Genomic DNA, 56,911 nt, shown 5'->3' with positions numbered 1-56,911 from the left:
GCTGATTAACGGCCGTCTGGCGATTGCCCGCCTGGCGGTGGATAACAAGCCCGAAGGTGAATACGCGATTATTCCGGCGGTGGTGGCCGAGAAAATCGCCCAGCGCGACGCCAGCAGCATCGTGTTGCACAGCGCCCTGAGTCAGGATGAGCAGGATGAAGACGATCCGTACGCCGACTTTAAGGTGCCCGACGATCTGATGTGGTAACCCCGGGCTTTCTCGCCGCGGGCGATCAGAACGGGCTCGCCTGCTGGATATGCATCGGCTCATGGCTGACGGGGTGGACAAAGCGCAGTTCGCTGGCGTGCAGCATCAGCCGCGGAGCCTGTTCCGTGCCGGGCAGCTCCCGGCCACCGTACAAATCGCAGCCAAGGATCGGATAGCCCAGCAGCTGGCAGTGGATGCGCAGCTGATGGGTGCGCCCGGTCTCCGGGGTAAGCGCCACCCGGGTTAACGCCAGCGCCCTCTCCCCATCCCGTGACTGATACAGGCGGTCAATGACCCGATAGCGCGAACGCGCCGGTTTGCCGTGCCGGGCGCAGAGCGACATGCGCGGGAAACGGGCCGGATCTTTGGCGATTGCCGCCTCCACGATCCCCTCGTCTTCCGCCAGGTGGCCGCACAGCAGCGCCGTATAGACCTTTGCCACCGTGCGCTGGCTGAACTGCTGACACAGCAAGGCGTTAACGTCTTTGTTGCGGGCCACCACCATCAGACCGGAGGTACCGAAGTCCAGGCGGTGCACCAGGGTGCAGCCCGGAAAGCGCTGAACCAGCCGGTGATGCACGGAGTCAAGGTTGCGCGGATCTTTGCCCGACAGGCTCAGCAGCCCGGCGGGTTTATTGATCAACAGCAGGTGTTCGTCCTGATACAAGAGGGTGATCTGTTCGCGGCACGGCGGCGCGACAAAGGTATCGATAATGGTGGACATCAGGCGGCCCGAAGAAGGAGTGGCTGGCGATAGTACCCCATTTTGGCCGCCGGCACGATGCTGGCGCACAATCCGCCCTCGCGGCGGCGTCATTTATCACCCACACTTATCGCAAAGGCATGGCCTGCACAGGCAATGTGCTTTACACTGCGCGCTGCAAAATTTGAGTTAACCAACGAGTAAGAACGGTAATGGCGATGAACGGAACAATCACAACGTGGTTTAAAGATAAAGGTTTTGGATTTATCAAAGATGAAAACGGCGAAAATCGTTATTTTCACGTGATTAAGGTCGCCAATCCTGATCTTATCAAGAAAGACGCGGCGGTGACTTTCGAACCTACCACCAACAATAAAGGGCTGTCGGCCTACGCGGTGAAGGTCATTCCGGAGAGCAAATATATCTATATCGCCGGCGAGCGGCTGAAGCTGACCTCCATCAAATCCTATGTGGTGTACCATGAGGAGGAGCCGGTCGAGACCCGCGTCGATAAAGAAAACGCGGTGCTGTCGGTCGGGCTGCTGATGAACAGCATCCGGCCAAAATCCACAGTGCAGCCGGGAGAGATGCGTTCGGTGAAAAAGCTGGCGATCACCACCTTTCAGGGGACAACCCTGATCTTCTCGGAAGACGAAATCGATATCGATGCCACGGTAAAACTGCTTAAGGTGTAAGCCCCGGCGCGCGGTTTCCCGCGCGCCCGAAGACCTGCCCGATAGACTACCCGCCATCGCCCCTCGCCGGACGGGGCGATGGCGCCAGACAGCCGATAAGGATGCCGCCGCCATGCCCGTAAATTTTGACTTCAACGATCTCTACGCCTTTCGCGCCCTGATGGAATATGGCAGTTTTCGGCTGGCCGCTGAATCCATCTGCCTGTCGCAGTCGGCCCTTAGCCGACGCATCGAAAAGCTGGAGACGGCGCTGGGCAACCGGCTGTTCGAACGTACCACCCGGCGGGTGACCCTCACGCTGTATGGGCAAAATTTTGCCGAACGTTCGGAGCAACTGCTGGCCCATGTCGAGACGGTGCTGGCGGATATCAGCCAGGTCAGCAAGGCGCGCACCGGGCTGGTGACGGTGGCGACGGTGCCCTCCGCCGCCTACTACTTTATGCCGGAAATCATCCGCAGCTTTCAGGCGCGTTATCCCCAGGTGCGCATCCGGTTGATTGACAGCAGCGTCGGGAATGTGATCGAGGCCGTCAGCAGCGGACAGGCTGACTTTGGCCTCTGTTTTGCCAAAAACCTGCCAGCCAGTCTCGAATTCACGCCTCTTGCCGACGACCGCTATGTGGCCGCCTGTCGGTACGATCATCCGCTGGCGCGCAAGACGCACCTCAGCTGGCAGGCGTATTTTGAACAGGATTATATTGGCCTGGATCGGGTCTCGGGCAACCGGACTCTGCTCGACCGGGAGCTGGCGCATCTGACGCCGGCGCGGCCAAGTATCTGCGAAACCCGCCACGTCACCACGATGCTGGGGATGGTGGAAGCGGGCATCGGCATTGCCGCCGTGCCCGCGATGTCGATGCCCGCCGGGGAGCATTCCGTTCTCCGCGCTGTGCCGCTCACTGACCCGGTGGTCACGCGTACGGTAGGCCTGATCCGCCTCAGCGGCCGTATTCAGTCCTACGTGGCGGCAGAGCTGGAGAAGCTGATTATTGAACAGTATCCTTCTGGCTGACCGGCGTGGTGGCGGCCACGCTTCGCATGCCGGTGGCGTGGATGGTCTCCTGCGCCGCCGGTGAGGCCAGATACGCCAGCAGCGCCTTGCCTTCCTGCGGGTGGTCGGCGCTGATAGTCACCGCCCCGGCAAAGCGGGTGATGTACTGCAGGTTATCCGGCAGTTCGCCAACGAAGGTCACGCCGGGTACCGGCAGCAGTTCGCTCACCTGCTGAAAACCGATCGCATACCGTCCCTTCGCCACTTCCGAGGCTACCGGAATGCGCTCCACCATCTGCGCTTTGCTCTGCATCGCGTCATCAATGCCCAGGGTGTGGAACAGCGTCGAGCTAACATAGCGTCCGCTGGCGCTGTCGGAGTACGCGACCGACGGCGCCGCCAGCAGCGTCGCCCGCAGCTGGTCTGCGCTATGGATAGCCGGCAGCGGCGCCCCCGCCTTCACCACCACGCCGATCGGCGAGTCGGCCAGCTCCCGACGCGAACCCGGTTGCGTACGGCCCGCTTTTTCGAGGCTGGTTAGCGCATCCCCGACCATAATCACCACGTCCGCGTGTTCGCCCCGCGCCAGGCGGTTAGGGATCGCCTGCGGCGTTTTCCCCATCGACGGGCCGGGGATCACCACGAGGTGGTTGCCGGTTTGTTTTTCCCACGCCGGGGCCAGCTTTTCCAGCGCCGCTTTGAAGCCGCCGGAGATCATCACGGTGACCTCTGCGGCCAGCGCGCTGCCGCCGGTGGCGGCCAGCAGCAGCGTGGCCAGCAGTGTTCCTGTCGTTTTACGCATCATCTTCTCCCTGATTAACGTGCCGTCTGCAGCGCAACGGCGCTACGGCGATAGAGGTAGCAAGTGGCCAGCAGGCCGCAGATGGCGGCAAAGCTCATCCAGTAGCCGGGAGACGCTTTATCACCGGTATACTCGATCAGCGCCGTGGAAATCACCGGCGTGAAGCCGCCAAATACCGCGGTCGCCAGGCTGTAGGCCAGCGAGAAACCTGCCACGCGCACTTCGGCAGGCATAATTTCGGTCAGCGCCGGGATCATCGCCCCGTTGTACATGCCGTAGATAAACGACAGCCACAGCAGCACGCTCAGCATCATCAAAAAGCTCGGCGCGTTCGCCAGCAGGGTCAGTGCAGGCCAGGCGGTAGCCAGCGCCAGCAGGGTCATGGCAATCAGCACCGGTCGGCGGCCAAAGCGGTCAGACAGCGCCCCGCCCACCGGCAGCCAGAAGAAGTTGGAAATCGCCACCAGCAGCGTAACCAGCAGGCTGTCAGAGGCGCTGAGCATCAGCACCTTTTTACCAAAGGTCGGCGCATAGACGGTGATCAGGTAGAACGCGGTGGTGGTCATCGCCACCATCATCATCCCGGCGATAACCACCTGCCAGTTCGCCAGCAGCGTGGCGAACACCTGGCGCATCGCCAGATGATGGCGGCGGGCGGTAAACTCCTGGGTCTCCTCCAGCTTACGGCGCAGGATGAAAATGAACGGAACAATCAGGCAGCCGAAGACGAACGGAATGCGCCAGCCCCAGTCGCTGATGGCGCTCTGCTCCAGCACCGCGTTGAGGGCAAAGCCCATCGCGGCCGCCACCATGATGGCAACCTGCTGACTGCCCGACTGCCAGCTGGTGTAAAAGCCTTTGCGACCCGGTGTGGCGATCTCGGCCAGATAGACCGACACCCCGCCCAGCTCGGCGCCAGCGGAAAAGCCCTGCAGCAGACGGCCGATCAGCACCAGCAATGGCGCCCACAGGCCAATGGTCTGGTAAGAGGGGATCAGCACGATCAGGAAGGTGCCGGTGGCCATGATCGACAGGGTGACGATCAGCCCCTTGCGCCGCCCCACCTTGTCGATGTAGGCGCCAAGCACGATGGCGCCGATGGGGCGCATCAAAAAGCCGGCGCCAAAGACCGCGAAGGTCATCATCAGCGAGGCGAATTCACTGCTCGCCGGAAAAAAGGTATGTGCGATGTAGGTGGCATAAAACCCGAACAGGAAAAAGTCGAACTGTTCGAGAAAGTTACCGGACGTGACGCGCAGGATGGCGCCGATCCGGTCACGGGTACTCATCAGTGAGGTTGTCGAATGCATGCAGGTCTCCAGTTTGTTATCCACGCGTTGTCGCGCGCCTGTTGCTGAAGACTGAAACAGAACCGGGAACGAAATAAGCGTAATAAACGCATCCATTAATGCATTTTACGCATGAATAACATTTAACTAATTAACATTACTTTTACATACAATCATTTAACACATCCCGTGCTAACCACGCCGCGGGTGACGGCGAAAAAGTCAGTTTTCCGTTTTGTGACCGAGGCCAGGGTACGTCGCCGCGGGTTGACGGCATAAAAACCCTGGCCTGAGGTGAGGATACACGCTGCCGGCCGCAAAGCGCGTCAGGAAGCGGAAGCGGCAGACTCCCCCACCAGCGTCTGCAACAGAGCGATCAGCCAGCGGGTAGCCTCGCGTTTCCCGCTGCGTTGGTGGGCGTAAATCTTGACGTCAAACGGCGGAACCGGAAACGGCAGCGGGAAAATGGTCAGCCGGGCGGCGCGGGCCATCGTCTCCGCCGCTCGCCGGGGCAGCGCCATCAACAGGTCGCTCTGCTCAATAATGAAGGGCGCGCTCAGCATCGAAGGGGTTTTCATCGCCACCTGCCGCGAATAGCCCTGCCGCTCCAGCTCACGGTCCAGCACCCCCTGCTGCTCATTCCACGGGGTCACCACCAGATGACGGGCAGCAAGGTAGGCGTCCAGGGTCAGCGCCGTCCGGTCGGCCTGGCTGATGACCACATATTCGTCCCGCAGCCAGTTAATCTCCTCAAGATCGGGATGGGCTGGCTCGTCAGGGGTATTGAACCCGAGGGCCAGGTCGACCTCGCCCGCCAGCAGCTCGGTCAGCGCCGGGCTGTGGGGCAGATAACGGAGTTCAAACCGCAGCCCGGGCGCCTCACGCTGCAGGTGGTGCATCAGGGTCGGAAAGACGCAGAACGCGGTGAAATCGGTGATCGCAATCTGCATGCAGTCGGTGCTGGCGGCCGGCACAAACGCCGCCGGCGGCGTCAGCTCCTGGTTGAGAAACTTCAGCGCCGAAGCAATAGAGGGCGCCAGCTGGCTGGCATAGACGCTGGGACACATCCGGTGGCCTTCGCGATAGAACAGCGGATCGTTGAGGGCGCTGCGCAGCCGGGAAAGCGCATGGCTCAGCGCCGAGGTGCTCATTGCCAGCTCTTCCGCCGCCAGGCGCACCGAGCGGGAGCGATAGACCGCGTCAAAGACTGGCAGCAGGTTGAGGTCAATCCGGCGCAGGACAGGATGCATAATATTCATCGTTTGCTGATTTCATTGCACTTAATTCTTTTCACAATACCGCTTATCCTCAGGGTCAGCAATTTTGCTCTCTTTTGACTATTGATACAGGACGCCCCATGAGCATCACGATCCGCCAGGCCACCCCGGACGACGCCACCGCTATTTACGACATGATTTATGAACTCGCGGTCTACGAGAAAGCCCCTGAAGAGGTGGTGACGACGGCAGAGGAGATCAGAGAGACGCTGTTTGCCAGCGGCAGCAAAACCGAAGCGCTGATCTGCGAGGTGGCGGGCAAAGCGGTGGGCTACGCGGTGTTCTTCACCAGCTATTCCACCTGGCTTGGACGCAATGGTATCTATATGGAGGATCTGTACGTCACCCCCGACTTTCGCGGGATAGGCGCCGGAAAAGCGCTGCTGAAAACCATCGCGCAATATGCTGTACAGCGTCAGTGCGGGCGTCTGGAGTGGAGCGTGCTCGACTGGAACCAGCCGGCGATTGATTTCTATCTGAGCATTGGCGCGCAGCCGCAGGATGAGTGGGTGCGTTATCGCCTCACGGGCGATGCGCTGCGGGCCTTTGCGGAGTAAAGCGGCTCGCCAGCAGGTCGGCGCAAGGCGTCGACCTGCTGGCCGCGGATCAGGCTTCGACCGCGCTATTCTGCAGCTGCGGACCGGCCAGCGCCAGACGCGCGCCCGCTTCGGTATCGCTGTACTGCTTAAAGTTATCCATAAACAGCTGAGCCAGGCTCTCGGCCTTCTCCTGCCACTTATCCGCTGAGCTCCAGCCATTACGCGGATCCAGCACCGCGCTGTCTACCCCTGGAATGCTCTGCGGGATCGCAAGACCGAACACCGGGATGGTCTCATCGCGCAGCGGGCCGGTAGTGCCGTTGAGGATCGCGCTAATGATGCTGCGGGTATCGCGCAGCGACAGGCGTTTGCCCTCGCCGTTCCAGCCGGTGTTGACCAGCCAGGCTTCCGCACCGGATTCCGCCATCTTCGCCGCCAGGACGCTGGCGTACTGGGTTGGGTGAAGCAGCAGGAACGCCGCGCCATAGCAGGCGGAGAAGGTCGGCGTCGGCTGGGTAATGCCGCGCTCGGTACCCGCCAGCTTCGAGGTGAAACCCGACAGGAAATGGTACTGCATCTGCTCGGTGGTCAGACGGGAGACCGGCGGCAGGACGCCAAACGCATCGGCGGCAAGGAAAATCACCTTCGACGGATGGCCCGCGCGGGACACCGGCTTGACGATATTGTCGATATGCGACAGCGGATAGGAGACGCGGGTGTTTTCGGTTTTGCTGCCGTCGGCATAATCCACGCTACCGTCGGCGCGCACCACCACGTTTTCCAGCAGCGCATTGCGGCGGATGGCGCCATAAATCTCCGGCTCCGCCTGCGGGTCGAGATTGATGGTCTTGGCGTAGCAGCCGCCTTCAAAGTTAAACACGCCGTCATCGTCCCAGCCGTGCTCGTCATCGCCAATCAGCTGACGATGCGGATCGGTCGACAGGGTGGTTTTACCGGTACCGGAGAGGCCGAAGAACAGCGCCACATCCCCTGCTTCGCCACGGTTGGCCGAGCAGTGCATCGACGCGATGCCTTTCTGCGGCAGCAGGTAGTTCATGACCGAGAACAGCCCTTTCTTCATTTCGCCGCCGTACCAGGTGCCGCCGATGAGCTGAATACGCTCGCTGAGATTAAAGGCGACGAAGTTCTCGGAGTTCATCCCCTGCGCCTGCCAGTTGGCATTGGTGCAGCCCGCGCCGTTGAGCACCACGAAGTCTGGCGTAAAGCTGGCCAGCTCGTCGGCGCTCGGCACGATAAACATGTTTTTGACAAAGTGGGCCTGCCACGCCACCTCGGTGACGAAGCGTACGCCAAGACGGGTGTCCGGGCTGGCGCCGCACCAGGCGTCGATGACGTACAGTTTTTTGCCGCTCAGCTGGCCCGCGACCAGGCTTTTCAGGCTGCGCCACACGTCTGGCGATAACGGTTTGTTGTCATTGCGGCCGAGGCCTGAGTCTGCCCACCAGACGGTATCACGCGTCTGTTCGTCGCGGACGATGTATTTATCGCGCGGTGAACGGCCGGTGAAGATCCCGGTATCAACAGCCACAGCGCCAGAGTCGGTCATCACGCCGCGGGCCGCGCCGGTCAGTTCAGGAGCGGTTTCATGTGCAATAAGCAAATCGTAATCAGGGTTGTAAAAGAATTCGCCGCTTGCATTAATCCCCAGCTCCTGCAGAGCCATTTTAACTGATTCAATTTGTTGTGACATGGAACTCCTGACAAACTATTTAAGGTAAGAGGCCTGGGTTATTCATTGCTTTCGTCATCGTCGCCGGCGATTTAATAAGATAAGTCCTGGACAATAAAATAAAGCAATAAATAACTGTGAGTCGCGATTTCATATCGTGCTCATGTAGGGTCGCCGATATGCATTCATAAATCTCAACTTTCCAAAAAATGTTAACACCTGTCGATAATTATGTTAATTGCATAGTTTCTATGCGCTATGCTAAAATTGCATAGCCTTTATTGCGTTTTTGAGGACTGGATCGGTGTTGGCAAATCTGGAAGTTAAATGGCTGTATGATGTGATTGCCCTTGAGGAGTCACGCAGCTTTACCCTCGCGGCCAAAGCCCGCAACATCTCTCAGTCCTCGTTCAGTCGACGCATCCAGTCGCTGGAGGCCTCCCTCGGATTCAGCATCTTCGATCGTAGCGCCAACCCCCTGCAATTGACCAACCGCGGGAAAATTTTTGTCGGCTATGCGCGAAATATGCTCGATGACATGGATTTTCAGATCAGTCGTATTAAGGGTTTAAATAACACGACCCAGAAAATAAGAATCGACGCGGCCCCTTCGCTGTCGGTGTTATTACTGCCGGAAATCATCGCCGGTTACACCGACCGTAAAAATAAGACTTTTCATGTTGAATCGATTAACGTCAACGACGCCGTATTTAACCTGAAAGAGGGAAAAAGCGATTTTATCCTCTCCTTCTATAATGAAGAATTAATGAACTATCCGTTTATTAATCATAAAATTTTTGATTCTTACCTGCACCTGGTCTCCCCCTGCGACGAACATGGCCGCCCGCTGTTTCATTTACATCGCGGCGTGCTGCCGCTGATGAAATACGCCAACGACAGCTATATGGGGCGCCAGGTGAACCAGGTGATCGACCGTACGCCGGAGATCACCTTCTCCCTTACGTTTGTCTCTTCCATGAGCGAGTTGCTCAAGCGCATGATCCTCAATGGCGACGGCGTGGGCTGGCTGCCGCAATACTCTATTCAGCGCGAGCTGGACGAAGGCCGACTGACGATCCTCGATGACCGCCTGTCGCTGCCGATCGGCGCCTGGCTCTACCGCTCCGGCTCGCGGCTTAACCAGGCCGCCGAACGTTTCTGGCAGCACATTAAAACCCGTAACGAACCGCGGGAATAACCCCCTCAGCCGCTGATCCCCAGATATGCCTTACGCACCTCCGGGTCGTTGAGCAGCGCCTGGCCGCTGCCGCTCAGGCGGATCTGGCCGTTCACCATCACATAGGCGCGGTCCGACAGGTTAAGGGCATGGCGGGCATTCTGCTCCACCAGAAACAGCGTCATCCCCTGGGCCGTCAGCTCGCGCAGGATCTGAAAAATCTGCTTCACCACCAGCGGCGCCAGCCCCAGGCTTGGCTCATCCAGCAGCAGCAGGCGCGGTCGGCTCATCAGCGCCCGGGCGATGGCCAGCATCTGCTGCTCGCCGCCGGAGAGGGTCATCGCCCGCTGTCCCCGCCGTTCTTCCAGCCGGGGGAACAGCTGATACATCCGCGCCTTGTCTTCGGCCTGATAGCGGTTGCCAATGGCAATGGTCCCCATCAGCAGGTTCTCCTCGACGGTCATATCGGGAAAGATGCGCCGCCCTTCCGGGGCCTGGGCGATGCCGTTGCTGGCGATAAAGTGGGTCGATTTCCGGCTGATCGCCTCCCCGCGATAGAAAATCTCCCCGCCGGCAATGCGCGGCTGGCCGAAGACCGACATCAGCAGCGTTGATTTACCGGCGCCGTTGGCGCCGATCAGCGCCACCGTCTCCCCCTCGTTGACGGTGAGGGAGACCTGCTTCAGGGCCTGGATCGGCCCATAGAAGACATCCACCTCATCAAAGGCAAGCAATGGCTGGCTCATCGGCGCGTCTCCTCTTCCTCAGCGCCAAGATAGGCGGCAATCACGCTGGCGTTGGCCTGGATCGCCTGCGGCGCCCCGCGGGCGATGACGTCCCCGTGATCGAGGACGATGATATGATCCGAAATCTCCATCACCATCCCCATATCATGCTCGATCAGTAGTACCGTGATGCCGTGCTGCTGGCGCAGAAAGCGAATAATCCGGCTCAGCGCCTGGGTTTCCACCGGGTTGAGACCGGCGGCCGGCTCGTCCAGACAGATCATCTCCGGGCGGGTACACATGGCGCGGGCGATCTCCAGCCGCCGCTGCTGTCCATAGGAGAGGGTCCCCGCCAGACGGTTGGCGCAGTCCACCATCTCCACCACCTCCAGCCAGTAAAAAGCGCGATCCAGCGCCTGACTCTCCGCCTGCCGATACCCACGGGTATTGAGGATCCCGGCCAGCAGATGGCGGTTAACCTGGGTATGCTGGGCCACCAGCAGGTTCTCAATCACCGACATCTCGCGGAATAAACGTATATTCTGGAAGGTGCGCGCCAGGCCAGCGCGGTTCACCAGATGGGTGCCACCGAACATCTTGTAATAGATCCGCCGCCCCAGCTGCGCCGGGTGGAGAAAATCGTCCGGGTGAAGCTTCTGCCCCAGCACCTGAATGACATCGGTAACCTTTTCCCGCGCCCGCAGCACGATGCTCCCCCCCGTCGCCCGGTAAAAACCGGTCAGGCAGTTAAACACCGTGGTCTTGCCCGCGCCGTTGGGGCCGATCAGGGCGGTGATCGACCCCCGCTCCACCTCCAGATTGACATCATTCAGCGCTTTGATGCCGCCGAAATGCATCATCAGATGCTCAACGCGTAAGATGCTGTCGGTCATGGCGCGACTCCTTTTCGCAACGCAACCCCTCTGCGGCTGGTGCGCACCAGGCCGCGCGGCCGCCAGATCATCATCACCACCATCAGCACGCCGAACAGCAGCACCCGATATTCGTCAAAACCGCGCAGCAGCTCCGGGGTGACCGTCAGGACAAACGCCGCCAGCACCACTCCCAGGGTGGAGCCCATTCCCCCGAGCACCACAATCGCCAGGATCAGCGCCGACTCAAAAAAGGTGAACGACGTCGGGTTAACAAACCCCTGATAGCTGGCGAAGAACACCCCGGCGATGCCGGCCGTCGACGCGCCGAGCATAAACGCCGAGAGCTTCACCAGCACGTGATTGAGCCCCATCGCCCGACAGGCGATCTCATCCTCTCGCAGCGCCTCCCAGGCGCGGCCGATGGGCATCCGCGTCAGGCGATGCTTCACCAGCAGCACCAGCATCACCACCAGGCACAGCACGGCGTAGAGAAAGATGAATTTCAGGTTGGGGTTGTAGCTGACGTGGAAAAACTCATGGATGGGGATGCCGCCATCCTTGGCCCGGCGGGTAAACTCGAGGCCAAACAGCGTGGGGGATGGCACCGGTACGCCGTTAGGGCCACCGGTGAAGCTCACCCAGTTGTTAAGCACCAGGCGGATAATTTCGCCAAAGCCGAGGGTGACGATGGCCAGATAGTCGCCATGCATACGCAGCACCGGAAAACCCAGCAACGCCCCGGCGAGGGCCGCCATCACCGCCCCCAGCGGCAGCATCGCCCAGAAGCCGAGGCCCAGGTACTGGTAGCCCAGCGCCAGGCCGTAGGCGCCGATGGCGTAAAACGCCACATAGCCCAGATCGAGCAGGCCCGCGAGGCCCACCACAATGTTCAGCCCCAGGCCGAGCAGAACGTAGATCAGGCCGAGGATCGCCACGGTCAGCAGGTATTTGCTGGCGAGAAATGGAAAGGCAATGGCCAGGACCGCCAGCAGCGGCATTATCCAGCGCAGCCGCGAGCGGTATCCCGGCGGCCGGACGTACACCCCGTCATCCGCCCCCTCAAAGCGGGCAATAAAGGCTTTTCCCCGACGGCTCTGCAGCAGCAGGCTGAGCGCCAGCCTGCCGGCCATCACCACCGCCACGAGGATCGCCACCCGCGCGGGCGCGAGGGTAAAACCATACCCTTTGAGCACCACGCCGACGATCGGGCCAAAGACAATTAACGCGCAAAGACCGGCCAGCACGCTGTCGATCAGCGCGCTTTTGATATCCCGCGCAGGCTGGCGCGTAAATTCACCCATAAAGCCTCCTTAGACCTTGGCCACCAGCGGACGTCCCAGCAGCCCCTGCGGGCGAAAAATCAGGATCGCCACCAGCAGCGCAAAGGAAAAGACATCTTTGTAATCCGAATTCACCAGCCCGGCGAACTGGGCTTCGGCCACCCCAAGCAGCAGACCACCCAGCATCGCGCCAGGCAGCGAGCCGATCCCGCCCAGCACCGCGGCGGTAAAGGCTTTGATGCCGATAATAAATCCGATATAGAAGTCGAAGGTGCCGTAGTTCATGGTCACCAGCACCCCGGCCAGACCGGCCATCGCCGCACCGATGACAAACACCAGGGAGATCACCCGGTCGGTATTGATGCCTAGGATTGCCGCCATACGCCGGTCCTGCTGGGTAGCGCGACAGATGCGCCCCAGCCGGGTGTACTGGATAATCCAGGTCAGGGTCAGCATCCCCACCAGCGCCGCGACGAGAATAAACACCTTGGTCCAGGTGATCTGCACCACCCCATCGCCCACCGTCATGCGCAGCGCGCCGCTGAGCAGCGTCGGGATCCCCTGCTGGTTCGGCCCCTGGCTCAGCTGGACATAGTTCTGCAGGATCAGCGACATCCCGATAGCCGAGATCAGCGGCGCCAGTCGCGTCGAGTTGCGCAGCGGCCGGTAGGCGATGCGCTCGATCGCCCAGCCGTATACGCCAGTGACCACGATGGTGAACACCAGGGTGGCGAAAATCAGCAGCGGAAAGGAGTGGATCCCGAAGAAAGAGAGCAGCGCCAGGCCGATGGCGCACAGATAGGCGGAGACCATATACACCTCGCCGTGGGCGAAGTTGATCATGCCGATGATCCCATACACCATGGTGTAGCCGATGGCGATTAAGCCGTACACTGCGCCCAGCGTCAGCCCATTGATCAGTTGTTGCAGAAAAAACGCCGTCATAGCCCCTCCAGCCGCCAGGCAGACGGCCGCCGGGTTCCGTTCCCGGTCGACCGCCGTGATGTGACGATTCGCAAGTCAAAAGGACAGAGCGTCCTCAGGTCGTGGCCGATCAGAGCTGATGATATTTGCCCTTGTCGTCCCACTGATAGACCACGTAGTCGGACACCTTGAGGTCGCCTTTGCCATCCCAGGCTTTCTTGCCCATTACCGTCTCGACATCGTGGCTCTTCAGCCAGTCGCTGGCTTTGGCGTTATCGGTACCCACGGCGTTCCAGGCCGCGGCAATAGCCTGAATGGAGGCGTAGGCGTAGAGGGTATAGCCTTCTGGTTCAAAGCCGCTGGCGCGGAACTTCTCGATCACCGCTTTGCCTTCCGGGAGAGTGCGTGGATCCTGACCAAAGGTCATCAGCACGCCGTTGGTGAACTGCGGCCCGCCGGCGGCCGTCACCAGCTCCTCGGTGACGATACAGTCGCCGGAGAAGAATTTGGCCTGCACCCCCTGCTCGCGCATCTGACGCACCAGCGGGCCCGCTTCCGGATGACAGCCGCCAAAGTAGACCACGTCCGGCTTGAGGGCGCCGATCTTGGTCACCAGGGCGTTAAAGTCTTTTTCACCGCGGGAGAGGCCTTCGTACAACACTTCTTTGGTGCCCCGCTTCGCCAGCGCCGCGCGGGTGGCATCGGCCAGCCCCTGACCATAGGTGTCTTTATCGTGGATGACGGCAATTTTCTTCGCCTTCAGCACGTCCAGCATATAGTTGGCGGCAATCGCCCCCTGCTGATCGTCACGACCACACATGCGGAAAAGGTCCTTCATGCCGCGCTCGGTGATCTGCGGGTTGGTCGAGCCGGGGGTAATGGTCAGGATCCCAGCTTCGTCATATACCTCGGAAGCCGGCATCGTTGAGGAAGAGCAAAAGTGCCCCACCACGGCGGAGACTTTCGCTTCATCCACCAGCCGGTTGGCCACCGCCACCGCCTGCTTCGGTTCGCACGCGTCATCCCCCTGCACCAGCACAATCTTTTCGCCTTTGATACCGCCGGCGGCATTGATATCGGCCACCGCCTGCGAAGCCCCCTTCCAGTACTGGGCGCCGTAGGTGGCGTTGGGTCCGGTAAAGGGCCCGGCGACGCCGATCTTCACGTCTGCCTGGGCGTAAAAGGCCATGCTCATACAACCTGCTATCACAACATGAAGCGTCATTGTTTTCAGTTTCAAAGACATTCGGATATTCCTCAGCGATGTAAAGCCTGGCGTCATGGAATGACGCAGAAAATATCACTTACCGTGTGGTGCCGACGTTGGCGCAGCGCCAGGACGGCCAGGGTGGAAGAAGCAAAAATCCCGCCAGGTAGAGAGGTCGCGCCGGAGCGCGGACGCCCCGGTCAGTGCGCACGCGACGGCAACCCGTGCCGCATCCGGCAAGGGCGCATTCCCTTTCAGGTCAGGAGATCGGTTGCCATCACGTGGCGAGCCGGACAACGCGGTATCCGTACCGGCCCGTGAGCTAAACATAGATGCAGTTAGCGGTCGCTGCGCGCCAGCGTGGTGCAAAAATGCGAATATGATCAACAGTGGTGATTATTTTGTTGCGGTAATGTGAAGATGATAACAGGAGAGCCCGTTAAAGGCTCTCCTGTGGCCTGGCGGCCGCTCAGAGTTGACTGGTGAACGTTCGGGAGATCACATCCTGCTGCTGCTCGCGGGTCAGCGCGTTAAAGCGGACCGCATAGCCGGAGACGCGGATCGTCAGATTCGGATACTGCTCCGGGTGTTCTATCGCATCGAGCAGCTTTTCCCGGTTCAGCACATTGACGTTAAGATGCTGTCCCCCCTCCACCGTCTCCTCGTGGTGGAAGTAGCCGTCCAGCAGCCCCACCAGGTTGTTTTCCTGCGCCGACGGGGCTTTGCCGAGGGCCGCCGGCACGATGGAGAAGGTATACGAGATGCCATCTTTGGCGTAGGTAAACGGCAGTTTCGCCACCGAGGTCAGCGACGCCACCGCCCCTTTGCGGTCGCGGCCATGCATCGGATTGGCCCCCGGGGCGAACGGCGTCCCCGCCCGACGTCCGTCCGGCGTATTGCCGGTTTTCTGCCCGTACACCACGTTGGAGGTGATGGTCAGGATCGACTGGGTCGGCACCGCCTGGCGCCAGGTGGGGAGCGCCTGAATTTTGCGCATAAAGCGCTCCACCAGGTCGCAGGCGATGGCATCGACCCGATCGTCGTTGTTGCCGTACTGCGGATAATCGCCCTCAATGACAAAGTCCACCGCCAGCCCGTGGTGATCGCGCACCGGCTTCACCCGGGCGTACTTTATCGCCGACAGCGAATCCGCCGCCACCGACAGGCCGGCGATGCCGCAGGCCATCGTGCGGTAGACGTCGCGGTCGTGCAGGGCCATCAGCGCCGCCTCGTAGCTGTACTTATCATGCATACAATGGATGATGTTCAGCGCGCTGATGTACTGCACCGCCAGCCAGTCCATAAAGTGGTCGAGGCTCGCCATCACGGTGTCATAGTCCAGCACCTCATCACGCAGAGGGTCGGTTTTCGGCCCCACCTGGATCTTCAGTTTCTCATCCACCCCGCCGTTAATCGCGTAGAGCAGCGTTTTGGCGAGATTGGCGCGGGCACCGAAGAACTGCATCTGCTTGCCGATCACCATCGGGCTAACGCAGCAGGCGATGGCGTAGTCGTCGCTGTGAAAATCGCTGCGCATCAGATCGTCGTTCTCATACTGCAGCGACGAGGTGGCGATAGAGACCCGGGCGGCATATTTTTTAAACGCCACCGGCAGCGCCTGCGACCAGAGCACGGTCAGGTTCGGCTCCGGCGCCGGCCCCATGGTGTGCAGGGTATGCAGGTAACGGAAGGTGGTTTTACTGACCAGGGTGCGGCCATCCAGCCCCATACCGCCCAGCACCTCCGTCGCCCAGATGGGATCCCCGGAGAACAGCGTGTCAAATTCCGGGGTGCGCAGGAAACGCACCATGCGGATCTTCATGATGAAGTGGTCAATGAGCTCCTGGGCCTGCTGTTCATTGAGCCGACCCGCCCGCAGATCGCGTTCGATATAGATGTCGAGGAAGGTGGCCGTGCGCCCCAGCGACATGGCACCGCCGTTCTGCGACTTCACCGCCGCCAGGTAGGCGAAGTACAGCCACTGCACCGCCTCCCGGGCAGTGCGCGCCGGGTGGGCGATATCGCAGCCGTAGCGGGCCGCCATCTCCTGCATCTGCTGCAGCGCGCGCCGCTGTTCGGCCAGCTCTTCGCGCAGGCGCAGGGTGGCCTCCAGCGCCTCGCCGCGCTCAAGGGCTGGCTGCAGGTCGGCAAACTGCAGCTCACGTTCGCGAACCAGATAGCGGATGCCGTACAGCGCGACGCGGCGGTAATCGCCGATGATCCGTCCGCGGCCATAGCCGTCCGGCAGCCCGGTCAGCACCCCCGACTTGCGACAGCGCAGCATATCCGGGGAATAGACGTCAAATACCCCCTGATTGTGGGTCTTGCGCAGCGCCGTAAACTGATACTCAAAGGCGGGATCCATTTCGCGGCCATAGGCCTCGAAGGCGCTTTTGATCATATTGATGCCGCCAAAAGGATGCAGGGCGCGCTTCAGCGGCTGGTCCGTTTGCAGGCCGACGATCTTTTCCAGCGGCTGGTTGATATAGCCCGCCGCGTGGGCGGTGATGGAGGTGGCGACATTGGTGTCGAAATCCACCGGCGCATGGGTGGCGTTCTCGACGCGGATCCCGGCCATCACCTGCTCCCAGAGGGCGGTGGTCGCTGGCGTCGCGTCGGCGAGGAAAGACTCATCGCCCTCGTAAGGGGTGTAGTTATGCTGAATAAAGTCGCGGACGTCGATCTGCGTTTGCCACGCCGTACCGCGAAAGCCCTGCCAGGCCTCGGCGTATCGTACATCCTGGGTATCGATATCTACTTTCATGAACATCGTCTCTCTACAGAATAAAAAGTCAGGCCAGCGCCGCCGTGTGGATCCGCCCTAAGCGGATCGCATCTAGGGCAATCATGCGCTCTTCATTGGTAGGTATAACCGCGCAGCGCACCCGGCTGGCGTCGGCGGAGATCAGGCGTTCGCCGACCGAATTCGGCTGTTGGTTGCGGGCGACGTCCATCTCAAGGCCAAAGACCGCCAGCCGCTCGCTCACCAGCCGACGGATTAGCACCGAGTTCTCGCCAATCCCGCCGGTGAAAATAATGCCGTCGAGACGCTGCAGCGCCGCGGCGTGACCGGCAATATGACGGGCGATGCGATGGACAAAGGTTTTAATTGCCAGGCGGGCGCGGGCATGGCCCTCATGCCACGCCTGCTCCAGCACCCGCAGGTCGGAGGAAAGGCCGGAGATCCCCAGCAGGCCGGAGGCGGTGTTGGCCACCCGCTCCAGGTCGCTGAGGGTCTGCCGGGTCTCCCCGGCAATCCACGCCATGGCGCCGAAGTCGACATCGCCGCTGCGGGTGCCCATCATCAGCCCCTCCAGCGGCGTCATTCCCATCGAGGTGTCCACGCTGCGGCCGTTGCGCACCGCGCAGATCGAGGCGCCATTGCCCAGGTGGGCGATCACCAGGCCGCTCTCCTGCTCCGGCAACCCGAGCAGCGCCAGGGCGCGCCGGGACACATAGCGGTGCGAGGTACCGTGGAAACCGTAGCGGCGTACCCCGAGGTTCTGGTAATACTCCCACGGCAGACCATAGAGAAAAGCTTCCGGGGCCAGGGTCTGGTGAAAGCTGGTATCAAAGACCGCCACCTGCATCACTTGCGGGAACAGCCGCTGCGCCGAGGCGATGCCGCTGAGACTGGCGTAGTTATGCAGCGGGGCCAGGGATGATACTTGGCGAATGTTATTGATAACCTCCTCGCTAATAATGACCGACTCGGTGAAGAGGTCGCCGCCGTGGGCGACGCGGTGGCCAATCAGGGCCACGCTGTCGATAAGGTCGCGTTGGGCTAATGCTCCGGCAATCGCCTGCAGGGCGCCTTCATAGCCGCGCTGCGCCAGCGCCACCGGCTCGCCGCCGTTGAGCGAGAGAAACGCCCGTTCCGCGTTGATGCCCTCGGCCACGCCGTTCAGCAGGCAGTCGCAGCTGGCGGCGTCCAGGACGGAAAATTTGATCGACGACGAGCCGCAGTTGATCACCAGTACTACCGGAAATTCAGTCATGTTGTACTCCGCGTGGCCTGAGCCGGATTAGAACAGTTTGTAAACGATGTTGAGGATGGTCAGCAGACCAATGGCGGTCACAAAGAGGTTATCGAGACGTCCACGGTATTTGGCCAGCGAAGGCGCTTTACGAATGGCGTACATCGGCAGCAGGCACAGCAGCGAGGCGATAATCGGCGCGCCCATGGCCTCAATCAGGTCGAGGATATTGGGGTTGGCATACGCCACCACCCAGGTCGAGCCCATGATGAACACCATGCTCAGGGTATTGAGCTTGCCGCTGGAGACCCGGGTTTTATCCCCTTTATAGCCGAAGCGCAGGATCAGACCGTTCAGCCCCTCGAGGGTGCCGAGATAGTGGCCGAAGAACGATTTGAAGATGGCCACCAGGGCGATGATCGACGCGCCATACTCCAGCAGGGTGGCAAACGTGGATTTGGTGCCCGACATCGAGGCAAAGTGGTTCGCCAGATAGGAGAGCACCGGGATATTCTGCGCCTTGGCGTCCGCCATGTTCTGCGGCGAGAGGGTAAACAGGCAGCTGAAGGCGAAGAACATCACCACCGCCACCATCAGCATGCTGGCCCGGGAGATGATCTGTGAGCATTTGCGTTCGGTATACTCCCGGCCAAACTGCGCTTCATACTCTTCGCGTTTGGAGACGACAAACGAGGAGACGATCGGCGAGAAGTTAAAGGAGAACACCATGATGGAGATGCCCAGCCATACCGTCACCAGAATGCCGTCGTGACCGGTTAAGGCGATATCGCTGAGGTTGACCTGCTCAATCACCGCGCTATTCCAGTAAGGGATCAGGGACAGGGAGATCACCACCAGGCTGGCGATAAACGGCCACACCAGATAGCTCATCACCTTGACCATCAGGTCTTTACCAAACCAGATGACAAACGCCATCAGCAGCAGCAGGAGCAGCGCCACCACCCCGCGGTTGAGGGCCGGCATCTGCAGCTGGTTCTCCCAGAAGGTCATAAAGGTATTGGTGATCGTGACGCCATAAATCCACAGCAGCGGGCAGATGGCGAAGAAGTACAGAAAGGTGATCACCACCCCGCCGGTTTTGCCAAAATGCTCTTCCACCGTTTCGGTGATATTGCCGGAGGGGTTAGCCCCCGACAGGCACAGCCGGGCCAGCGCCCGATGGCAATAAAAGGCGATGGGATAGGCCAGCACCAGCATCACCAGGATCGGGATCAGCCCGCCGAAGCCGGCGCGAATCGGGAAAAACAGCACCCCGGCGCCGATAGCGGTGCCAAACAGGCCCAGGGTCCAGGTGGTGTCAGATTTACGCCAGGACGAAAGGCTTGTCTGGCTGGATGCAATGCTCTCAGTCGTACTCATATCCTGTCCTCACTTATGTATTGAATTAAGCGTCAACAAAACCCGTAATTTGCGATACCCGGGAGAGATCGATATTGCCCCCGGAAATCAGGCTGACCGTTTTGCGGTTCTGGATATAGCTGTCTAGTTTGCCGCTTAATAACGCGGCGCAGGCCAACGCCCCGGCCCCTTCGGTGATCACTTTATTGCGCTGAATTAAGGCGACCATGCTCTGGCGAATGTCGTCCTCACTCACCAGGACGATGTCATCCACCAGCTGGCGGGCGATTTCATAAGTCAGTTTCCCTGGCCGGGCGACATCGCAACCATCGGCTAAGGTGCCGGCGTGGCGATGGCTGGTGATCTCCCCGGCATACCAGGAGGCGGCCATGCCGTGAACATTCTCCGACTGCACGCCAATAATGCGGATCGTCGGGTTAATGGATTTAATCGCAATCGCGATACCGGCAATTAATCCCCCGCCGCCAATCGGCACGATGACATTATCCACGTCATAAAGATCTTCTAATATTTCGAGACCAATCGTTCCCTGCCCGGCAATCACCTGCGGGTCGTCATAGGGGGGAATAAAAATACGGCCCTCAAGTTCAACAATATCGCTGGCTTTGGCGAGGGTATCGTTAAAGTTATCGCCATGCAGGACCACCTCTGCCGAATAATCACAGGTGGCGGCGACTTTCGATTTTGGCGCCCCTTTCGGCATCACCACTTTCCCGTCAATGCCGAGCATGGCGCAGGAGAGCGAGACCCCCTGCGCATGGTTGCCCGCCGAGCAGGCCACCACCCCTTTGCGTTTTTCCGCCGCGGTTAAACCGCACAGCTTATTAAAGGCGCCGCGAATTTTAAATGAACCCGTGCGCTGCATATTTTCGAATTTAAGGAATATTTCACCCTGGCAGCGTTCGCTAAAATAATTCGAGCGGGGCATGCCCGTTTTATATATTTTTCCCGCCAGGCGTTGCTTCGCTTCGAGAATATCGTCAATGGATACGGGAAGATCGTAGGTAATATGCATGATAGCCTCTGTATCTTAATATAAAGTCAATGACCGGGCGTCATCCTGCTGATAACAGCGAGGACGTGTGTTGGGTTATTTAATCAATATCAGTCAGGCAATTTCTATTGGCTGCCAGTGGCGGTTGCCCTGCCCCGAAGAGTACTGTTTCGCCATCTCCACCAGCGACGCCGCCGCGGTTTTAAGCCGGTAATTCTTCGACCATACCGCCGCATAGCGCGCTACCGGCAAGGCCTCTTTAATGGGGATGGTGACAAACTGGCTCGAGCCGAACGGCGTGGTCATGTCGCAGGGGATTACCGTCAGAAAATCGGCATTGAGTACCAGGTTATAGATCGTCACCACCGAATCGGTATTGACGATATTTTCGCGGCGGATGCCGCTGCGCTGTAGGGTGGCCAGCAGTTCGCTGTAATAGCCCATATTGGTCTCCGGCAGCACCCACTGCTCATGCTGGAGCGAGGCCAGGCGGACGGTGCCGTTGCCGATCCGCGCCCGGTTCGCCACCAGCACAAACTCAGACTCAAACAGCGGCTCGACGTGCAGGTCCTGCAGTTTCATCTCATCGCTCAGCGTCCCGATGGCGAAGTCGAGACGCCCGTCGCGGATCGCCGGCAAAAAGGCGGAGAGCTGCGCCTCATACATTGAGACCCGCGCCTTCGGGAAGGTCATTTTAAACTGATGCACCATCTCCGACATAAAGGTAAACCCGACCAGCGAAGGGAAACCAAAGGAGACATCCACCACCGCGCTGTTGGTCAGAGCATTCATTTCATTGACCATATTTTTCATTTCACGGGTGATCGCTTCTGACCAGTTGAGAAATACCTGCCCGGCCTCGGTGAGCGAGACGCCGGTATTTCGCCGGACGATTAATTCGCTGCCAAAATAACTTTCCATATCGCCAATGATTTTACTGACCGCCGGCTGAGTGAGTCCTAACGCTTTTGCTCCGGCCCCGATTGACCCGCTGCGGATCACTTCCTGGAAAACCACCAGATGCTGTGTTTTAGGCAGAGAAAAAGTATTCATCGCGTCTCACTTTCATTCCTTTGTTGACGGCGGAAAGTGTAACAAATCGCGATCACCGGGTTATGTGAGAGCTCTCACAAAGGCTCCGCCGCGGCGGATAAGCAGGAGCCACGAGTCAGAATAAGTAAATTAAAATCAACAAATTACAAGTATCATGAACGCTATTTGCGCGCCTTTTGCCGTGGCCGAATGCGGGGATAAAAATAATTGATGGCGATAACATCGACAGCGAAATGGCGATAAAAAATACGCCTTTTGTACGTTATTCGACCCGCGTTATCAGGGTGAGAAGAAAGCCGAAAATTAAATTAATGCTGTAAACAATAAAAAGCAGACGTAATAAACGCCGTTATTTAACGACAAGCCGGTCGGGCATCACATTTTATCCCCGGCGGTTGGGTAAAATGCGCGGTCATTATTCACACGATAGAAACATTAACTTCACAATTTTTCTTTTGGGTTGCGATAGGCAGCGCTGTTTTTTCCGCCATATCGCAGGCGGTCATACTTTGATTAAAATCAACCCTGGTAATTTATCTTTTACGGTGGCCGCTTGAGAGTCATTTGTGTTGCCGATCACAAATCCATAAAACAACTTCCCGGCCTCTCTTCCATAGCAACTGATTAACCAGCTTTTCACTATGCAAATGCAAATAACGTATTTGCCCTCCCCGCAGGCGCTCTGTAGTTTGAGCCAGGATCCCGGCGCCACTTTATCCGGGTCAGGACTTTATTATTCAGAGTGTTGAATTCCGCCATGATTAAATTAACGCATCTTTTTAAAACCTATCCAGGCAGCGCCCAGCCGGCCATTCGCGACCTCAGTCTGGATATTGATCATGGCGAATTCTGCACCTTCGTCGGCCCGAGCGGCTGCGGAAAAACGACTATCCTGCGGATGATTAACCAGCTGGATATTCCCGACAGCGGCGACGTCTATATTCAGGGGGTCCGCCTCGCTGACACTGATATTATCCAGATCCGCCGCCAGATCGGCTTCGTGATGCAAAGCGCTGCGCTCTTTCCCCATCGTACCGTGGCGCAAAATATCGCGACCGTGCCGCGGCTGGCGGGCTGGAGCAAAGCACGGATCCGCGCGCGGATTGACGAACTGGTGGCGCTGATGTCGCTCGATAGTCATCTGCTGCACCGCTATCCGCATCAGCTCTCCGGCGGCCAGCAGGGTCGCGTGGCCATCGCCCGAGCCATCGCCGCCGATCCGCCCATTTTACTGATGGATGAGCCTTTCGCCGCCATCGACCCGGTGGTCCGCGAACGCCTCCAGGATGAGCTCTTGCTCCTGCAGCAACGACTGCAGAAAACCATTGTATTAGTGACCCACGATATCAATGAAGCGATCCGTCTCGGCGATAAAATCGCCATTTTCCAGGAAGGCGGCGTGCTGGCGCAGTTTGATACACCCGACCGTATTCTGGCCCACCCGGCGAGCGAGTTCGTGCGCCGCTTTATCGGCCCGGAGCCCAATCTGAAGCGGCTGGGCATGATACAGGTCGGCCAGCTGCCGCGTCACGATGTCCCCCTGCTCGACGAAGCGCTGACGCCGATCGCCAGTACCCATCCACCGCTGGCCAGCCCGCTGCGTCTGGTGCTTGACCGCCAGCGACGCCCGCTGCACTGGTTCGATCCGCAGCGGGGCCTCACCCTGCCGGTGGAGCGCCCACTCGCCAGCAGCCACAGCCTGCGTTTTGCCTACAGCGCGCTGCTCGACGTGGCGACCGGCGTGCTGGTGCATGTGGATGACGAAGGCCAATACCAGGGGGCGGTATCCCACACCCTGCTGCAGCAGGTGCTCGACGGCGCGGTGGGGGTGCGATCTCATGATTGACTGGAGCTGGGTTATCGATAACCACGCGATGATCGGCGATCTGCTCTGGCAGCATGCGCGGATGGTCCTGCTGGCCCTGCTGTTCGGCTCCCTGCTCACCGGCGGCCTGTTAGCGGTGACCTTACGCTGGCCCGCGACGGCGCAGCCGCTCATCACCCTGTGCGGTGTGCTCTTTACCATTCCCTCGCTGGCGCTGTTTATTTTATTGCTGCCGTTTACCGGGCTGTCGCTGACCACCTCGCTGATTGGCCTGACGCTGTACTCCCTGCTGATCCTGCTGCGCAACGTGCTGGCTGGCATGGAGAAGCTGCCGCAGGCGGCGCTGGAGTCCGCGCGGGCGCTCGGCTACACCCGCGGGTTCCGCTTCTTCGATATCGAGCTGTGGCTGCTACTGCCCTCTCTGTTTGCCGGGCTGCGCATTGCCTCGGTGACGCTGGTCGGCCTGGTCACCGTCACTGCGCTGATCGGCCAGGGCGGGCTGGGGCAGCTACTGCTGGCGGGTTTTAATCAGGACTTTCTGACGCCGATAGTCGTTAGCCTGGTCCTGAGCCTGCTCCTGTCGCTGGTCTTTGACGGGCTGATTGCCCGTCTCGGCGACTGGCTAGCGCCGTGGACGGAATGATGACCCTGCTTCTTGCTACTTTTCACTGGCTAACCCAGCCGGAGCACTGGCTGGGTGACGAGGGCATCTTGCTGCGCCTCGGCCAACACCTTTATTACGTGCTGGTCAGTATGGCCGTGGCCTGCGCCATTGCCCTGCCGCTCGGCATCGCGCTGGGCTACTGGCGCAAAGGCGCCTTCGTGGTGATTAACCTGTTTAATCTTGGCCGCGCCATCCCTTCGTTAGGGCTGATTTTATTATGCATCATCGTTTTTGGCTTTAACGATATCCCGGTGCTGGCGGCGCTTATTGCGCTCTCGATCCCGCCCATCCTCACTAACACCTGGGTGGGGATTTATCACGCCGATCGCCCGCTGTGCGATGCGGCCATCGCGCTGGGCATGACCCCCTGGCAAAGCCTGTGGCAGGTGCGGATCCCCCTGGCGGCGCCGCTGATCCTCGCCGGTGTGCGCACGGCGCTGGTTCAGCTTATCGCCACGGCGGTGGTCGCGGCCTATGCCGGTCTGGGCGGGCTGGGACGTTTTCTGATCGACGGCCTCGGGCAGCGGGATATCCCGCAGGTGATCGGCGGCTCGCTGGTGGTTTCCCTGCTGGCGATAGGCGGTGAACTGCTTTTCGCCCGCTGCGCCGGCCGCCTGGTTCATCGCCGTATTGCCGCGCCTTATTAGCGTGAAACTGACATGACCCCAGCGCCTGGGGCTGATTAACCTGAAAATAAAAGAGGTATTATGAAGCAATTATTTGGCAAGGCCGTCACCGCCCGTCGATTTCGTCTCTCGCTGCTGGCCGCCGGGCTCTTCAGCCTGAGCGTTAGCACCTTTGCCGCCAGCGTCACGGTGGGCGGGGCCAATTTTACCGAAAGCTCCATTCTCGCCAACATCTACGCCAGCGCGTTAAAGAAAAACCATATCGAGGCCAACACCCGTCTCAACCTTGGCAACCGGGAAATTATTATTCCGGCGCTGCAGAGCGGTGAGATCGATATCGTCCCGGAATATCTTGGCGCCCTGCTCAATTTCTATAACGGCAAGACCGAGGCCACCAGCCAGCAGGCCGTTAGCGCTGAGCTGGCCCAGGCCCTGCCCGCCGATTTCACCCTGTTGAACCCGGCCCCGGCCACCTCGATCACCGCCTGGGCGGTACGTGCCGAGACCGCGGAGAAATACCATCTGCGCACCCTCTCCGACCTGAAGCCCGTCGCCCCGCAGTTGGTGATCGGCGGACCACCGGAGCTGGCGGTGCGCGCCCTGGGCCTGCCGGGGCTGAAGCGCGTCTATGGCCTTGAATTCAAAGCGGTGAAATCGCTGGACATGGGCGGGCCGCTGACCCGGCTGGCGCTCAATTCGGGCAAAATCGACGTCGCGACGGTCGTCTCCACCCAGGGCAACCTGGCGAAGGAGAAATGGGTGGTCCTCGAGGATGATAAACATGAACAACCGAGTCAGAACGTGGTGCCGCTGGTGCGCAAAGCCAGTCTGACGCCGGAGATCAGCGCCGTGCTCAATGAGGTTTCCGGCAAGCTGGACAATGCCACGCTGATTGCCCTCAACCAGCAGGTGGATCTCCAGCATAAAGATCCGGCAGCCGTCGCCGAGCAATGGGTTAATGCCAACCTCCCCCAACACTGACCGTCACCCCGCCACGGATGGCGTTCAGCCGCGAGTCCACGCTATGTCTACCCGACACATGATCCTGAACCTGTTCTTTTATAACCCGCAGGGGGATTACCGTTTCTCCTGGCGTCACCCTGACGCACCAGAAGCGGAAATATTTACCCTCAACTATTACGCCAGTCTGGCGCGCAAGGCCGAAGCGGCGACCCTCGACGCTATCTTTGTCGCCGACCATATCGCGGTGTGGGATACGGTGCCCAGCGGCCTGACCCACTATGCCAACGCCCGGCTTGAACCCCTGACGCTGCTCTCCGCCCTCGCCGCGGTGACGGAGCATATCGGTCTGATGGCCACCGCGTCGACCTCCTATAACGAACCCTATAACCTGGCGCGCTACTTTGCCTCGCTGGATTTCCTCAGTAATGGCCGGGCCAGCTGGAATGTGGTGACGTCGTGGCTGGAAGAAGAGGCGGCAAACTTCGGTCTGGAGCAGCTTCCCCGCCACGGCACCCGCTACCAGCGGGCCAGTGAATTCATCGACGTGGTCACTCGCCTGTGGGATTCCTGGGAAGATGGCGCGGCGATCTTCGATAAAGCGCACGGAGTATTCGCCGATGCCGGCAAGGTGCATCACCTCGACTATCAGGGCGAGTACTTTCGCGTGCGCGGCCCGCTCAACGTCCCTCGCCCGCCGCAGGGCCATCCGCTGCTGGTGCAGGCCGGCTCTTCAGAGGCGGGAAAAGCGCTGGCCGCCGCCTGGTCTGATATGCACTTCGTGTTTATTCACTCGATCGCCGAAGGGCTGGCCTATCGCGAAGAGATGAACCAGCGGCTGCGCCAGCACGGGCGCGATCCGGCCCATTTCAAAATTATCGCCGGGGTCCTGCCGGTGGTGGTGAACTCCAGCGAGGAAAAGGCGGCCCGCCAGCAGCTTAACGAGCAGCTGATGAGCGACCAGATGGCTATCGACCTGCTCTCCTCTTATCTTCGGATGGATCTCAGCACCCTGCCACGGGACCAACCCCTGCCGCCGCTCCCCGATGAAGAGAGCTTTGATGGCATCCGCACGGCGCTGAAGCTTATCCGCCAGTACGATCCGCGGCTCACCCTGCTGGAGTTGGGGAAATTGTTATTACAGAGTTCCGATAGCTGGCTGCTGCTGGGCAGCGCCGAGGAGATTGCCGCCGCCTTAACGGAGACCTGGCAGGCGGGCGCCGCCGATGGGTTCAACCTGATGTTCCCGCTGCTGCCGGGAGACTTTGACCGCTTTGTTGACCAGGTGGTGCCGATTCTGCAGCGTAACGGCGTCATGCGCGATCGCTACCCGCCCGGCACCCTGCGTGAAAAGCTCGGTCTGCCCGCGGTGGAAAACCGCTTCACCGCGCCGTAGCCCGACGTGGCCCGCCCCGGCACAGACCGCTGGCCGGGGCATTTTACCTATAGCTGGCTGACTCCCAGCGCCGCGGCCTCATCCCGCCACGCCAGCAGCGGCGCATAGGCCTCCCGCGGCATATCGCTATAGCCGCAGATCAGCAAGGCATCGCACAGGGGACGATAGCGCGCATCGCTCACTAACTGCTGGAGCGCCTCGCGCAGGCTATTCAGCGTCACCGCCGGAGTGGCGCCGGCGGTGATCAGCGGCAGCCCTGGCGCGGCCGGGCTCCAGCCGATCGCCACCAGGCCTGCCAGGGCCTGCGGCTGATGGCGCTGAAGCAGCGCGTAGGTCACGCAGTCGATGGCGGCGATATCGGCGTTTTCCTGCTGCAGCTCGCGCAGCGACTGCCGATGGCTGCCGCTGAACACCACCTCCGAAAAAAATCGCCCCTCCCGGGAGAGCGGCGCGACCATTTTACGCAGCACGTTGTAGCCGGACTGCGAGTGCTCGGCATTGCACGCGGCCCGACGGCCAAAAAAGTCCCCCAGCATCCGATGACTATCCGCTTCGCGGGCCACCAACAGGCTGCGGTAGCGGCGCCCTTCACAACCGGGCGCGGCGTAGTGGAAACAGCCCACCGTCTGCACCTCCGGCAGCTGGGTCACCAGCGGGTAGCCGCAGGTCTGGCTCAGCAACAGCGTCGGCTGGCGCCAGTGGTCCAGCAGATCCTCGGGGTCAGCCGCCGGAGGATCTCCCGTCACGGTCACGCCGCGTTCGGCCAGCAGCGACTGCACCGCCTGCCACAGGGCCTGGGTCTGTTGACGGTGGATGGCATACATCGGAAAGGTCATGCGTTCAGCCATGTTCTCCTCCCGCTTGCGCCTGCTCGCCAAAGCCCGGATGGGCGTTCACCGCCACCGCCCGGCGGCCAAAATGGCGTCGCCACTCGCCGTACCCACGCACCAGGAACCCCTGATTACGCTGCAGATAAGCCGTCTGGCGATGCAGATACAGCTGACGTAAAGCGTACCAGGGGACCCCTGGCAGGTCATGATGCACCGCATGGTAGTTGAGATTGAGGAACAGCACCCGCCAGGGGAGCCCGGCCTCGTTGATCACCGAGCGGGCCAGCGGGTCATCCGCGGCGCGGTGTTCGAGAAAAGAGCGCACTTTGGTCAGGGCCAGCGCCGGGTAGCTCACCGCCAGCACAAACCACAGTGGGGAAAAACCCTGCGCCGCCATCCAGGTCAGCAGGCCCGTCAGCAGCAACAGATGCAGACTCCACATGGCGATAGCGCGGCGGTCGCCCTCGCGGAAAGCCCGCAGCGCGCTGTTCAGGGTGTGAATAATATCCATCAGCGGCGCCAGCAGCAGACGCCCCCAGAAGGTGTTGCGCAGGTGGATAAGACGGCGCTGCCAGGCTGAGAAGCGCTGCCAGCTTTCCGCCGTCACATAGTACGATTCGGGGTCGTCCTCGGGGTGCGTCAGCAGATGGTTGCGATGGTGCGCCAGGTGGCTGTCGCGGTAGATGCCATAGGGATACCAGACCGCCAGCGGCAGCGTCCCCAACAGCTGGTTAAACCATGCCAGCCGGGTGGGATGCCCATGGATAAGCTCGTGCTGTAAGGACATATACCAGGTGGTAAACCAGATCAGCAGCAGCGTGGCCGGCATCAAACCCAGCGTCTGCCAGCCCGCCACGCAGGCAAACCAGCCGCCGTAAACCGTCACAATCAGCAGCCATGTCGGCAGCTCGCTGCGCCACAGCCAGCTGCGCGCCAGCTGGCGGATCAGGATGCGCTGTTGATCATCCACATAGACAGCCGTCTTCTTTTCCGTCACTTCCGATACCTTGCCGTGTTGCCTCATTCCCTCCGAAGATGTGAGATAACACGTTAAATAACAAAGTATTTAATTTACTTAGCTTTGCCAAAAAGCGCGTTTGTATTCACCGCTTTCATCAACACCTGAAACTGCGGATTAAATTCATCAAAGATTGGCAGCGCAGCGGCGCCCAGCGCGGCGGTATCGGTGCCGGTCATCCCCATTTTGACACGCTGCGCCGGCAGGTAACGCCCGCGCACAGACTGATACAGCGGCGGCAGCCGCGCCAGCACTTTCTCCAGCAAGGGGGCGGGCATCATACCGCCCACCACAACCGTCTCGGCATCGAAGACGCACTCCAGCAAATTGATCGCCTGACGCAACGGCGCCAGGATGCTGGTGATCCACTGGTCGAAAAGCGCAGCGTCCACCGACAGCAGATCTTCCGGCAGCGCGCGATAGGGGTCGAGGCCGCAAAACTCATAGGCCGCCTGCAGCGAAACATAGCGCTCAAGGCATCCCTCATTCCCGCAATAGCAAGGGCGACCGTTCGGCGCGACCACAATATGCCCGACCTCACCGGCGTTATGGGCATGGCCGGTATACACATGACCATCGGTAAAAATACCGGCGCCCAGACCGGTGCCAATATAGAGATAGACAAAAGAGTTGAGCTGCCGCGCCACGCCGTGAAAGCGTTCGCCAATGGCGGCCACCGTGGCGTCGTTTTCGAGAGTCACCGGCAGGCCGCTGAGTCGCCCGAGCTCCGCCGCTACATCGACCCCTTCCCAGCCGTTGAGCGTCGTGGGCCCCGTCGACGAGATCCCTTCCACGCCAAAGGGCCCCGGCATCACGACCCCCATCCCCAGCACCCGCGACCAGTCCAGCGTCGGCAGCGCACGGATCTCATCCAGCACCTCGGCGAGGCGGGCAAAGGTCGCACCAGGCTGGGGCTTTTGCACCAGAATGAGTCGGCGAAAATGGACCTCGCCGGCCAGATCCACCAGCACCACAATTAGCGTCTGATGATCAAGATGGATGCCAATTGACCAGGCGCTGGCGGGATTGAGGCTCACCGGCACCGCTGGCTGTCCACGGCCGCTGGCGCGCCGCGGTTGGTGGCTGGTCAGGATATCCATCTGCTCCAGCTCCGCCACAATATTCGACACGGTCTGCGGGGTCAGCGCGGTCAGCCGCGCCAGCTCGGCGCGGGTCAGCTCGCCATGTAAACGCACCGCCTCAATGATCACCCGGCGGTTATGCACCCGGGCATGTTCAAGGTTTGTACCTGATGTTTTCATCGTTTCCCTTCCAGGCTGGACTGGTGAAATTTTAGCCGGCATCACAGATCTGACAACGACCCGCGCAGGCGGGTCTTCGCGATGGCATACCCTTTGCTACGCTTAGTGCTGGGGCCCCTCGGGAGATGTCGCCGATATTGTCGCCCTGATTAAATCAATCAAATTGATTTAATAAATCATAACCCCTTTCAGTACAGCACAGCGGAGAGCAAAGATGAAATACCACAGCGCACTACGGGTCAACGCCTGTCTGCTGGCGATGCTCGTTATCAGCGGGAGCGTCAGCGCAGCGACCCAGATTAATGCCCTGTTCATGACCCAGGCGGCCTATAGCGAAAACGATATTCGCGCGATGACCAGTGACTTCGAAAAGCAACACCCTGACGTGAAGGTCAATCTCGAATTCGTCCCCTATGAAGCGCTGCACGACAAGATCGTCGCCGCCCGCGGCGCAGGGGGTAACGGCTACGACGTGGTGCTGTTCGACGCGATCTGGCCGGCGGAGTTTAGCCGCTTCGATCTGCTGCAGGATGTCTCCTCACGGATTGCCGCCGACGAGCGCGAGAAGATTTTCCCCGGGGCGATGAATACCGTGGTGTATCAAGGCAAAACCCTCGGCATGCCGTGGATCCTCGACACCAAATATCTGTACTACAACAAAGCCATGCTGGACAAAGCGGGGATCAAAACACCGCCTGCCAGCTGGCAGCAGGTAATGGACGACGCCAAAGTGCTTAAGGACAAAGGGATTGTTAAATATCCTCTGGTCTGGAGCTGGTCGCAAGCGGAAGCGCTGGTCTGCGATTACACCACCCTCGTCTCCGGCTTCGGCGGGAGCTTCTACCAGAACGGCAAGCTCGATTTTTCGACGCCCGCCTCGCTGAAAGCGGTCACGCTGATGAAAACCTCGCTCGATCAGGGGCTGAGCAACCCGGCCTCACGTGAATATCTTGAGGAGGATGTGCGTAAGGCTTTCTCCAATGGCGACGCCGCCTTTGCGCTCAACTGGACCTATATGTACAACATGGCCAACGATCCGAAACAGAGTAAAGTCGCAGGTGATGTTGGCATTGTCCCCGCCCCAGGCGATACCCCGGATAAACCCGGCGCCGTCAACGGTTCTATGGGGCTGGGCATCGCCAAAGCCAGTCAGCATCCGGAAGAGGCCTGGCAGTATATTCACTATCTGACCTCCCAGCCGGTACAGGACAAGTATGCCAAACTGAGCTTGCCGGTGTGGAAAGCCTCGTACCAGGATCCTGCCGTTGCCAAAGGCCAGGAGAGCCTGATCGCCGCCGCCGACAAGTCGTTGAACGTGATGCTCTCTCGTCCCGAAACGGCAGATTACTCGCGCCTGTCAAACACCCTGCAACAGCAGCTTCAGTCGGTACTGCAGGGTAAAGCCACGCCCGACGTCGCCCTCAAGGCGGTCGACACCAGCGCGGCCCGTCTGCGTTAAGGAGGCATGATGCTGAGTCTGCAACGACGCGAGCATCGTCAGGCATGGGTGCTGTTAGCGCCCATGCTTATCGCGATGTTTATCCTCACCGCATGGCCGCTGGCGCGCACGCTGTGGCTGAGTTTTACCGATACCGCGCTGGCGGGAAGCGGCGAGGTGACCCACTACGTCTGGCTGGATAATTATCTTTATGCCCTGACCGACCCGGACTTTCGTGCGGCCTTCGCGCGAACGCTCTATTTCACCGTGGTCTCGGTGGCGATTGAGGGGGCGATCGGCGTACTGGTGGCGCTGTTGTTGAATCAGCGTTTTGTCGGGCGAAATGTCCTGCGGGTGCTGGTGATCCTGCCGTGGGCGTTGCCGACTATCGTCAACGCCATGATGTGGCGGCTTAACTTTAATCCCGACTACGGCAGCGTTAATGCTCTGCTCAGCCAGCTGGGGCTGATTGACAGCTATCGCAGCTGGCTGGGCTCGCCGGATTCTGCGCTGCACGCGGTGATGCTGGCGGATATCTGGAAAAACTACCCGCTGGTCACCCTGCTGGTGCTGGCCGCCCTGCAGTCTGTTCCCGAAGATCTGTACGAGGCGGCGCGGCTCGACGGCGCCTCGGCCTGGCGGCGTTTTCGCGCCATTACCTTTCCGGCCATTGTGGGTCCCCTTGGCGTCGCGCTGGTGCTACGCACCATCGATGCCTTCAAAGTGTTCGACATTATCTATGTTATGACCCGCGGCGGCCCGCTCGACAGTACCAAAACGTTGAGCTTTTTTGTCTATCAGGAGTCCTTCAGCTACCTGCGCGCCGGCAGCGGCGCGGCCTACGCCATGCTGATGAGCCTGATGTGCGCCGTGCTGATAGCCCTGTATCTGTTTTTGCTGCTGCGTCAGCGGCGCCGGAGTGTTGATGATGAAGCGTAAAGGGTACGTCGTACTGCGTTACCTGGCGGCGCTGGCGGTGGCGATCTCGATCCTCGCCCCGATGCTGTGGCTGTTTTTGATGAGCGTCAGCACCACCGCGGACCTCACCCGCGTCCCGCTGGAGTGGCTCCCGCGGCAGTGGGACTTCAGCCGCTATGGCCATCTGCTGTCGCTGGCCCCTGGCGAACCCGGGGCGCTGTTTCTTCCCGCGCTGGGCAACAGCCTGCTGGTGGCCGCCGGGGCGACGCTGGTGTCGTTGTTGCTGGCGATCCCCGCCGCCTTCAGCTTTTCGCGTTATCCCGGCCGCGACGGCTGGCTGTACGCCGGCCTCGGCATCTATATGGTGCCGCCCGTGGCCTTTGTGCTGCCGCTCTATTTTATTCTTGAACACTTTGGCCTGCTCAACACCCGCAGCGGGCTGGTGCTGGTCTACTGCTCGCTGATCGTGCCGTTTCTGACGTGGATGGTCAAAAACCAGTTCGATACCCTGCCGCAGGATATCGAACAGGCGGCCCGGCTTGACGGTCTGCGCATCTGGCAGGTCCTGCTGCGCATCACTCTACCGCTGGCGAAACCGATGCTTGGCGCCGCCGCGCTGTTCGGCTGGCTGCTGGCGTGGGACGAGTTTTTCTATGCGCTACTGTTCACCAGCAACCTCGCCGCCCAAACGCTGCCGGTGACCATCGCCGGCTTCACCGCCGGCCGCGCCACCGATGACGGGCTGGTGGCGGCGGTGGGCATACTGGCCTCAGTCCCTCCGCTGTTGATTGCTATCTGGCTGCAAAAAACGCTGGTCAGCGGCCTCACTAACGGGGGAAGTAAAGGATAACTATGGATAACACCAGGACACCTGTGCTCTATATCGTGGGCAATTACAATATTGACTTAGTGATGGGAACCCTGACCCACTGGCCTGCTCAGGGGACTGAGATGATGCTCGAGCACAGCGCGCTGCGGCCCGGCGGCTCTGCCGGCAACTGCGCGCTGGCCGCCGCCGCCATGCAGCTTCCGCACTGCACGGTCGGCTGTCAGGGCGACGACGCGTTTACTCCGTGGCTGGCGGCACAGTTTCCCGGCGGCAGCGCACGCTGGCCGCAGTATCCCTGTGAAACTTCGCTGACGGTGGCGATCACCCATCCCAACAAAGAGCGCTCCTTCCTCAGCAACCACGGACATATTACCCGCCTGACCGCCGGGGATGTGTTGAGCCAGCTGCCGGCCGCCGCTGGCGAGGGCGATATCGTGTTGCTCTGCGGTACCTTTCTCTGTACCGGGCTGCTGTCCGACTATCCGCAGCTGCTCGCCACGCTCCGCCAGCGCGGTTTTACCCTTGCCGTCGATACCGGCTGGCCGCCTCAGGGCTGGAGCGACCCGCTGCGTCATGAGGTCGACCGCTGGCTGGGCGACTGCGACTGGCTGTTGCTCAACGACGTTGAAACCCTGCAGCTGGCCGGCCACCCGACCCTCGCCGAAGCCGCCGCAGCCCTGGCGGCACGGCTCAGCGGCCGCGGCGGGTGCGTGGTAAAGCGCGGCGCCGACGGCGCGGACTGCTGGACGACCGACGGCCATCACCATGCGCCGACCCGGCCAGTCACCGTGATCGATACCATCGGCGCTGGCGACAGCTTTAACGCAGGATTCCTTGCCGCGCTGCTGAGCGGTAAACCTGCGGCAGCCGCGCTGCGCTGGGGAAATACCGTCGCCGCGCAGGCGATCGGCACCTCCCCGCGCCGCTATCCCGACTGGCATACCCTGCAACATCACCTTGAGGAGGCCACCGATGGCCAGTGTTGAACTGATCGATGTCGCCAAGCGCTACGGCAAACAGACGGTGCTCCAGCCGCTGGACCTCACCATCCCCGACGGCAGCTTTACCGTACTGGTGGGCCCTTCCGGCTGCGGCAAGTCGACCCTGCTGCGCCTGCTGGCCGGTCTCGAAACGCTTTCCGGCGGCACCATTCTGATGAACAAGCGGCCGGTCAACGATCTGGATCCGGCCGACCGCGATGTGGCGATGGTCTTTCAGAGCTACGCGCTCTACCCCCACCTGACGGTGGCGGAAAATCTCGCCTTTCATATGCAGGTCAAAAAGGTGGATAAGCAGTTACAGAAAAGCAAAGTGCAGCAGGTCGCCAGCCTGCTGGGGATTGATAAACTGCTGGCTCGCTATCCGCGAGCGCTCTCCGGCGGCCAGCGCCAGCGGGTGGCGATGGGCCGGGCCATGGTCAGAAACCCCCAGGTTTTCCTGTTCGATGAGCCGCTGTCGAACCTTGACGCCCAGCTGCGGATGGAGCTGCGCGCAGAGATCAAATCCCTTCACCAGCGCATCAATACCACCATGATCTATGTCACCCATGACCAGGTGGAGGCGATGACTCTGGCCGATCAGATTGTGGTGATGCGCGACGGGCAGATCGTCCAGCAGGGGGCGCCGCTGGCCATTTACGACCAGCCCTGCAATACCTTCGTCGCCCGCTTTATCGGCTCCCCGCCGATGAATCTCCTGCCCGGTCAGCGCGCCGTGCGCGACGGCCAGCCCGGCGTCGCCTGCGGCGCGCTGTGGTTTCCGCTGGCCGAACGCTGGCATCAGGCCGTGGCGCAGCAGGGCGATGCCCCGCTGATTGTCGGTCTGCGCCCGCAGGATATTCTGCCGGATGCGCATGGCGCGCCGGCAACGGTAAACATCATGGAGGTGACGGGGGAATCCACCCTGCTGCATCTCGACTGGCAGGGTTTTCCGGTGCATGTGCAGGTTGCCGGCAGGGTGGCGGTCGCGGCGCAGCAGACGCTGGGGCTGACTCTCCGCCGCGAAAACCTGCATCTGTTTGATGCCGCCAGCGGCGAGCGGCTGGCGGAGACGCGCTAAGGGCGAAGGGAGCCGGTCATCATCCGTGTGGCCGGGCTCCGGGCGAGGTCGTGTTCCAGGGCTACTCCTCTTCCCGCTCCGCTGGGGTCCAGGTCGGCAGCGTCTGGAAGGTGTGCAACAGCCCTTCGGACCACGCCTTGCGGATGCGGTTGAAGTAGGGATCGCTGTCGGTGATGCGATGCTGCCCGGCACTGCTCAGGCTGCCGCTGCGGTAGAGCAGCGTATCCAGCGGCAGGCCGACGGACAGATTACTGCGCAGCGTCGAGTCAATGGAGATCAACGCGCAGCACATCGCCTGCTCCAGCGGCGTATCGATGGTCAGCACCCGATCGATGATCGGCTTGCCGTACTTGCTTTCACCAATCTGGAAATAAGGTGTGTCGCGGGTGGCTTCAATAAAGTTGCCCTCCGGATAAATATGGAACAGACGATGGGTTTCGCCGGCGATCTGGCCGCCAAGCAGCAGGTTGCAGTTGAAGTTGGTGTTACTGCAGTTCTGCTGGTTGCTGCTGTCGCGCTGGATCACCTCCAGCAGCGTTTTACCGATCAGCATCGCGGCGTCGTAGAGGGAGGTGACCTGCATCAGATTCGGCTCCTGCTGGGTACGGATGCGCGCGCTGAGCAGGCTTATCACGCTCTGGGTGGTGGCCAGGTTGCCAGCGGATTGCAGCACCAGCACCCGTTCCCCCTCCTGATGGAAAACGTGCAGCTTTTTAAAAGTGGCAATATGGTCGACGCCCGCGTTGGTGCGGGAGTCGGAAGCAAACACCAGTCCATCCGCCAGGCACATGGCCACACAGTAGGTCATTGCGGTTTTTCCCGTATTATTGCTGCTGCGCCTGCTGGCTGTGTTCGCGCACTTCAGCGTTGGTTAACATAATCTCCCCGCCGCCGCCCAGCCGGGTGCCCCGTACCGGGCAGGCGTCGAGATAATCCAGCCCGGTCGCCAGCCGCAAATGCTGATTCAGGCGACGGGTATTATTGGTGATATCAAACGACAGCCAGCGGCCGTCGAGCCAGACTTCAGCCCAGGCGTGCATCGCCACATGCTGAGCGTTATCGCTGTAAACATAGCCGCTGACGTAGCGCGCCGGGATCTCCAGTGCGCGGCAGCAGGCCAGAAAAACATGGGTATGATCCTGGCACACTCCCTTCGCGCGGGCGAAGGCGTCGGCGGCGGAGTCCTGCACCTGGGTCGCGCCGGGGGAGTATGGCATTCTTAACAGCAGATCCGCCATCAGTTGATTCAGACTTTCTTCCGCCGCATCGGGACGATAGAGGCGCTGGGCAAACTCACGGATCGCCGTATCGGCGCGGGTTAGCGGCGTACAGCGCAGAAAAACCAGCGGCGACAGCAGCTCGGCCTCTTCATCACGCGTCTCCTCCCCTTCATCGGCGATATCGACAATCCCGCTGGCGCGGATAGTGATCTCCTTGTGCGGGTTATCCAGCGTCAGCACATGCAGCACATTGCCCCAGCCGTCGGTAGTGGTCACCGCCGCCCCGTCCGGCAGGGTTAGCGTCCAGGCGGTGATGGTCTGCCGGCCGGTACTGCGCGGCGTCAGGCGCAGATACTGGGTGGAAAACTTCACTTCTTCATCGTAGCCATAGCGGGTGAGATGATCGATGACCAGTTTCATAAGGCCTCCAGATAGGTTTGTCTGATGCTGTCGGACAGCGCGTTAATTCTCGCCAGCAGGCCGTTAAGGGTGGTCTGCAGGTCCGCCTGCGCCAGGTCGTCGCGGGTGCTGAAGCGCAGGTCAACGTTGAGCTGATGGGCCAGGCGCAGCGGTTGATAGGAGCGATCGTTGGCGATCTTCTCCAGCTCGCCGACCAGATCGGCAATGCTGGCGCGCAGCGAACGCGGAATATCGTTACGCAGGATCAGCAGCTCCATCACCGTTTCGCGACTGACTGGCTGGCGATAGAGGCTGTTGTAGGCTTCGCGGGCGCTGACCGCATTGAGCAAGGTATCCAGTCGATAGTATTCCCGCACCGGATCCGGGTCGTTGGTCAGTTGTTGATCCTTAATCAGCAGCAGCTGGGTGGTGGCGAAGGCGCGCTCTATCAGCGTGCCGATGCCGATAAAGCTCAGCGCGTCGTTGCGCAGCAGCGTGCCAATCACCGCCCCGCGAAACAGATGCACCCGCTCTTTCACCCACTCGAAAAAGCCGTCGCTGCCGAGTTCGCCCTGCCCCTGCTGGCGCAGGGTTCGCAGCTCGATTCGGGTGGCGTTGATGCTCTCCCACACCTCGGCCGACAGACTGCCGCGCACCGCGTGCGCATTGTTCCACGCCATCTCCACGCAGCTGTAAATACTGCAGGGGTTGTTGCCATCGAGGGCAAAGAAGTTGAGCAGGTTGCTCATGGTAAAGCGGGCGTGGCGCGCCTGAAACAGCTCGTGGGTCATCGACAAATTCAGCGGCAGCGCCAGATCCCGCGACTGCTGGCTGTGCCGGGGGATCATCGATAATTTCCAGGTCACGTCCAGTACCCGGGCGTAGCTTTCCGCCCGCTCGAGATAGCGGGCCATCCAGAACAATTCACTCGCCGTACGACTTAGCATGATGCGTCATCCTCCATCACCCAGGTATCCTTGGTTCCGCCGCCCTGCGACGAATTGACCACCAGCGACCCTTCGGTCAGCGCCACGCGGGTCAGGCCGCCGGGCACCAGCCGCATCTCCTGCCCGGACAGCACGTAGGGCCGTAAATCGATATGTCGCGGCGACAGACCTTCATCAACGAAGGTGGGGCAGGTCGACAGCGCGAGGGTGTCCTGGGCGATATAGTTGGCCGGATTGGCCTGCAGGCGCTGGCGGAAGGCCTCTCGCTCCTCTTTAGTCGAACGCGGGCCAACCAGCATGCCGTAACCCCCGGCGCCATGGACCTCCTTGACCACCATCAGCTCAAGGTTACTCAGCACATAGCGCAGGTCCTCTGCTTTCCGGCACTGCCAGGTGGGGATATTGCTGAGGATCGGCTGTTCGCCGAGGTAAAAGCGGATCATTTCCGGAACGTACGGGTAGATTGATTTGTCGTCGGCGACGCCGGTGCCGATAGCGTTGGCCAGCACCACGCCGCCGGCGCGATAGACTGACAGCAGCCCCGGTACGCCGAGCATGGAATCGGCGCGGAAGGCCAGCGGGTCGAGCCAGGCGTCGTCGATGCGGCGATAAATCACATCCACTCGCCGCGGCCCCTCGGTGGTCCGCATATACACCGCGCCGTTCTTAATGAACAGGTCGGCGCTCTCCACCAGCTCGACCCCCATCTGCTGCGCCAGGAAGCTGTGCTCAAAGTAGGCGCTGTTGAAGCGCCCCGGGGTCATCACCACGACGCAAGGGTCATCCACCAGCGAGCTTTCGCGCAGGGTCTGCAGGAGGTAGCTCGGGTAACGCTCCACTGGCGCAATGTGATGCTGCTCGAACATCTCCGGATAGAGGCGCATCATCATCTTACGGTTTTCGAGCATGTAGGAGACGCCGGACGGCGTACGCAGGTTATCCTCCAGCACGTAGTATTGACCGTCGTTATTGCGCACCATATCGACGCCGGTGATATGGGCATAGGTGTTGTTTGGCAGGTTGATGCCCTGCATGCACGGCTGATACTGCTCGTTGGCCAACACCTGCTCGGCCGGGATCAGCCCCGCGCGCAGAATATTCTGCTCATGATAGATGTCATAGAGGAAGGCGTTGAGCGCTTTCACCCGCTGGCGAATGCCGCGGTCAATGCGCTGCCACTCCCCGGCGGGTATGATCCGCGGCACGCTATCAAACGGGATCAGCCGCTCGGTTCCCTCATCCTCGCCGTACACGTTAAAGGTGATGCCGATACGGTGAAAAAGCAGTTCCGCTTGCGCTTTTTTCTGCCGGATAGAGAATTGATCGGTGTTGCGAAACCATTGCCACCAGGCATTATAGTGCGGCCGCTGTTCACCCTGCGCGGTCAGCATCTCGTCATAATAATGCCCGTCAGGTAGCGTAATTTTAATCATGGCTATCCCCTCCGGTTGTACTCACTTTGTGGTAATCCCGGTAAGAGATAAGCATTAATTATGCCAGGTCATCTACCGCCGCGGCGTTGTGCAAATCTGTTCTGACCCGCCGTCTGATTGTGCAAAAAATCGCCAGAACAGCCGCCCGCGCCCGGCTGCGGTTGCACCGTCGTGAGGCAGCGCTACGATTTTTGCGCCATCGTGGACGCCAGCGCCTTCAGCCAGGCGGCATAGGCCTTGGGCCAGGCGGTCGTCGGCGTTCCCGGGCGCCCCATACCAAAGCCATGGCCACCGCGGGTATAGCGGAAAAGCTGCACAGGAACCTGATGCTGGCGGCAGGCGTCAGCCATCAACAGCGTATTGTGCGGATTGGAAATCGGATCGTCCTGCGCCTGTACCAGAAAACAGGGCGGTGTGGCCGTTGTCACCCAGGTTTGTACCGACCAGGCGCGGTCGGCCGCCTCGCTCGCCTGCGGCCCCACCAGCAGACGATGGGTCGCCGTATGGCTCCAGGGCGGCAGGAGCGTGATCACCGGATAGATCAGCGCGGCGCCGTCGGCGGTGGCGGGCTGGTGGTCCAGCGCATCCTCCGGCGGGTAGCTGGCAAACGCCGGCCGACAGGCGGCCATCCCCAGCAGATGTCCCCCCGCCGAAAAACCGAGCACGCTGACCTGCGATTCCCGGGCGCGGATCAGCCGCAGGGCCCGCTGCGCATCCTGCAGCGGCGCCAGCGCACCGGCCTGCCAGCCCTCCCCCGGCAAGCGGTAGCTCAGCACATAGGCGGTATAGCCGTGCGCCGTCAGCCAGTGCGCCGCAGGCCAGGCCTCACTGCCCATCTCGATCCGCTGGTATCCGCCGCCGGCCGCCACCAGCACTCCGTGGCCAGTGGCCCGGGCGGGTTGCCAGACCGTCAGCACAGGACGAGGGATATGGCTCAGCGCACCGCGGGCGGATAACCGAGCCTCGCCCCCCGGCCCGCCTCCCCCCGGCGGTTGATCCGACCACAGCGGCAGCGTCAGCGCCGGAGCAGTGGCCGCCGCGCCCCGCACCGCAGACAGCGCAGCGGCGCTAAACAGCAGAAATTGACGTCGATTCATGACTGGCTCCCGGGCGCGTTGGCTTGCCTGTAAACCTAACCGCTTTGCTGGTGGTTATATCAGAAAACCTGGCAGGTAAATCCTCTGTTTTCGCGCAAAATGTTACCCCTGACACGCGCAGCGGCAGATATTCGTCTAAGGTTTCTGGATGGCCAAACGTCGTGGCCCGCAGTCGATAATGATAAGGAGAACTCCCCATGACGAGTACTGATGCACATCGTCCCGCTGCTTTGCCCTGTACCCTGCGCCTGGCGATCGGCGGCGCCCTGCTCGCCCTGATGAGCCTGAATGTCCAGGCGGAAGACGGCAAAACCGCGCCGCCCCCCTCGCCGGATATTCTGCTGGGCCCGTTGTTCAATGATGTCCAGAGCGCGAAGCTCTTTGCCGATCAAAAAACCTTCGCCGACGCGATCCCTAACAGCGATCCGCTGATGATCCTTGCCGATTACCGGATGCAGAAAAACCAGGCCAGCTTTGACCTGCGCCACTTCGTCGAGCTGAACTTCACGCTGCCGAAAGAAAATGACACCTATGTGCCGCCTAAAGGGCAAACCCTGCGTCAACATATCGATGGCCTGTGGCCGGTCCTGACCCGCAGCACCGTCGAGGTGGAAAAATGGGACTCGCTGCTGCCGCTGCCTAAGCCCTACGTGGTCCCCGGAGGACGCTTTCGCGAAGTCTATTACTGGGACAGCTATTTCACCATGCTGGGTCTTGCCGAAAGCGGTCACTGGGATAAAGTCGAAGATATGGTCGCCAACTTCGCCGCGGAAATTGACACCTGGGGCCATATCCCCAACGGCAACCGCACCTATTACCTCAGCCGTTCGCAGCCCCCCTTCTTCTCCTTTATGGTGAGCCTGCTGGCGACGCACGATGGCGACCAGGTACTGAAAACCTACCAGCCGCAGCTGGAGAAGGAGTATCGCTACTGGATGGCCGGAGCGGACGCGCTGGCCCCCGGCAGCGCTGACAAACGGGCGGTGCGGATGGCGGACGGCGCGCTGCTCAACCGCTACTGGGACGATAACGACACCCCGCGCCCCGAGTCCTGGCTTGACGACGTCAAAACCGCCAAAAGCAACCCGAATCGTCCGGCAACCGAGATCTATCGCGACCTGCGCTCCGCCGCCGCCTCCGGCTGGGATTTCAGCTCCCGCTGGATGGATAATCCGCAGCAGCTCGCCACCATTCGCACCACCTCGATTGTCCCGGTCGATCTCAATGCCCTGATGTTCCATCTGGAGAAAACCCTCGCCCGCGCCAGCAAGGCATCCGGGGACAGCGCCGGCGCTACGCAGTACGATGCGCTGGCTAATGCCCGCCAGCAGGCCATCGAGAAATATCTGTGGAATGATAAAGAGGGATGGTACGCCGATTACGATCTGAAAACCCGCAAGGTGCGCAATCAGCTGACCGCGGCGGCGCTGTTCCCGCTGTACGTCAATGCGGCGTCACGCGAGCGGGCGACGAAAGTGGCCGCCGCCGCTGAGTCGCGGCTGCTCAAACCCGGCGGGCTGACCACCACCACCGTCAACAGCGGTCAGCAGTGGGACGCCCCGAACGGCTGGGCGCCGCTGCAGTGGGTGGCGGTCGAGGGCCTGCAAAACTACGGCCAACAAAAGATCGCCATGGAGGTCAGCTGGCGCTTCCTGAGCAACGTTCAGCATACCTATGACAGCAAGCAAAAGCTGGTGGAGAAGTATGACGTAAGCTCGACCGGGACCGGCGGCGGCGGTGGCGAATATCCGCTACAGGATGGCTTTGGCTGGACCAACGGTGTCACCCTGAAGATGCTGGATCTGATCTGCCCGCAGGAGAACCCCTGCGATGCCCTGCCCGCCACGCGCCCGGCGGCGGCCCCTTCCGCGCAGAGCAAGCCAGCCGCCAACGACCCCGCACCGGTGGCAGCGCAAAAAACCGGCGCCTGACGCTTTTCACGCACCCCCTACCAAATTCGGTAGGGGGTAGTCGTCTCCCTGCTGACAACGTCCCCGTGCAGCCCCGCTCTGCGGCCCGCGTGAAGCATGTCACTCCCCCCATCGCCCTGAACCGGTCACCTTTCGCTTGATCACATAAATACAAACAATAATAATTCGCATTACTTTTTAACGAACAATGACAGATTCGTTTTTCCCGCGGCGGCGTACAGGAGTACCAGACCGCGTTGGTTCAGGATGATCTTATGAACGTGGCTATTTTCCGAAAACGCCCGAGGCTGCTGTACGCCCTCGTGGTCGCCCTTCCCCTCACCGCGCAAGCTGAAGAGACCGTGGTGGTCACTGCCAGCCCGCCGGCGTCCGCCAGCGCGCCGACTGAAGGCTACAGCGCCAGCACTTCTCTCGGGGCGACGAAAACCGACCAGCCGTTAATCACCACCGCCCAGTCGGTATCGGTGGTCACCCGCCAGCAGATGGCGGACCAGGGGGCGAATACCATCAGCCAGGCGCTGGAATATACCCCGGGGGTCTACTCCAGCTTCGGCGGCGGCGCGACCCGGTTCGACGCTATCTCCCTGCGCGGCTACCACGGCGGCGACGTCGATAACCTGTTCCTCGACGGTATGCGCCTGATGAGCGACGGCGGCAGCCATAACGTTGTGCAAATCGACCCGTGGTTTATCGAACGGGTCGATGTGATCCGCGGCCCCTCCTCCGCGCTCTACGGGCAGAGCGTGCCGGGCGGCGTGGTCAACCTGACCTCCAAACGCCCGCAGTTTAGCCAGCAGGGCCACGTCCGCCTGACCGGCGGTACGCAAAATACCAAAGGCGCGGCCTTCGATTACACCGACGCCATCAACGAGCAGTGGGCATGGCGGCTGATCGGGATGACCCGCAGCAGCGACACGCAGTATGACCATACCCGCGAAGAGCGCTACGCGATTTCGCCTTCCCTGCTATGGCAGCCGGACAGCGACACCTCGCTGCTGCTGCGCGCCTATCTGCAAAAAGATCCTTCCGGCGGCTACCACGGCTCTTTGCCGCTGGATGGCACCCGCTACGCGCATAATGGTCGTAAGCTCTCCCCCAGCACCAACGAGGGCGATCCGGGAGATGGCTATCAGCGCCGCCAGCAGATCTACAGCTATGAGTTTGACCACCAGTTCACCGACGTCTGGTCGGTCTATTCCGCCGGGAGCTACACCCACACCAACGTCTCCCTCGATCAGGTCTACCAGGTCGGCTGGATAGATGACAGCGACATGCTGACCCGCGGCTACAGCGGTTCGCGCGGTTCGCTGGACGGCTGGTCGACCGATAACCGCCTGCGCGCCGATTTCAATACTGGCGACCTGGCGCATACCCTGATCCTCGGCGCCGAATATCATCGCTTCCGCAACGATCTGTGGACCGGCGCCGGCGGTGCGGCGCCGCTAAACCCGTTTACCGGCTATACCGCGCAGACCGGGCATACCGTCACCTACAGCGATGACAATCATCGCCGCTACTACCAGACCGGGCTGTATCTGCAGGATGAGATGGTCTGGAACCGCTGGCATGTGGATGTTTCCGCACGCTACGACCGCATCGTTTCCCAGCAGGTCAGCGATACCTTCGGCACCTCAAACCGCCGTTCAGACGACCATATCAGCGGCCGCGCCTCGCTGTTGTACGCCCTGGATAATGGCCTTTCGCCTTATCTGAGCTACAGCCAGGCGATCACCCCGGCGATGCTGCCGGGCGCGGACGGCAAACCGCTGAAACCGACCACCGCCGAGCAGGTCGAAGCCGGTCTGAAGTTCCAGCCGCCGGGCAGCCGCGACCTCTATAGCATTGCAATTTACGACCTGACGCAAAAGGATGTCGCCACCCGCGACCCGAACATCGCCACCGCCACCTATATTCCGGCGGGTAAGGTCCATTCCCAGGGCGTTGAGCTGGAAGCACACCACCAGATCACCCCGCAGCTGAGTACTATCGCCTCGTATACCTGGAATCGTCTGCGCTTCCAGGACACCAGGGACGGTACCGATAACAACACGCCGCAGCTGACCCCGGATCAGATGGCCTCCTTCTGGGCGCGCTATCAGTTCCCGGCGGGGATCTCGGTGGGCGCTGGCGTCCGCTACATCGGCAAACAGTGGGCGGATGATGCCAACACCGCGCGGCTGCCGTCGGTCACGCTGATGGATGCCATGATGCGGGCCGACCTCGGTGTCTGGTCGCCAACGCTGAAAGGCGCTTATGTGCAGGTTAACGCCAACAATATCGGCGACCGCGAGTATATTTCCGGCTGCTACGGCACCGGCAACTGCTACTGGGGAGCAGAGCGCAGCGTCATGGCCACCGTGGGCTACGACTTTTAACTGACCGCAGCAATATAAGCCTCCGGCCATGACGTCGGAGGCTTTCATGAAGACTTTTATCTCGCTTTTATTGCTGAAATTAACTTAAAAATGCCACCCCATTATTTCACTTGCCCCCCGCGGATGAGAAAGCTTACTATGCTGGCGCAAACCGGTTATAGCGCTCACAAGGAATAAAAGTGAACCCCGTCATTAGCTATATTGCCAATTTACATCCGTTATCATTTATGGGTTATTATGTATTATCCACCACAGTGATATATATTCTGCTGAATATCATTATTGCGAAGACCCGCCCTGCTGGAAATACCACCGCCGTCCCGGCGCCCTATTCTATCTCCCCCTCTTTTTTAGCCTGGCTACGTCATCGCGCCACCCGCGTCATTCAGCTGGCCATGTTCCGGCTGTTAAGAAAAAACTATGTCACCCTCATCCATTCTGCTGAAGATATTCAGCTCTGCGCCAATCAGCAGTATGCCGAATGCAAAATGACCTGCGTGGAAAAAATACTGTTTGACCATTTCGCTACGCCAAAATCCTGTCACCAGGATCTCCCGCTTTCTCTGCACGTCGCTGAACAAAACCACTGGGCTACCGATCCCCACTGCAGTGGGCTACGGCTAAGCCCAACGCACCAAACGTGGAACATGATAGTGATTGCCGCCCCCTCCCTGCTGTTAATCGCTGTGCTCGTCTGGAAAACACTATTTGATCATCAGGCGATAATTCACTCCAGCGTATTGAGCTGGCTGGTGATGTTTATGGTTTCCGGACTGTGGTGGCTGTGGCTATTATGCATCACCTTAAATGCCACCCGGCTCGACCGGGAGGGGATCGCTATTAATATTCTTCACCACTATATTGATACCCTGAAAGAGACGCTTATTGCTGACGCAGATACCCTGACCGATGAAAACGCCGATTATTGCGTGGCGATTGGTACAACCACCCTGCTTCCCGAAAGATTTGCTGAATATGTAAAAATCATCAACCTTATTCAGTATCCCTTTTGTCTGCAGCGCCTGGATTAACGAGGGGACAGTATGTGGAATTTTATGATGCATCTGCATCCACTGCTGTTTCTTGGCGGATTTATGTTTATCGTCCCGGGTATCTATATTGCTATCGGTACGACGATCGTCGTGACACGGCCAGCGGCTCAGCCCCAGCCGCACGCGACGGAGGTCAGTCCATGGCTGCTGGCCTGGCTGACCGGAGAAGGGACCCGGGTGATCCAGCTGGCGATGTTCAGCTTACTCAGTAAAAAGTATCTGTGGATCCCGGAGGCCGGGCAGGTTTTGGCCAACGGACGCTATGCAAACCAGGAAATGAACGTCATTGAAAGAATACTGTTTGACCATTTTGAGGTGCGAAAGCCGTGTCATGAAGATCTGCCCTGCAGCCTGAGTATTGCCGGACGTAACCTCTGGCAGGAACAGATAGCGAGCGCGGGCTTAGCCTTAAGTCCGCTGCGCCGCGGGTGTAATATGCTGGCCATCAGCATCCCTTCGCTCGCCCTCGGCATTATCGTTTTCAGTAAGACCTTTATCTGGCTCGACTTCACCGCGTACAGCATCTTTAGTTGCCTGCTCATGCCCACGGGTTGCGTTTTGTGGGGCGGGTTATGGATAGAAGCCATTAGCAAAACCATTCGTCTCGATATCTGCGGCATCTCACATCATGACGCCCATGCCTGCATCGATGCGTTACGAGAAGCGTTAGCGCTGAAAGGCGATCAGGAAGATGACGCGACAGCCATGCTCTGCGTGGCGGTGAACGGCCCAGGATCCCTTCCCGAGCGCTACCGGGACTATAAAACGCTCATTGCGCCGATGAGCGCTATCTCCTCGCTGCGTACCGAGGATTAGGCGAGTGAGAAGCACTCACCCCGCCAGGTCAGCGGGGTGAGCGTAGGCCTACATGGCGTCCAGCGCTTTCTGCAGTTTCCAGATATAGCGCGGCGCCTGCGGTGCCGGGTGTTTTTTCACCACATGCTCGAAGAACTCATCGGCGTCGAGATCGTTAATCTCATCGATGGCGTCCTGGCGATCCGACGAGAAGGTGCGCAGCAGGGCGCCGGCACCGTTGGCATAGGAGACCACCACCGCGTAGCGCATCACCTGCGGGTCTTTGATCCCCGCCAGCGGACCGTTCTCCAGAATGCTCAGATAGGCGGCCCCCATCGAGATATTACGTTCCGGGTTTTTCAGCTCACTGACCGACGGCTCGCCGCGCCAGCCCATCCGCCGGTAGACATCGCGTCCGGAGGTCGACGGCTTGAGCTGCATCAGCCCGACGGCGCCGGATTTACTCACCACCGCAGGGTTACCGCCCGACTCGATGGCGATGATCGCCGTGATCAGCTGCGGGTCCACGCCCCAGGCGGCGCCGGCTTTTTCACTGATCGGCATCCACTGCATCGCCCGCTTCACCGGGACCTCGGGGTTCCACGGCGGGTTAGTGTAATCATGTTTCGAACTACAACCGGCCAGAAAAACGACTAAAATAAGCAACCATCTCAATTTCACACATCTATCCTTATCTACCCAAACGCCATCATGCTGCAGAACGACGGCAGCGGTACGTCCCCCGCCGGCCGACAACCTGAAGGATGACGGGTGCGGACTGAAGTTAGCCACCTGGAGATGACAATCGCCATTCCAGGCGGCATCATAACCCTTTCATTCATAGCAAGGAATTATCATGTCTCAGTTTTATCTGGTCGCGCCATCGGGTTATTGCATCAACCAGCAGGCGGCAGCCCGCGGCGTCGAGCGTCTGCAGCAGGCCGGACATGAGGTGGCCCACCAGCAGGTCATTCCCCGCCGGCAGCAGCGTTTCGCCGGGACTGAACAGGAGCGCCTGGCCGATATTAACCAGCTGGCCCAGCTGCCCGGGCGCAACCGTATCGTCCTCGCGGTGCGCGGCGGCTACGGCGCCAGTCGCCTGCTGCCGCATATCGACTGGCAGGGACTGATTGCCCGCCAGCAGCGCGACCCGCTGCTGATTTGCGGCCACAGCGATTTCACTGCTATCCAGTCGGGCCTGCTGGCTACGGGCAACGTCATCACCTTCAGCGGGCCAATGCTCGCGGGCAACTTCGGCGCGGAGACCCTCGATCCGTTTACCGAGCACCATTTCTGGCAGGCGCTACGCCAGGCGGAATTTACCCTCGAATGGCCGGGCGAAGGGCCGAACTGCCAGGTAGAAGGCACCCTGTGGGGGGGAAATCTGGCGATGCTGACCTCGCTTATCGGCACGCCGTGGCTACCGGCGATCCGCGACGGCATCCTGGTGGTGGAGGATATCAACGAACACCCGTTCCGCGTCGAGCGCATGCTGCTTCAGCTGCTGCATAGCGGCGTGCTGGCGGCGCAGAAAGCAGTGATCTTCGGCAGCTTCACCGGCAGCGCGCCAAACGACTATGACGCGGGGTACGATTTGCCGCAGGTCTTTGATTACCTGCGCCAGCAGCTTTCCCTGCCGTTGATTAGCGGACTGGAGTTTGGCCACGAGCAGCGCACGGTGACCCTGCCGCTGGGCGCCCGCGCGCGACTGGTGAATCAGGCAGCTACCACCACTCTGACGATCAGCGGCCACCCGGTGCTGACAGAATAAATTTCCCGGACGCATAGGCGGATCCCCTGCGAATTGTTAAAATAGTGTCACTTTTAGCCATTTTTTCACGCCAGTCAGGGAGTACGTGAACATTGGACGCCGCTGCGGTCATTAGTCTGTTTATTCTGGGTTCTGTTTTAGTAACCTGCAGTATCTTATTGAGCTCCTTTTCTTCGCGCCTTGGCATCCCGATTCTGGTCATCTTTCTGGCCATCGGGATGCTGGCAGGCATTGACGGCATCGGTGGCATCCCCTTCGACAACTACCCCTTCGCCTATATGGTGAGTAACCTGGCGCTGGCGGTGATCCTGCTGGACGGCGGGATGCGCACCCAGGCCAGCTCCTTTCGCGTCGCACTATGGCCCGCGCTATCGCTGGCGACGGTCGGGGTACTGATCACCTCGGCGCTGACCGGGATGATGGCGGCCTGGCTGTTCAAGCTGGATATGATCGAAGGCCTGCTGATCGGCGCCATTGTCGGCTCCACCGACGCTGCGGCGGTTTTCTCGCTGCTCGGCGGCAAGGGGCTCAACGAACGCGTCGGCTCAACGCTGGAGATTGAGTCAGGCAGTAACGACCCGATGGCCGTCTTCCTGACCATCACCCTGATCGAAATGATCCAGCAGCACCAGACCGGCCTCAGCTGGATGTTCGCCGTGCATATCATCCAGCAGTTTGGTCTCGGGATCGCCATCGGCCTCGGCGGCGGCTACCTGCTGCTGCAGATGATTAACCGCATCGTGCTGCCCGCCGGGCTCTATCCACTGCTGGCGCTGAGCGGCGGGATCATGATTTTTGCCGTCACCACCACCCTCGACGGCAGCGGTATCCTTGCCGTCTATCTCTGCGGCTTTCTGCTGGGCAACCGGCCGATCCGCAACCGACACGGTATCCTGCAGAACTTCGACGGCCTGGCGTGGCTGGCGCAGATCGCCATGTTCCTGGTGCTGGGCCTGCTGGTGACGCCCTCCGACCTGCTGCCGATCGCCATCCCGGCGCTGCTGCTGTCGATGTGGATGATTTTCATTGCCCGCCCGCTGTCGGTGTTTGCCGGCCTGCTGCCGTTTCGCGGCTTTAACCTGCGCGAACGGGTGTTTATCAGCTGGGTTGGCCTGCGCGGCGCGGTGCCCATCATTCTCGCGGTGTTCCCGATGATGGCCGGGCTGGACAACGCCCGCTTGTTCTTCAATGTCGCCTTCTTCGTGGTGCTGGTGTCGCTGCTGCTGCAGGGCACTTCGCTGTCGTGGGCGGCGAAGAAAGCCAAAGTGGTGGTGCCGCCCATCAGCTGGCCCATCTCCCGCGTCGGGCTGGATATTCACCCGGAAAACCCGTGGGAGCAGTTTGTCTATCAGCTGGGCGCCGATAAGTGGTGCATCGGCGCGGCGCTGCGCGATCTGCATATGCCGCCGGAGACGCGGATTGCGGCACTGTTTCGCAACAATGCCCTGCTGCACCCCACCGGCAGCACCCGCCTGCGGGAAGGCGATATCCTGTGCGTCATTGGTCGGGAGCACGACCTGCCGGCGCTGGGCAAAATGTTCAGCCAGTCGCCGCCGGTGGCGCTCGATCAGCGCTTTTTCGGCGACTTTATTCTTGATGCCGAGGCCCGCTTCGCCGATGTGGCGCAAATCTACGGCCTCGATGGCGGAGAGGAGTTCCGCGAGCATCAGCAGTCGCTCGGGGAAGTGGTGCAGCAGCTGTTGGGCGCCGCGCCGGTGGTGGGCGACCAGGTGGAGTTCGCCGGGATGGTGTGGACGGTGGCGGAAAAAGAGAACGATCACGTGCTGAAGGTCGGGGTGCGGGTCGCGGAAGACGAGGCGGAGTGATCCGCCCCGGAATAGGTTACAGGGTCACAACCGGCACCCGCGGCGCCAGGGCGCACATCAGCTCATAGCCGACGGTGCCGCTGCTGGCCGCCACGTCGTCGATTTTAATCTCTTTGCCCCACAGCTCGACCGGCGCGCCGATCCCGGCCTGCGGACAAGGCGTTAAATCGACCGCCAGCATATCCATCGATACGCGTCCAACGGTAGTGGTGCGTACGCCATCCACCAGCACCGGCGTGCCGCTCGGCGCCACCCGCGGATAGCCATCGGCATAGCCGCAGGCGACGATGCCGATCCGCTGCTCCTGGCTGGTGCGGTACAGGCCGCCATAGCCAATCGCCTCGCCGGGGCGCAGGTTCTGCACGCCGATGACTTCGCTGCGCAGCGTCATGACCGGCTTCAGCCCGGTGTTCGCGATGTCCTGCCACTGCCCGGAAGGCGACGCGCCATACAGCACGATGCCCGGACGCACCCAGTCAAAATGCGCTTCCGGATGCCAGAGGGTCGCCGCCGAGTTGGCCAGCGAGCGCGGGCAATCCAGCCCCTCCGCCGCCTGTTCGATACGGCGCATCGGCTCGACAATCCCCTGCGGGTTCTCCGCCTCCGCGAAGTGCGACATCAGCGTCATTTCGCCGACGTTGCTTATCGCCCGCAGCTGCTGCCAGACGGTATGCACCCGCTCCGGCATAAAGCCCAGCCGGTTCATACCGCTGTTCACCTTGAGATAGATATCCAGCGGCGCGCGCAGCTTCGCCTGCTGCAGCGCCTTAATCTGCCAGTTGCTGTGGACGCTGGTGGTTAAGCGATATTGATCGAGCACCGCCAGCTCATCGGCATGGAAGAAGCCCTCCAGCAGCAGGATCGGACCTTTCCAGCCCTGCTCGCGCAGCAGGATCGCCTCTTCCAGGTTGAGCAAGGCGAAACCATCCGCCCCGCTTAACGCACTCCATACGCGCGCCACGCCGTGGCCGTAGGCGTTGGCTTTGACCACCGCCCACAGGCGCGACCCAGGGGCCGCGCGACGCACTATCTGTAAATTCTGCCGCAAGGCCAGCAGGTCGATGCTGGCCACTACCGGACGGGTCATGCAAGCTCCTTAGTTGTGTGCGCCATGCAGATGCTGCGGACGCGCCGGGGTGAACCCGGGGCTGTAGCGGGCGACCGCCAGATCGTCGTAAGGGATCGCCGGCGTGCGCCCGGAGATCAGATCGCTGATAAGCTGCCCGGAGCCGCAGGCCATGGTCCAGCCAAGCGTGCCGTGGCCGGTGTTGAGCCACAGATTTTTATACGCCGTGCGGCCGACCACCGGCGTGCCGTCCGGTGTCATCGGCCGCAGGCCGGTCCAGAACGTCGCCTGCTCCACGTGGCCGCCGCGCGGGAACAGATCGCGCACCACCATCTCCAGGGTTTCGCGACGCGGCTGCAGCAGCGCTTTGTTAAAACCGACGATCTCGGCCATGCCGCCGACGCGAATGCGCTGATCGAAGCGGGTAATAGCGATTTTGTATGTTTCATCAAGGATAGTGGAAACCGGCGCGCCGTCCTCCTGGGCAATCGGAATGGTCAATGAGTAGCCTTTCAGGGGATAGACCGGTATATCCACCAGCCCTTTAAGCATCGCCGTTGAGTAGGAGCCGAAGGCCATCACATAGGCATCGCCCTTGATAATCTCATCGCCGCATTTCACCCCGGCAATGCGATCGCCCTCCTGTAGCAGGGCGTCCACTGCGGTGTTGAAGCGGAAAGTGACCCCGGCCTGTTCCGCCATTGCCGCCAGCCGGGTGGTAAACAGCTGGCAGTCGCCGGTTTCATCATTGGGCAGGCGCAGGCCGCCGGTCAGTTTATGGCTGACTTCCGCCAGCGCCGGCTCCACCTCCGCCAGCCGCTTCGCTTCCAGCAGCTGGTACGGCACGCCGGCGTCTTCCAGCACCGCGATGTCGCGGGTGGCATTTTCATACTGTTTGGCGGTCCGGAACAGCTGCAGCGTCCCGCCCTGACGCCCTTCATACTGAATGCCGGTGGTGTCGCGCAGCGCTTTCAGGCAGTCGCGGCTGTACTCCGCCAGGCGCACCATACGGCCTTTGTTCTCCATATAGTGGCGGGTGTCGCAGTTACGCAGCATCTGCCACATCCACTTCAGCTGGAACGACGTGCCGTCAAGACCGATCGCCAGCGGCGCATGGCGCTGAAACATCCATTTGATCGCCTTCAGCGGCACCCCCGGCGCCGCCCAGGGCGCCGCATAGCCGGGAGAAATCTGCCCGGCGTTGGCCGCGCTGGTCTCCTCTGCCGGACCAGGCTGACGGTCGATAACCGTCACCTCATGACCCGCCTGACTCAAATACCACGCGCTGGCTACCCCAACCACCCCACTTCCCAGTATGACGACACGCATAGCGACTCCGTAACAGTTAAAGAACAATCATCTAATTACAAATTGATAACTCAGTTGAAAATATTATTCAACATACGCTTTATTTATGGTGACTTAACTCACAGCAAACCGCACCAGCCCTGCGCTGCGAGATTTACGATCTCATGCTGCGCTTTATTTTTACCCAGCATTAAATTCTGTAAATAAGCGCAAAAAACGGCTTTGAGATGGGGAAATCGCGAAGAAAAGAAATTGTCTGACGATACAGTTTGCCATCCGGTGTTCTATGCTTGTTTAGAGGTTTTCCGTTCAGAGAAAACCAACAACAACGAGGGCGCGCTAATGGCTACGATTGACTCCATGAACAGGGACACCACCCGTTTAAGCGATGGACCCGACTGGACGTTCGAGTTACTGGAGACCTACCTGGCCGAAGTGGACCGGGTCGCCAAGCTCTATCGTCTTGACACCTACCCGCACCAGATCGAAGTCATTACTTCCGAGCAGATGATGGACGCCTACTCCAGCGTCGGCATGCCCATCAACTATCCGCACTGGTCGTTCGGCAAGAAATTCATTGAGACCGAGCAGGCCTATAAGCACGGCCAGCAGGGCCTGGCGTATGAGATAGTCATCAACTCCAACCCCTGTATCGCCTACCTGATGGAAGAAAACACCATCACCATGCAGGCGCTGGTCATGGCGCACGCCTGCTATGGGCACAACTCATTCTTTAAAAATAACTATCTGTTTCGCAGCTGGACCGACGCCAGCTCGATCATCGATTACCTGATCTTCGCCCGCAAATACATTACCGAGTGTGAAGAGCGCTATGGCGTCGACGAAGTGGAGAAACTCCTCGACTCCTGCCACGCGCTGATGAACTACGGCGTCGACCGCTATAAACGTCCGCAAAAAATCTCCTTGCAGGAGGAGAAAGCGCGGCAGAAAAGCCGGGAAGAGTATCTGCAAAGCCAGGTGAATATGCTGTGGCGCACTCTGCCGAAGCGCGAGGAAGAAAAAGCGATTGAGTCCGCCCGTCGCTACCCTTCCGAACCGCAGGAGAACCTGCTGTACTTTATGGAGAAGAACGCCCCGCTGCTCGAATCGTGGCAGCGCGAGATCCTGCGCATCGTGCGTAAAGTCAGCCAGTATTTCTACCCGCAGAAACAGACCCAGGTGATGAACGAGGGGTGGGCGACCTTCTGGCACTACACCATCCTCAACCATCTCTATGATGAAGGGAAAGTGACGGAGCGCTTTATGCTGGAGTTTCTCCATAGTCACACTAACGTGGTGTTCCAGCCGCCGTACAACAGTCCGTGGTATAGCGGGATTAACCCCTACGCGCTGGGCTTCGCCATGTTCCAGGACATCAAGCGCATCTGTCAGTCGCCCACCGAAGAGGACAAGTACTGGTTCCCGGATATCGCCGGTTCTGACTGGCTGGAAACATTGCATTTCGCGATGCGTGATTTCAAGGACGAGAGCTTTATCAGCCAGTTCCTGTCGCCGAAGATCATGCGCGATTTCCGCTTCTTTACCGTGCTCGACGACGATCACAACAATTATCTTGAGATCTCAGCGATTCACAACGAAGAGGGCTATCGCGAGATCCGCAACAAGCTCTCGGCGCAGTATAACCTCAGCAATCTTGAGCCGAACATCCAGGTGTGGAACGTTGACCTGCGCGGCGACCGCTCGCTGACCTTGCGCTATGTGCCGCACAATCGCGTCCCACTGGACAAAGGCCGGCGCGAAGTGCTGAAACATGTGCATCGTCTGTGGGGATTCGATGTGCTGCTGGAGCAGCAGAACGCCGACGGCAGCATTGAGCTGCTGGACCGCTGCCCGGCGCGCCCGAACGCGCTATAACATTGCGGGACGATGAAAACGACGAAGGGGGCCACTGGCCCCCTTATTGTGTTTATCGATCGCCAATATCCGGCTTAACGCATATTCATGGCTAAATCGCCGGGCAGCGATTTCTGCATCCGATGCCAGATCTCCCCGCTGTCATGGCCGTAGCGACGGACCAGCTCATACACCTGATCGTGCAGACCGCCTTCGCACACCTTCGCCAGCTGATGATAAAAGCCCAGCGCCAGGCTGCGCGCTTCCGGACTGGAGAAATAGTGGCGGCCGATGCGGGTATACAGCCCCTTCATGCCGTTGAGGATCAGGCCGTAAATCGGGTTGCCGGAGGCAAACGCCAGACCACGGAAAATGTTGTAATCGAGGTCGGCAAAGGCGTCGGCGTGATCTTCCACTTCCCGGGCGCTGTCCAGTACCGTCAGCGCTTTATCCGGATGCTGACGGAACGCGGTGCGAATAAAAATCGTGGAAATATTGGTGCGCACGGAGAGCAGGTTATCAATCAGTTGCGGCACGCTGTCGTGATCGAGGCGCGCCAGCGTTTCGAGAATATTCAGCCCGGAGGTCTCCCAGAAGTTATTCACTTTGGTGGGCTTGCCATGCTGAATGGTCAACCAGCCGTCACGCGCCAGACGCTGCAACACTTCGCGCAGAGTGGTGCGGGTGACACCGATCAGCTCAGAAAGCTCGCGTTCAGCGGGGAGAATCGATCCAGGTGGGAAGCGGTTATTCCAGATGCTCTCAATGATATACTCTTCCGCGAAACCCGCAGGGCTCTGCGCCTTAATGACCATAATAATATTTCCATTACACATTGTTGCAATTGCACTCATCATACCAGAGCCGCTATAGCGCAGATAGCATCGCAAGTGAATTAAAAAGGGATCGCTGTTTCATTTTCCGTTTTTACTTTGCGCTTTTCCTTATCTCCCGTCACCACCGCCGCGGTGCGAAGAAAGTTGCTTCTCATTTTGCTCAACTGATACTCTTGCCAATAGTTACGCACAAAATCATGTACTAATTGACGGGGAAGGATTCTGTCGTGGAAATTTCATATGGCCGCGCGCTGTGGCGCAATTTTCTTGGCCAGTCGCCGGACTGGTACAAGCTGGCATTAATCATTTTCTTAATCGTAAACCCGCTGGTGTTTGCCGTGGCGCCGTTTGTCGCCGGCTGGCTGCTGGTGGTTGAGTTTATCTTTACCCTCGCCATGGCGCTGAAGTGCTACCCGCTGCTGCCGGGCGGCCTGTTGGCGATTGAAGCGCTGCTGATCGGCATGACCAGCCCGGCGCATGTGCGGGAAGAGATCGCCGGCAACCTTGAAGTGCTGCTCCTGCTGATCTTCATGGTCGCGGGCATCTACTTCATGAAACAACTGCTGCTGTTCGTCTTCACGCGCCTGCTGCTGGGGATCCGCAGCAAGATGCTGCTGTCGCTGGCCTTCTGCCTGGCGGCCGCTTTCCTCTCCGCCTTTCTCGATGCGCTTACCGTGGTGGCGGTGGTGATTAGCGTCGCCGTTGGGTTCTACGGCATCTACCACCGCGTCGCTTCAGCTCGCCCTGATGATAACGATCTGCTGGACGACAGCCATATCGAGCAGCACTACCGCGAGGTGCTGGAGCAATTCCGCGGCTTTCTGCGCAGCCTGATGATGCACGCCGGCGTCGGGACCGCCCTCGGCGGAGTCATGACCATGGTTGGCGAACCGCAAAACCTGATTATCGCCAAAGCGGCGGGCTGGCATTTTGGCGAGTTCTTTATCCGCATGGCGCCCGTCACCGTGCCGGTGATGGTGTGTGGGCTGTTGACCTGCCTGCTGGTCGAAAAGTATCGCCTGTTTGGCTACGGTGAACCGCTGCCGCCCACGGTACGGAAGGTGCTGCAGGACTTTGACGACCGCAGCCGCGCCCAGCGCAGCCGTCAGGAGCAGCTGCGGCTGCTGGCCCAGGCGGTGATTGGTGTCTGGCTGATCGTCGCCCTCGCCTTTCATCTGGCCGAAGTCGGGCTCATTGGCCTGTCGGTGATCATCCTCGCCACCACGTTTTCCGGGGTGACTGATGAGCACGCCATTGGCAAGGCGTTCACCGAGGCGCTGCCCTTCACCGCGCTGCTGACGGTGTTCTTTGCCATTGTGGCGGTGATCATCGACCAGCAGCTGTTCACCCCGGTCATTGAGTTTGTGCTGCAGGCCTCGCCGCACGCGCAG

At 60.3% G+C, this 56,911-nt stretch carries 52 protein-coding genes and 1 pseudogene (2 of these 53 only partly in view); 25 read left to right on the top strand and 28 right to left on the bottom strand.

Going from position 1 to position 56,911, the window contains the following annotated elements; all coding sequences use genetic code 11:
- Positions 1 to 208, top strand: partial view of a DUF2058 domain-containing protein gene (locus DTA24_RS11410; protein ID WP_012967804.1) — the 3' end only. It extends 332 nt beyond the left edge of the window; 208 of the gene's 540 nt are visible here — the last part of the coding sequence; its start codon lies beyond the left edge, outside the window; it ends in the stop codon at positions 206 to 208.
- Positions 209 to 233: 25 nt separating this feature from the next.
- Here the strand turns inward: DTA24_RS11410 and DTA24_RS11405 are convergent, their stop codons facing one another.
- Positions 234 to 932: an RluA family pseudouridine synthase gene (locus tag DTA24_RS11405; RefSeq protein ID WP_023322865.1), complete on the bottom strand. Its 699-nt coding sequence runs from the start codon at positions 930 to 932 to the stop codon at positions 234 to 236.
- A gap of 191 nt (positions 933 to 1,123) precedes the next feature.
- Between DTA24_RS11405 and DTA24_RS11400 the strand changes: the two genes are divergently transcribed.
- The gene (locus DTA24_RS11400; RefSeq protein ID WP_012541308.1) at positions 1,124 to 1,606 is read left to right on the top strand and encodes a cold-shock protein; all 483 of its coding nucleotides are present in this window, start codon (positions 1,124 to 1,126) and stop codon (positions 1,604 to 1,606) included.
- A gap of 112 nt (positions 1,607 to 1,718) precedes the next feature.
- Positions 1,719 to 2,618, top strand: coding sequence for a LysR family transcriptional regulator (locus DTA24_RS11395; RefSeq protein WP_008804348.1), 900 nt, complete (start codon positions 1,719 to 1,721; stop codon positions 2,616 to 2,618).
- Here DTA24_RS11395 and DTA24_RS11390 read toward each other — a convergent pair.
- From DTA24_RS11390 to DTA24_RS11380, 3 genes are all read right to left on the bottom strand, one after another.
- Positions 2,593 to 3,402: a substrate-binding domain-containing protein gene (locus tag DTA24_RS11390; protein ID WP_008804347.1), complete on the bottom strand. Its 810-nt coding sequence runs from the start codon at positions 3,400 to 3,402 to the stop codon at positions 2,593 to 2,595. The two genes, DTA24_RS11395 and DTA24_RS11390, sit on opposite strands and share 26 nt — an antisense overlap.
- 11 nt (positions 3,403 to 3,413) lie before the next feature.
- Entirely contained in the window at positions 3,414 to 4,709 is a 1,296-nt protein-coding gene (locus tag DTA24_RS11385; protein ID WP_032432118.1) for an MFS transporter, read from the bottom strand.
- Positions 4,710 to 5,014: 305 nt separating this feature from the next.
- On the bottom strand, positions 5,015 to 5,947 hold the full coding sequence (locus DTA24_RS11380; protein WP_022066199.1) for a LysR family transcriptional regulator: 933 nt from the start codon (positions 5,945 to 5,947) through the stop codon (positions 5,015 to 5,017).
- Positions 5,948 to 6,045: 98 nt separating this feature from the next.
- Between DTA24_RS11380 and DTA24_RS11375 the strand changes: the two genes are divergently transcribed.
- The gene (locus DTA24_RS11375) at positions 6,046 to 6,522 is read left to right on the top strand and encodes a GNAT family N-acetyltransferase (protein WP_012541306.1); all 477 of its coding nucleotides are present in this window, start codon (positions 6,046 to 6,048) and stop codon (positions 6,520 to 6,522) included.
- A gap of 49 nt (positions 6,523 to 6,571) precedes the next feature.
- Here DTA24_RS11375 and pckA read toward each other — a convergent pair whose 3' ends face one another.
- Positions 6,572 to 8,215: a phosphoenolpyruvate carboxykinase (ATP) gene (gene pckA, locus DTA24_RS11370; RefSeq protein WP_012967799.1), complete on the bottom strand. Its 1,644-nt coding sequence runs from the start codon at positions 8,213 to 8,215 to the stop codon at positions 6,572 to 6,574.
- A gap of 283 nt (positions 8,216 to 8,498) precedes the next feature.
- Here pckA and DTA24_RS11365 point away from each other — a divergent pair, with 283 nt between their 5' ends.
- On the top strand, positions 8,499 to 9,392 hold the full coding sequence (locus DTA24_RS11365) for a LysR substrate-binding domain-containing protein (protein ID WP_008804342.1): 894 nt from the start codon (positions 8,499 to 8,501) through the stop codon (positions 9,390 to 9,392).
- Positions 9,393 to 9,397: 5 nt separating this feature from the next.
- Here DTA24_RS11365 and DTA24_RS11360 read toward each other — a convergent pair whose 3' ends face one another.
- The 5 genes from DTA24_RS11360 to DTA24_RS11340 all read right to left on the bottom strand — a co-directional run bounded on the left by DTA24_RS11360 (position 9,398) and on the right by DTA24_RS11340 (position 14,364).
- Positions 9,398 to 10,117, bottom strand: coding sequence for an ABC transporter ATP-binding protein (locus DTA24_RS11360; RefSeq protein WP_023290181.1), 720 nt, complete (start codon positions 10,115 to 10,117; stop codon positions 9,398 to 9,400).
- Positions 10,114 to 10,989, bottom strand: coding sequence for an ABC transporter ATP-binding protein (locus DTA24_RS11355; protein WP_004148803.1), 876 nt, complete (start codon positions 10,987 to 10,989; stop codon positions 10,114 to 10,116). Before DTA24_RS11355 ends, DTA24_RS11360 begins: the two co-directional genes overlap by 4 nt.
- Positions 10,986 to 12,272: a high-affinity branched-chain amino acid ABC transporter permease LivM gene (gene livM / locus DTA24_RS11350; RefSeq protein WP_123836826.1), complete on the bottom strand. Its 1,287-nt coding sequence runs from the start codon at positions 12,270 to 12,272 to the stop codon at positions 10,986 to 10,988. The genes DTA24_RS11355 and livM overlap by 4 nt, the downstream gene beginning before the upstream one ends.
- 9 nt (positions 12,273 to 12,281) lie before the next feature.
- On the bottom strand, positions 12,282 to 13,196 hold the full coding sequence (locus DTA24_RS11345; protein ID WP_008804338.1) for an ABC transporter permease subunit: 915 nt from the start codon (positions 13,194 to 13,196) through the stop codon (positions 12,282 to 12,284).
- A gap of 109 nt (positions 13,197 to 13,305) precedes the next feature.
- Positions 13,306 to 14,364 (bottom strand): branched-chain amino acid ABC transporter substrate-binding protein, encoded by a 1,059-nt coding sequence (locus tag DTA24_RS11340; protein WP_162493310.1) that lies wholly within the window; start codon positions 14,362 to 14,364, stop codon positions 13,306 to 13,308.
- A 289-nt stretch (positions 14,365 to 14,653) separates the two neighbouring features.
- Here DTA24_RS11340 and DTA24_RS28105 point away from each other — a divergent pair, with 289 nt between their 5' ends.
- On the top strand, positions 14,654 to 14,800 hold the full coding sequence (locus DTA24_RS28105; protein WP_004225356.1) for a hypothetical protein: 147 nt from the start codon (positions 14,654 to 14,656) through the stop codon (positions 14,798 to 14,800).
- Positions 14,801 to 14,851: 51 nt separating this feature from the next.
- Here the strand turns inward: DTA24_RS28105 and pflB are convergent, their stop codons facing one another.
- The 5 genes from pflB to tdcA all read right to left on the bottom strand — a co-directional run bounded on the left by pflB (position 14,852) and on the right by tdcA (position 21,786).
- Positions 14,852 to 17,146, bottom strand: coding sequence for a formate C-acetyltransferase (gene pflB / locus DTA24_RS11335; protein WP_012541300.1), 2,295 nt, complete (start codon positions 17,144 to 17,146; stop codon positions 14,852 to 14,854).
- A 28-nt stretch (positions 17,147 to 17,174) separates the two neighbouring features.
- Complete coding sequence (gene tdcD / locus DTA24_RS11330; protein ID WP_012967795.1) at positions 17,175 to 18,380, bottom strand: propionate kinase; 1,206 nt, start codon at positions 18,378 to 18,380, stop codon at positions 17,175 to 17,177.
- 27 nt (positions 18,381 to 18,407) lie between these two features.
- On the bottom strand, positions 18,408 to 19,739 hold the full coding sequence (tdcC, locus tag DTA24_RS11325) for a threonine/serine transporter TdcC (RefSeq protein WP_012967794.1): 1,332 nt from the start codon (positions 19,737 to 19,739) through the stop codon (positions 18,408 to 18,410).
- Between the two features lie 25 nt (positions 19,740 to 19,764).
- A complete protein-coding gene (tdcB, locus tag DTA24_RS11320) occupies positions 19,765 to 20,754 on the bottom strand; it encodes a bifunctional threonine ammonia-lyase/L-serine ammonia-lyase TdcB (RefSeq protein WP_002910762.1) in 990 nt (329 codons plus the stop codon).
- Positions 20,755 to 20,847: 93 nt separating this feature from the next.
- Positions 20,848 to 21,786 carry a transcriptional regulator TdcA gene (tdcA, locus tag DTA24_RS11315; protein WP_008804334.1) on the bottom strand — a complete coding sequence of 313 codons (939 nt, stop codon included), beginning with the start codon at positions 21,784 to 21,786 and terminating at the stop codon, positions 20,848 to 20,850.
- A gap of 176 nt (positions 21,787 to 21,962) precedes the next feature.
- Between tdcA and DTA24_RS28100 the strand changes: the two genes are divergently transcribed.
- From DTA24_RS28100 to DTA24_RS11290, 6 genes are all read left to right on the top strand, one after another.
- Positions 21,963 to 22,106, top strand: a complete 144-nt coding sequence (locus tag DTA24_RS28100; protein ID WP_055323237.1) for a hypothetical protein — start codon at positions 21,963 to 21,965, stop codon at positions 22,104 to 22,106.
- Between the two features lie 437 nt (positions 22,107 to 22,543).
- Positions 22,544 to 23,632, top strand: a complete 1,089-nt coding sequence (locus DTA24_RS11310; RefSeq protein WP_117130696.1) for an ABC transporter ATP-binding protein — start codon at positions 22,544 to 22,546, stop codon at positions 23,630 to 23,632.
- Complete coding sequence (locus DTA24_RS11305) at positions 23,625 to 24,254, top strand: ABC transporter permease (protein ID WP_012967792.1); 630 nt, start codon at positions 23,625 to 23,627, stop codon at positions 24,252 to 24,254. Before DTA24_RS11310 ends, DTA24_RS11305 begins: the two co-directional genes overlap by 8 nt.
- Positions 24,254 to 24,922, top strand: coding sequence for an ABC transporter permease (locus DTA24_RS11300; RefSeq protein WP_004203269.1), 669 nt, complete (start codon positions 24,254 to 24,256; stop codon positions 24,920 to 24,922). The genes DTA24_RS11305 and DTA24_RS11300 overlap by 1 nt, the downstream gene beginning before the upstream one ends.
- Positions 24,923 to 24,982: 60 nt before the next feature.
- A complete protein-coding gene (locus tag DTA24_RS11295; protein WP_023297855.1) occupies positions 24,983 to 25,882 on the top strand; it encodes an ABC transporter substrate-binding protein in 900 nt (299 codons plus the stop codon).
- Complete coding sequence (locus DTA24_RS11290; RefSeq protein ID WP_306810967.1) at positions 25,860 to 27,257, top strand: LLM class flavin-dependent oxidoreductase; 1,398 nt, start codon at positions 25,860 to 25,862, stop codon at positions 27,255 to 27,257. Before DTA24_RS11295 ends, DTA24_RS11290 begins: the two co-directional genes overlap by 23 nt.
- 47 nt (positions 27,258 to 27,304) lie before the next feature.
- On the opposite strand, the gene DTA24_RS11285 is transcribed toward DTA24_RS11290, so the two are convergent.
- From DTA24_RS11285 to DTA24_RS11275, 3 genes are all read right to left on the bottom strand, one after another.
- Positions 27,305 to 28,105 carry a phosphate/phosphite/phosphonate ABC transporter substrate-binding protein gene (locus DTA24_RS11285; RefSeq protein ID WP_046881636.1) on the bottom strand — a complete coding sequence of 267 codons (801 nt, stop codon included), beginning with the start codon at positions 28,103 to 28,105 and terminating at the stop codon, positions 27,305 to 27,307.
- Positions 28,098 to 29,084, bottom strand: a complete 987-nt coding sequence (locus DTA24_RS11280; RefSeq protein WP_032730714.1) for a fatty acid desaturase — start codon at positions 29,082 to 29,084, stop codon at positions 28,098 to 28,100. Before DTA24_RS11280 ends, DTA24_RS11285 begins: the two co-directional genes overlap by 8 nt.
- Before the next feature lie 74 nt (positions 29,085 to 29,158).
- A complete protein-coding gene (locus DTA24_RS11275) occupies positions 29,159 to 30,367 on the bottom strand; it encodes an ROK family transcriptional regulator (protein WP_039103940.1) in 1,209 nt (402 codons plus the stop codon).
- Between the two features lie 214 nt (positions 30,368 to 30,581).
- Between DTA24_RS11275 and DTA24_RS11270 the strand changes: the two genes are divergently transcribed.
- The 5 genes from DTA24_RS11270 to DTA24_RS11250 are packed head-to-tail and all read left to right on the top strand — an operon-like array spanning position 30,582 to position 35,610.
- Entirely contained in the window at positions 30,582 to 31,826 is a 1,245-nt protein-coding gene (locus tag DTA24_RS11270; RefSeq protein ID WP_008804325.1) for an extracellular solute-binding protein, read from the top strand.
- Positions 31,827 to 31,835: 9 nt separating this feature from the next.
- Positions 31,836 to 32,744 carry a carbohydrate ABC transporter permease gene (locus tag DTA24_RS11265; protein ID WP_039103943.1) on the top strand — a complete coding sequence of 303 codons (909 nt, stop codon included), beginning with the start codon at positions 31,836 to 31,838 and terminating at the stop codon, positions 32,742 to 32,744.
- Positions 32,734 to 33,573: a carbohydrate ABC transporter permease gene (locus tag DTA24_RS11260; RefSeq protein WP_039104315.1), complete on the top strand. Its 840-nt coding sequence runs from the start codon at positions 32,734 to 32,736 to the stop codon at positions 33,571 to 33,573. Before DTA24_RS11265 ends, DTA24_RS11260 begins: the two co-directional genes overlap by 11 nt.
- Before the next feature lie 2 nt (positions 33,574 to 33,575).
- Positions 33,576 to 34,538, top strand: coding sequence for a carbohydrate kinase family protein (locus tag DTA24_RS11255; RefSeq protein WP_032733257.1), 963 nt, complete (start codon positions 33,576 to 33,578; stop codon positions 34,536 to 34,538).
- On the top strand, positions 34,525 to 35,610 hold the full coding sequence (locus tag DTA24_RS11250; RefSeq protein WP_008804321.1) for an ABC transporter ATP-binding protein: 1,086 nt from the start codon (positions 34,525 to 34,527) through the stop codon (positions 35,608 to 35,610). Before DTA24_RS11255 ends, DTA24_RS11250 begins: the two co-directional genes overlap by 14 nt.
- 61 nt (positions 35,611 to 35,671) lie before the next feature.
- On the opposite strand, the gene DTA24_RS11245 is transcribed toward DTA24_RS11250, so the two are convergent.
- From DTA24_RS11245 to DTA24_RS11225, 5 genes are all read right to left on the bottom strand, one after another.
- On the bottom strand, positions 35,672 to 36,418 hold the full coding sequence (locus tag DTA24_RS11245) for a proteasome-type protease (protein ID WP_008804320.1): 747 nt from the start codon (positions 36,416 to 36,418) through the stop codon (positions 35,672 to 35,674).
- Positions 36,419 to 36,434: 16 nt separating this feature from the next.
- Positions 36,435 to 37,250: a transglutaminase family protein gene (locus DTA24_RS11240; protein ID WP_008804319.1), complete on the bottom strand. Its 816-nt coding sequence runs from the start codon at positions 37,248 to 37,250 to the stop codon at positions 36,435 to 36,437.
- Positions 37,247 to 38,176, bottom strand: a complete 930-nt coding sequence (locus DTA24_RS11235; RefSeq protein ID WP_123836825.1) for an alpha-E domain-containing protein — start codon at positions 38,174 to 38,176, stop codon at positions 37,247 to 37,249. The genes DTA24_RS11240 and DTA24_RS11235 overlap by 4 nt, the downstream gene beginning before the upstream one ends.
- A complete protein-coding gene (locus DTA24_RS11230) occupies positions 38,170 to 39,609 on the bottom strand; it encodes a circularly permuted type 2 ATP-grasp protein (protein ID WP_096834267.1) in 1,440 nt (479 codons plus the stop codon). The genes DTA24_RS11235 and DTA24_RS11230 overlap by 7 nt, the downstream gene beginning before the upstream one ends.
- A 182-nt stretch (positions 39,610 to 39,791) precedes the next feature.
- Positions 39,792 to 40,706, bottom strand: coding sequence for an alpha/beta hydrolase (locus DTA24_RS11225; protein ID WP_039103945.1), 915 nt, complete (start codon positions 40,704 to 40,706; stop codon positions 39,792 to 39,794).
- 197 nt (positions 40,707 to 40,903) lie between these two features.
- Between DTA24_RS11225 and DTA24_RS11215 the strand changes: the two genes are divergently transcribed.
- From DTA24_RS11215 to DTA24_RS11200, 4 genes are all read left to right on the top strand, one after another.
- Positions 40,904 to 42,637, top strand: coding sequence for an alpha,alpha-trehalase (locus DTA24_RS11215; RefSeq protein ID WP_046881628.1), 1,734 nt, complete (start codon positions 40,904 to 40,906; stop codon positions 42,635 to 42,637).
- A gap of 254 nt (positions 42,638 to 42,891) precedes the next feature.
- Positions 42,892 to 45,012, top strand: coding sequence for a TonB-dependent siderophore receptor (locus DTA24_RS11210; RefSeq protein ID WP_043875075.1), 2,121 nt, complete (start codon positions 42,892 to 42,894; stop codon positions 45,010 to 45,012).
- A 179-nt stretch (positions 45,013 to 45,191) separates the two neighbouring features.
- A complete protein-coding gene (locus DTA24_RS11205; RefSeq protein WP_023297864.1) occupies positions 45,192 to 46,043 on the top strand; it encodes a hypothetical protein in 852 nt (283 codons plus the stop codon).
- A gap of 12 nt (positions 46,044 to 46,055) precedes the next feature.
- Entirely contained in the window at positions 46,056 to 46,880 is an 825-nt protein-coding gene (locus DTA24_RS11200) for a TIGR04222 domain-containing membrane protein (protein ID WP_023297865.1), read from the top strand.
- A 48-nt stretch (positions 46,881 to 46,928) separates the two neighbouring features.
- Here DTA24_RS11200 and emtA read toward each other — a convergent pair whose 3' ends face one another.
- Complete coding sequence (emtA, locus tag DTA24_RS11195) at positions 46,929 to 47,540, bottom strand: membrane-bound lytic murein transglycosylase EmtA (protein ID WP_008804313.1); 612 nt, start codon at positions 47,538 to 47,540, stop codon at positions 46,929 to 46,931.
- 175 nt (positions 47,541 to 47,715) lie between these two features.
- On the opposite strand from emtA, the gene ldcA reads away from it, so the two are divergent.
- Together ldcA and DTA24_RS11185 are read left to right on the top strand one after the other, a co-directional pair.
- Positions 47,716 to 48,630 carry a muramoyltetrapeptide carboxypeptidase gene (gene ldcA, locus DTA24_RS11190; protein ID WP_008804312.1) on the top strand — a complete coding sequence of 305 codons (915 nt, stop codon included), beginning with the start codon at positions 47,716 to 47,718 and terminating at the stop codon, positions 48,628 to 48,630.
- A 92-nt stretch (positions 48,631 to 48,722) separates the two neighbouring features.
- Entirely contained in the window at positions 48,723 to 50,456 is a 1,734-nt protein-coding gene (locus DTA24_RS11185; RefSeq protein ID WP_008804311.1) for a potassium/proton antiporter, read from the top strand.
- 16 nt (positions 50,457 to 50,472) lie between these two features.
- On the opposite strand, the gene dadX is transcribed toward DTA24_RS11185, so the two are convergent.
- The 3 genes and pseudogenes from dadX to DTA24_RS28095 form a co-directional block, all read right to left on the bottom strand.
- Entirely contained in the window at positions 50,473 to 51,543 is a 1,071-nt protein-coding gene (gene dadX, locus DTA24_RS11180) for a catabolic alanine racemase DadX (protein WP_012541279.1), read from the bottom strand.
- 9 nt (positions 51,544 to 51,552) lie between these two features.
- On the bottom strand, positions 51,553 to 52,851 hold the full coding sequence (locus DTA24_RS11175; protein WP_008804309.1) for a D-amino acid dehydrogenase: 1,299 nt from the start codon (positions 52,849 to 52,851) through the stop codon (positions 51,553 to 51,555).
- A gap of 98 nt (positions 52,852 to 52,949) precedes the next feature.
- Positions 52,950 to 53,084: pseudogene (locus tag DTA24_RS28095) on the bottom strand (hypothetical protein); the annotation flags it as partial.
- Between the two features lie 88 nt (positions 53,085 to 53,172).
- On the opposite strand from DTA24_RS28095, the gene DTA24_RS11170 reads away from it, so the two are divergent.
- Positions 53,173 to 54,705 carry a SpoVR family protein gene (locus tag DTA24_RS11170; protein WP_004203310.1) on the top strand — a complete coding sequence of 511 codons (1,533 nt, stop codon included), beginning with the start codon at positions 53,173 to 53,175 and terminating at the stop codon, positions 54,703 to 54,705.
- A gap of 74 nt (positions 54,706 to 54,779) precedes the next feature.
- On the opposite strand, the gene fadR is transcribed toward DTA24_RS11170, so the two are convergent.
- A complete protein-coding gene (gene fadR / locus DTA24_RS11165; RefSeq protein WP_022065917.1) occupies positions 54,780 to 55,499 on the bottom strand; it encodes a fatty acid metabolism transcriptional regulator FadR in 720 nt (239 codons plus the stop codon).
- A gap of 248 nt (positions 55,500 to 55,747) precedes the next feature.
- On the opposite strand from fadR, the gene nhaB reads away from it, so the two are divergent.
- Positions 55,748 to 56,911, top strand: partial view of a sodium/proton antiporter NhaB gene (gene nhaB / locus DTA24_RS11160; protein ID WP_012541276.1) — the 5' portion only. It continues 387 nt past the right edge of the window; 1,164 of the gene's 1,551 nt are visible here — the first part of the coding sequence; its start codon is at positions 55,748 to 55,750; its stop codon lies off the right edge, out of view.

Origin of the sequence: Klebsiella sp. P1CD1 (genome assembly GCF_003790505.1) — a bacterium.
In the GTDB taxonomy this organism is placed as follows: domain Bacteria; phylum Pseudomonadota; class Gammaproteobacteria; order Enterobacterales; family Enterobacteriaceae; genus Klebsiella; species Klebsiella variicola.
The sequence above is the reverse complement of the archived record's forward strand: the minus strand, read 5'-3'. Positions and strand labels throughout refer to the sequence as shown.

Excerpts from the sequence above, each read along its gene's own strand:
- DTA24_RS11275 (WP_039103940.1), bottom strand. The coding sequence starts at position 30,367 with ATGAAAACATCAGGTACAAACCTTGAACATGCCCGGGTGCATAACCGC.
- DTA24_RS11400 (WP_012541308.1), top strand. The coding sequence starts at position 1,124 with ATGGCGATGAACGGAACAATCACAACGTGGTTTAAAGATAAAGGTTTT.
- DTA24_RS11225 (WP_039103945.1), bottom strand. The coding sequence starts at position 40,706 with ATGAATCGACGTCAATTTCTGCTGTTTAGCGCCGCTGCGCTGTCTGCG.
- DTA24_RS11235 (WP_123836825.1), bottom strand. The coding sequence starts at position 38,176 with ATGCTAAGTCGTACGGCGAGTGAATTGTTCTGGATGGCCCGCTATCTC.
- DTA24_RS11345 (WP_008804338.1), bottom strand. The coding sequence starts at position 13,196 with ATGACGGCGTTTTTTCTGCAACAACTGATCAATGGGCTGACGCTGGGC.
- DTA24_RS11260 (WP_039104315.1), top strand. The coding sequence starts at position 32,734 with ATGAAGCGTAAAGGGTACGTCGTACTGCGTTACCTGGCGGCGCTGGCG.
- DTA24_RS11390 (WP_008804347.1), bottom strand. The coding sequence starts at position 3,402 with ATGATGCGTAAAACGACAGGAACACTGCTGGCCACGCTGCTGCTGGCC.
- DTA24_RS11300 (WP_004203269.1), top strand. The coding sequence starts at position 24,254 with ATGACCCTGCTTCTTGCTACTTTTCACTGGCTAACCCAGCCGGAGCAC.
- pflB (WP_012541300.1), bottom strand. The coding sequence starts at position 17,146 with ATGAAAGTAGATATCGATACCCAGGATGTACGATACGCCGAGGCCTGG.
- tdcC (WP_012967794.1), bottom strand. The coding sequence starts at position 19,739 with ATGAGTACGACTGAGAGCATTGCATCCAGCCAGACAAGCCTTTCGTCC.
- DTA24_RS11405 (WP_023322865.1), bottom strand. The coding sequence starts at position 932 with ATGTCCACCATTATCGATACCTTTGTCGCGCCGCCGTGCCGCGAACAG.
- dadX (WP_012541279.1), bottom strand. The coding sequence starts at position 51,543 with ATGACCCGTCCGGTAGTGGCCAGCATCGACCTGCTGGCCTTGCGGCAG.
- DTA24_RS11305 (WP_012967792.1), top strand. The coding sequence starts at position 23,625 with ATGATTGACTGGAGCTGGGTTATCGATAACCACGCGATGATCGGCGAT.
- DTA24_RS11290 (WP_306810967.1), top strand. The coding sequence starts at position 25,860 with ATGCCAACCTCCCCCAACACTGACCGTCACCCCGCCACGGATGGCGTT.
- tdcB (WP_002910762.1), bottom strand. The coding sequence starts at position 20,754 with ATGCATATTACCTACGATCTTCCCGTATCCATTGACGATATTCTCGAA.
- DTA24_RS11230 (WP_096834267.1), bottom strand. The coding sequence starts at position 39,609 with ATGATTAAAATTACGCTACCTGACGGGCATTATTATGACGAGATGCTG.
- DTA24_RS11200 (WP_023297865.1), top strand. The coding sequence starts at position 46,056 with ATGTGGAATTTTATGATGCATCTGCATCCACTGCTGTTTCTTGGCGGA.
- DTA24_RS11295 (WP_023297855.1), top strand. The coding sequence starts at position 24,983 with ATGAAGCAATTATTTGGCAAGGCCGTCACCGCCCGTCGATTTCGTCTC.
- DTA24_RS11380 (WP_022066199.1), bottom strand. The coding sequence starts at position 5,947 with ATGAATATTATGCATCCTGTCCTGCGCCGGATTGACCTCAACCTGCTG.
- DTA24_RS11250 (WP_008804321.1), top strand. The coding sequence starts at position 34,525 with ATGGCCAGTGTTGAACTGATCGATGTCGCCAAGCGCTACGGCAAACAG.
- DTA24_RS11175 (WP_008804309.1), bottom strand. The coding sequence starts at position 52,851 with ATGCGTGTCGTCATACTGGGAAGTGGGGTGGTTGGGGTAGCCAGCGCG.
- DTA24_RS11340 (WP_162493310.1), bottom strand. The coding sequence starts at position 14,364 with ATGGCCTTTTACGCCCAGGCAGACGTGAAGATCGGCGTCGCCGGGCCC.
- DTA24_RS11215 (WP_046881628.1), top strand. The coding sequence starts at position 40,904 with ATGACGAGTACTGATGCACATCGTCCCGCTGCTTTGCCCTGTACCCTG.
- pckA (WP_012967799.1), bottom strand. The coding sequence starts at position 8,215 with ATGTCACAACAAATTGAATCAGTTAAAATGGCTCTGCAGGAGCTGGGG.
- DTA24_RS11245 (WP_008804320.1), bottom strand. The coding sequence starts at position 36,418 with ATGACCTACTGTGTGGCCATGTGCCTGGCGGATGGACTGGTGTTTGCT.
- DTA24_RS11355 (WP_004148803.1), bottom strand. The coding sequence starts at position 10,989 with ATGACCGACAGCATCTTACGCGTTGAGCATCTGATGATGCATTTCGGC.
- fadR (WP_022065917.1), bottom strand. The coding sequence starts at position 55,499 with ATGGTCATTAAGGCGCAGAGCCCTGCGGGTTTCGCGGAAGAGTATATC.
- DTA24_RS11385 (WP_032432118.1), bottom strand. The coding sequence starts at position 4,709 with ATGCATTCGACAACCTCACTGATGAGTACCCGTGACCGGATCGGCGCC.
- DTA24_RS11360 (WP_023290181.1), bottom strand. The coding sequence starts at position 10,117 with ATGAGCCAGCCATTGCTTGCCTTTGATGAGGTGGATGTCTTCTATGGG.
- DTA24_RS11310 (WP_117130696.1), top strand. The coding sequence starts at position 22,544 with ATGATTAAATTAACGCATCTTTTTAAAACCTATCCAGGCAGCGCCCAG.
- DTA24_RS11395 (WP_008804348.1), top strand. The coding sequence starts at position 1,719 with ATGCCCGTAAATTTTGACTTCAACGATCTCTACGCCTTTCGCGCCCTG.
- DTA24_RS11285 (WP_046881636.1), bottom strand. The coding sequence starts at position 28,105 with ATGGCTGAACGCATGACCTTTCCGATGTATGCCATCCACCGTCAACAG.
- ldcA (WP_008804312.1), top strand. The coding sequence starts at position 47,716 with ATGTCTCAGTTTTATCTGGTCGCGCCATCGGGTTATTGCATCAACCAG.
- DTA24_RS11255 (WP_032733257.1), top strand. The coding sequence starts at position 33,576 with ATGGATAACACCAGGACACCTGTGCTCTATATCGTGGGCAATTACAAT.
- DTA24_RS11210 (WP_043875075.1), top strand. The coding sequence starts at position 42,892 with ATGAACGTGGCTATTTTCCGAAAACGCCCGAGGCTGCTGTACGCCCTC.
- DTA24_RS11170 (WP_004203310.1), top strand. The coding sequence starts at position 53,173 with ATGGCTACGATTGACTCCATGAACAGGGACACCACCCGTTTAAGCGAT.
- tdcA (WP_008804334.1), bottom strand. The coding sequence starts at position 21,786 with ATGAATACTTTTTCTCTGCCTAAAACACAGCATCTGGTGGTTTTCCAG.
- DTA24_RS11270 (WP_008804325.1), top strand. The coding sequence starts at position 30,582 with ATGAAATACCACAGCGCACTACGGGTCAACGCCTGTCTGCTGGCGATG.
- livM (WP_123836826.1), bottom strand. The coding sequence starts at position 12,272 with ATGGGTGAATTTACGCGCCAGCCTGCGCGGGATATCAAAAGCGCGCTG.
- DTA24_RS11375 (WP_012541306.1), top strand. The coding sequence starts at position 6,046 with ATGAGCATCACGATCCGCCAGGCCACCCCGGACGACGCCACCGCTATT.
- tdcD (WP_012967795.1), bottom strand. The coding sequence starts at position 18,380 with ATGACTGAATTTCCGGTAGTACTGGTGATCAACTGCGGCTCGTCGTCG.
- DTA24_RS11265 (WP_039103943.1), top strand. The coding sequence starts at position 31,836 with ATGCTGAGTCTGCAACGACGCGAGCATCGTCAGGCATGGGTGCTGTTA.
- DTA24_RS11240 (WP_008804319.1), bottom strand. The coding sequence starts at position 37,250 with ATGAAACTGGTCATCGATCATCTCACCCGCTATGGCTACGATGAAGAA.